This window comes from Mesorhizobium sp. ISC11, assembly GCF_037162595.1.
GTDB classification, from domain to species: domain Bacteria; phylum Pseudomonadota; class Alphaproteobacteria; order Rhizobiales; family Rhizobiaceae; genus Mesorhizobium; species Mesorhizobium ciceri.
In genome coordinates, this window is record NZ_JAVSPW010000001.1 from 4,064,467 (window position 1) to 4,122,137 (window position 57,671).

General features: G+C 63.7%; 49 protein-coding genes (2 of these 49 only partly in view). 19 read left to right on the forward strand and 30 right to left on the reverse strand.

The features are described 5' to 3' along the window. Nucleotides 1-385, forward strand: partial view of an ABC transporter ATP-binding protein gene (locus RPF88_RS19775; RefSeq protein ID WP_337123026.1) — the 3' end only. It extends 1,460 nt beyond the left edge of the window; only the last 385 of its 1,845 coding nucleotides appear in the window; its start codon lies off the left edge, out of view; its stop codon occupies nucleotides 383-385. Between the two features lie 109 nt (nucleotides 386-494). On the opposite strand, the gene RPF88_RS19780 is transcribed toward RPF88_RS19775, so the two are convergent. Continuing rightward, nucleotides 495-770, reverse strand: a complete 276-nt coding sequence (locus RPF88_RS19780; RefSeq protein WP_013528119.1) for an exopolysaccharide production repressor ExoX protein — start codon at nucleotides 768-770, stop codon at nucleotides 495-497. 601 nt (nucleotides 771-1,371) lie between these two features. Here RPF88_RS19780 and RPF88_RS19785 point away from each other — a divergent pair. Both RPF88_RS19785 and RPF88_RS19790 read left to right on the forward strand, forming a co-directional pair. Next, complete coding sequence (locus RPF88_RS19785) at nucleotides 1,372-2,049, forward strand: sugar transferase (protein ID WP_337123027.1); 678 nt, start codon at nucleotides 1,372-1,374, stop codon at nucleotides 2,047-2,049. Nucleotides 2,050-2,149: 100 nt separating this feature from the next. Then, on the forward strand, nucleotides 2,150-3,415 hold the full coding sequence (locus RPF88_RS19790) for a polysaccharide biosynthesis/export family protein (RefSeq protein ID WP_164919989.1): 1,266 nt from the start codon (nucleotides 2,150-2,152) through the stop codon (nucleotides 3,413-3,415). 190 nt (nucleotides 3,416-3,605) lie between these two features. Here RPF88_RS19790 and RPF88_RS19795 read toward each other — a convergent pair whose 3' ends face one another. The 5 genes from RPF88_RS19795 to RPF88_RS19815 all read right to left on the reverse strand — a co-directional run bounded on the left by RPF88_RS19795 (nucleotide 3,606) and on the right by RPF88_RS19815 (nucleotide 10,903). Next, nucleotides 3,606-4,919, reverse strand: coding sequence for an O-antigen ligase family protein (locus RPF88_RS19795; RefSeq protein ID WP_127367914.1), 1,314 nt, complete (start codon nucleotides 4,917-4,919; stop codon nucleotides 3,606-3,608). A 201-nt stretch (nucleotides 4,920-5,120) separates the two neighbouring features. Further along, on the reverse strand, nucleotides 5,121-5,948 hold the full coding sequence (locus RPF88_RS19800; RefSeq protein WP_337123030.1) for an SDR family NAD(P)-dependent oxidoreductase: 828 nt from the start codon (nucleotides 5,946-5,948) through the stop codon (nucleotides 5,121-5,123). Nucleotides 5,949-6,035: 87 nt separating this feature from the next. Beyond that, nucleotides 6,036-6,530: an acetone carboxylase subunit gamma gene (locus RPF88_RS19805; RefSeq protein ID WP_337123032.1), complete on the reverse strand. Its 495-nt coding sequence runs from the start codon at nucleotides 6,528-6,530 to the stop codon at nucleotides 6,036-6,038. Continuing rightward, nucleotides 6,527-8,731, reverse strand: coding sequence for a hydantoinase B/oxoprolinase family protein (locus RPF88_RS19810; protein WP_013528125.1), 2,205 nt, complete (start codon nucleotides 8,729-8,731; stop codon nucleotides 6,527-6,529). The genes RPF88_RS19805 and RPF88_RS19810 overlap by 4 nt, the downstream gene beginning before the upstream one ends. 12 nt (nucleotides 8,732-8,743) lie before the next feature. After that, nucleotides 8,744-10,903 carry a hydantoinase/oxoprolinase family protein gene (locus tag RPF88_RS19815; protein ID WP_224673683.1) on the reverse strand — a complete coding sequence of 720 codons (2,160 nt, stop codon included), beginning with the start codon at nucleotides 10,901-10,903 and terminating at the stop codon, nucleotides 8,744-8,746. Between the two features lie 112 nt (nucleotides 10,904-11,015). On the opposite strand from RPF88_RS19815, the gene RPF88_RS19820 reads away from it, so the two are divergent. The 4 genes from RPF88_RS19820 (at nucleotide 11,016) to RPF88_RS19835 (ending at nucleotide 17,251) form a co-directional block, all read left to right on the forward strand. Then, nucleotides 11,016-11,795, forward strand: a complete 780-nt coding sequence (locus tag RPF88_RS19820) for a helix-turn-helix transcriptional regulator (protein WP_224673682.1) — start codon at nucleotides 11,016-11,018, stop codon at nucleotides 11,793-11,795. A gap of 286 nt (nucleotides 11,796-12,081) precedes the next feature. Continuing rightward, nucleotides 12,082-14,256, forward strand: coding sequence for a dehydrogenase E1 component subunit alpha/beta (locus RPF88_RS19825; protein ID WP_337123035.1), 2,175 nt, complete (start codon nucleotides 12,082-12,084; stop codon nucleotides 14,254-14,256). A gap of 83 nt (nucleotides 14,257-14,339) precedes the next feature. After that, nucleotides 14,340-15,902, forward strand: a complete 1,563-nt coding sequence (locus RPF88_RS19830) for an ABC transporter substrate-binding protein (protein ID WP_337123894.1) — start codon at nucleotides 14,340-14,342, stop codon at nucleotides 15,900-15,902. 119 nt (nucleotides 15,903-16,021) lie between these two features. Next, nucleotides 16,022-17,251 carry an aminotransferase class III-fold pyridoxal phosphate-dependent enzyme gene (locus RPF88_RS19835; protein ID WP_082827525.1) on the forward strand — a complete coding sequence of 410 codons (1,230 nt, stop codon included), beginning with the start codon at nucleotides 16,022-16,024 and terminating at the stop codon, nucleotides 17,249-17,251. Nucleotides 17,252-17,284: 33 nt separating this feature from the next. Here RPF88_RS19835 and RPF88_RS19840 read toward each other — a convergent pair whose 3' ends face one another. Then, on the reverse strand, nucleotides 17,285-18,022 hold the full coding sequence (locus tag RPF88_RS19840; protein ID WP_013528131.1) for a GntR family transcriptional regulator: 738 nt from the start codon (nucleotides 18,020-18,022) through the stop codon (nucleotides 17,285-17,287). A gap of 131 nt (nucleotides 18,023-18,153) precedes the next feature. On the opposite strand from RPF88_RS19840, the gene otnK reads away from it, so the two are divergent. Both otnK and RPF88_RS19850 read left to right on the forward strand, forming a co-directional pair. Further along, a complete protein-coding gene (otnK, locus tag RPF88_RS19845) occupies nucleotides 18,154-19,506 on the forward strand; it encodes a 3-oxo-tetronate kinase (protein WP_050596412.1) in 1,353 nt (450 codons plus the stop codon). After that, nucleotides 19,506-20,144 carry a class II aldolase/adducin family protein gene (locus tag RPF88_RS19850; RefSeq protein ID WP_027164251.1) on the forward strand — a complete coding sequence of 213 codons (639 nt, stop codon included), beginning with the start codon at nucleotides 19,506-19,508 and terminating at the stop codon, nucleotides 20,142-20,144. Before otnK ends, RPF88_RS19850 begins: the two co-directional genes overlap by 1 nt. A gap of 163 nt (nucleotides 20,145-20,307) precedes the next feature. On the opposite strand, the gene RPF88_RS19855 is transcribed toward RPF88_RS19850, so the two are convergent. The 5 genes from RPF88_RS19855 to RPF88_RS19875 are packed head-to-tail and all read right to left on the reverse strand — an operon-like array spanning nucleotide 20,308 to nucleotide 25,578. Then, nucleotides 20,308-21,579 carry a CaiB/BaiF CoA transferase family protein gene (locus RPF88_RS19855; RefSeq protein ID WP_013528134.1) on the reverse strand — a complete coding sequence of 424 codons (1,272 nt, stop codon included), beginning with the start codon at nucleotides 21,577-21,579 and terminating at the stop codon, nucleotides 20,308-20,310. Between the two features lie 35 nt (nucleotides 21,580-21,614). Then, complete coding sequence (locus RPF88_RS19860; RefSeq protein ID WP_027164250.1) at nucleotides 21,615-22,646, reverse strand: ABC transporter ATP-binding protein; 1,032 nt, start codon at nucleotides 22,644-22,646, stop codon at nucleotides 21,615-21,617. After that, entirely contained in the window at nucleotides 22,643-23,719 is a 1,077-nt protein-coding gene (locus RPF88_RS19865; RefSeq protein ID WP_084015553.1) for an ABC transporter ATP-binding protein, read from the reverse strand. The genes RPF88_RS19860 and RPF88_RS19865 overlap by 4 nt, the downstream gene beginning before the upstream one ends. A 3-nt stretch (nucleotides 23,720-23,722) precedes the next feature. Further along, nucleotides 23,723-24,565 (reverse strand): ABC transporter permease, encoded by an 843-nt coding sequence (locus tag RPF88_RS19870; RefSeq protein ID WP_084652799.1) that lies wholly within the window; start codon nucleotides 24,563-24,565, stop codon nucleotides 23,723-23,725. Then, on the reverse strand, nucleotides 24,565-25,578 hold the full coding sequence (locus tag RPF88_RS19875) for an ABC transporter permease (RefSeq protein ID WP_027164248.1): 1,014 nt from the start codon (nucleotides 25,576-25,578) through the stop codon (nucleotides 24,565-24,567). The genes RPF88_RS19870 and RPF88_RS19875 overlap by 1 nt, the downstream gene beginning before the upstream one ends. 123 nt (nucleotides 25,579-25,701) lie before the next feature. On the opposite strand from RPF88_RS19875, the gene RPF88_RS19880 reads away from it, so the two are divergent. The 4 genes from RPF88_RS19880 (at nucleotide 25,702) to RPF88_RS19895 (ending at nucleotide 30,478) form a co-directional block, all read left to right on the forward strand. Then, entirely contained in the window at nucleotides 25,702-26,574 is an 873-nt protein-coding gene (locus RPF88_RS19880) for an IclR family transcriptional regulator (RefSeq protein WP_244514256.1), read from the forward strand. A 136-nt stretch (nucleotides 26,575-26,710) separates the two neighbouring features. Continuing rightward, nucleotides 26,711-27,463: an SDR family NAD(P)-dependent oxidoreductase gene (locus tag RPF88_RS19885; protein WP_013528140.1), complete on the forward strand. Its 753-nt coding sequence runs from the start codon at nucleotides 26,711-26,713 to the stop codon at nucleotides 27,461-27,463. Between the two features lie 143 nt (nucleotides 27,464-27,606). Next, the gene (locus RPF88_RS19890; RefSeq protein WP_337123044.1) at nucleotides 27,607-28,956 is read left to right on the forward strand and encodes a glucoamylase family protein; all 1,350 of its coding nucleotides are present in this window, start codon (nucleotides 27,607-27,609) and stop codon (nucleotides 28,954-28,956) included. Next, nucleotides 28,946-30,478, forward strand: a complete 1,533-nt coding sequence (locus tag RPF88_RS19895; protein WP_013528142.1) for a mercuric reductase — start codon at nucleotides 28,946-28,948, stop codon at nucleotides 30,476-30,478. Before RPF88_RS19890 ends, RPF88_RS19895 begins: the two co-directional genes overlap by 11 nt. Nucleotides 30,479-30,663: 185 nt before the next feature. On the opposite strand, the gene RPF88_RS19900 is transcribed toward RPF88_RS19895, so the two are convergent. The 3 genes from RPF88_RS19900 to RPF88_RS19910 form a co-directional block, all read right to left on the reverse strand. Continuing rightward, nucleotides 30,664-31,638: a hypothetical protein gene (locus RPF88_RS19900; protein ID WP_337123045.1), complete on the reverse strand. Its 975-nt coding sequence runs from the start codon at nucleotides 31,636-31,638 to the stop codon at nucleotides 30,664-30,666. Nucleotides 31,639-31,850: 212 nt separating this feature from the next. Further along, nucleotides 31,851-32,426, reverse strand: coding sequence for a DUF1349 domain-containing protein (locus RPF88_RS19905; RefSeq protein WP_063170443.1), 576 nt, complete (start codon nucleotides 32,424-32,426; stop codon nucleotides 31,851-31,853). Nucleotides 32,427-32,517: 91 nt separating this feature from the next. Further along, a complete protein-coding gene (locus tag RPF88_RS19910; RefSeq protein WP_013528145.1) occupies nucleotides 32,518-33,957 on the reverse strand; it encodes an aldehyde dehydrogenase family protein in 1,440 nt (479 codons plus the stop codon). Between the two features lie 269 nt (nucleotides 33,958-34,226). On the opposite strand from RPF88_RS19910, the gene RPF88_RS19915 reads away from it, so the two are divergent. From RPF88_RS19915 to RPF88_RS19940, 6 genes are all read left to right on the forward strand, one after another. After that, nucleotides 34,227-34,886, forward strand: coding sequence for a TetR/AcrR family transcriptional regulator (locus tag RPF88_RS19915; RefSeq protein ID WP_024501867.1), 660 nt, complete (start codon nucleotides 34,227-34,229; stop codon nucleotides 34,884-34,886). A gap of 208 nt (nucleotides 34,887-35,094) precedes the next feature. Continuing rightward, nucleotides 35,095-37,506, forward strand: a complete 2,412-nt coding sequence (locus RPF88_RS19920) for a GcvT family protein (RefSeq protein ID WP_127370901.1) — start codon at nucleotides 35,095-35,097, stop codon at nucleotides 37,504-37,506. Between the two features lie 82 nt (nucleotides 37,507-37,588). After that, the gene (locus RPF88_RS19925; protein ID WP_027164242.1) at nucleotides 37,589-38,842 is read left to right on the forward strand and encodes a sarcosine oxidase subunit beta; all 1,254 of its coding nucleotides are present in this window, start codon (nucleotides 37,589-37,591) and stop codon (nucleotides 38,840-38,842) included. A 70-nt stretch (nucleotides 38,843-38,912) separates the two neighbouring features. Further along, nucleotides 38,913-39,179, forward strand: a complete 267-nt coding sequence (locus tag RPF88_RS19930) for a sarcosine oxidase subunit delta (RefSeq protein ID WP_337123050.1) — start codon at nucleotides 38,913-38,915, stop codon at nucleotides 39,177-39,179. Continuing rightward, complete coding sequence (locus RPF88_RS19935; protein ID WP_337123052.1) at nucleotides 39,176-42,052, forward strand: sarcosine oxidase subunit alpha family protein; 2,877 nt, start codon at nucleotides 39,176-39,178, stop codon at nucleotides 42,050-42,052. Before RPF88_RS19930 ends, RPF88_RS19935 begins: the two co-directional genes overlap by 4 nt. Beyond that, nucleotides 42,045-42,584 (forward strand): hypothetical protein, encoded by a 540-nt coding sequence (locus tag RPF88_RS19940; RefSeq protein WP_337123053.1) that lies wholly within the window; start codon nucleotides 42,045-42,047, stop codon nucleotides 42,582-42,584. Before RPF88_RS19935 ends, RPF88_RS19940 begins: the two co-directional genes overlap by 8 nt. A gap of 14 nt (nucleotides 42,585-42,598) precedes the next feature. Here RPF88_RS19940 and RPF88_RS19945 read toward each other — a convergent pair whose 3' ends face one another. From RPF88_RS19945 to RPF88_RS20015, 15 genes are all read right to left on the reverse strand, one after another. Next, a complete protein-coding gene (locus RPF88_RS19945) occupies nucleotides 42,599-43,084 on the reverse strand; it encodes a hypothetical protein (protein WP_013528152.1) in 486 nt (161 codons plus the stop codon). A 118-nt stretch (nucleotides 43,085-43,202) separates the two neighbouring features. Beyond that, nucleotides 43,203-43,763 carry an FMN reductase gene (gene msuE / locus RPF88_RS19950; protein ID WP_013528153.1) on the reverse strand — a complete coding sequence of 187 codons (561 nt, stop codon included), beginning with the start codon at nucleotides 43,761-43,763 and terminating at the stop codon, nucleotides 43,203-43,205. 63 nt (nucleotides 43,764-43,826) lie between these two features. Further along, nucleotides 43,827-45,074, reverse strand: coding sequence for an SfnB family sulfur acquisition oxidoreductase (locus RPF88_RS19955; RefSeq protein ID WP_063171069.1), 1,248 nt, complete (start codon nucleotides 45,072-45,074; stop codon nucleotides 43,827-43,829). A gap of 24 nt (nucleotides 45,075-45,098) precedes the next feature. Beyond that, on the reverse strand, nucleotides 45,099-45,905 hold the full coding sequence (locus tag RPF88_RS19960; RefSeq protein ID WP_164753483.1) for an ABC transporter ATP-binding protein: 807 nt from the start codon (nucleotides 45,903-45,905) through the stop codon (nucleotides 45,099-45,101). A 79-nt stretch (nucleotides 45,906-45,984) separates the two neighbouring features. Next, the gene (locus RPF88_RS19965; protein ID WP_337123057.1) at nucleotides 45,985-47,322 is read right to left on the reverse strand and encodes an ABC transporter substrate-binding protein; all 1,338 of its coding nucleotides are present in this window, start codon (nucleotides 47,320-47,322) and stop codon (nucleotides 45,985-45,987) included. An 80-nt stretch (nucleotides 47,323-47,402) separates the two neighbouring features. Next, nucleotides 47,403-48,443: a branched-chain amino acid ABC transporter permease gene (locus tag RPF88_RS19970; RefSeq protein WP_337123059.1), complete on the reverse strand. Its 1,041-nt coding sequence runs from the start codon at nucleotides 48,441-48,443 to the stop codon at nucleotides 47,403-47,405. 3 nt (nucleotides 48,444-48,446) lie between these two features. Continuing rightward, entirely contained in the window at nucleotides 48,447-49,346 is a 900-nt protein-coding gene (locus RPF88_RS19975) for a branched-chain amino acid ABC transporter permease (protein ID WP_337123061.1), read from the reverse strand. Beyond that, nucleotides 49,343-50,278: an ABC transporter ATP-binding protein gene (locus RPF88_RS19980; RefSeq protein WP_063171065.1), complete on the reverse strand. Its 936-nt coding sequence runs from the start codon at nucleotides 50,276-50,278 to the stop codon at nucleotides 49,343-49,345. The genes RPF88_RS19975 and RPF88_RS19980 overlap by 4 nt, the downstream gene beginning before the upstream one ends. A gap of 112 nt (nucleotides 50,279-50,390) precedes the next feature. After that, nucleotides 50,391-51,491, reverse strand: coding sequence for a dimethylsulfone monooxygenase SfnG (sfnG, locus tag RPF88_RS19985; RefSeq protein WP_013528160.1), 1,101 nt, complete (start codon nucleotides 51,489-51,491; stop codon nucleotides 50,391-50,393). A 161-nt stretch (nucleotides 51,492-51,652) separates the two neighbouring features. After that, nucleotides 51,653-53,113, reverse strand: a complete 1,461-nt coding sequence (locus tag RPF88_RS19990) for an FAD/NAD(P)-binding protein (RefSeq protein WP_063171064.1) — start codon at nucleotides 53,111-53,113, stop codon at nucleotides 51,653-51,655. Then, nucleotides 53,110-54,282, reverse strand: coding sequence for an FMNH2-dependent alkanesulfonate monooxygenase (gene ssuD, locus RPF88_RS19995; protein WP_063171063.1), 1,173 nt, complete (start codon nucleotides 54,280-54,282; stop codon nucleotides 53,110-53,112). The genes RPF88_RS19990 and ssuD overlap by 4 nt, the downstream gene beginning before the upstream one ends. A 241-nt stretch (nucleotides 54,283-54,523) precedes the next feature. Then, complete coding sequence (locus RPF88_RS20000; protein ID WP_027164230.1) at nucleotides 54,524-55,462, reverse strand: sugar ABC transporter substrate-binding protein; 939 nt, start codon at nucleotides 55,460-55,462, stop codon at nucleotides 54,524-54,526. Between the two features lie 14 nt (nucleotides 55,463-55,476). Then, complete coding sequence (locus tag RPF88_RS20005; RefSeq protein ID WP_063169855.1) at nucleotides 55,477-56,472, reverse strand: ABC transporter permease; 996 nt, start codon at nucleotides 56,470-56,472, stop codon at nucleotides 55,477-55,479. Continuing rightward, nucleotides 56,472-57,470 (reverse strand): ABC transporter permease, encoded by a 999-nt coding sequence (locus RPF88_RS20010; RefSeq protein WP_244506882.1) that lies wholly within the window; start codon nucleotides 57,468-57,470, stop codon nucleotides 56,472-56,474. The genes RPF88_RS20005 and RPF88_RS20010 overlap by 1 nt, the downstream gene beginning before the upstream one ends. After that, on the reverse strand, nucleotides 57,467-57,671 hold the 3' portion of the coding sequence (locus RPF88_RS20015) for a sugar ABC transporter ATP-binding protein (protein ID WP_063171062.1). The gene runs 1,298 nt beyond the window's last position; the window shows 205 of its 1,503 coding nt (coding positions 1,299-1,503); the start codon falls outside the window, past its right edge; its stop codon occupies nucleotides 57,467-57,469. Before RPF88_RS20015 ends, RPF88_RS20010 begins: the two co-directional genes overlap by 4 nt.

The window sequence follows — 57,671 nt, forward strand, 5'->3', positions numbered from 1 at the left end:
CGAACGGCTCGACCTCAGGCTCGATACGGTGGTCGGCGATCGCGGCGTGCGGCTCTCGGGCGGCGAACGCCAGCGCATCGCGCTCGCGCGCGCGCTGCTGCGCAAGCCGTCGCTGCTCATCCTCGACGAGGCGACCAGCGCGCTCGACTGGCAGAACCAGTCGCTGATCGCCAGGTCGATCGATGGATTACGCGGTACGATGACGATCCTGACCATCGCGCACCGGCCGTCGATGATCGCCTTCGCCGACTGGGTGGTGGCGATGGAAAACGGCCGTATCGTCGAGGTCGGCCAATATCAGCGGCTGAAGGAAAAAACCGGCAGCCGGTTGTCGAGGATGCTGTCGGGGGAACAGTCGGAGAGCGAACCCGCTGATGTGGCGTGAGCCGGCGACCAAGACGCGTCGCGCCGAGACGGATTCACGGGGCGCTTTGGTCCCTTTGTCTCGAAGCATGTCGTTGCCGCCAAACCGGGCCACGTTTGAGCAGTCTGCATCAATGCAGGCCGCGCCTAGCACCGCCCAGCTTCTCGCTTTCGGCGACCTCGGGTGCGTTCAGTTTGCGCTCGGCGTCACGAGCTATGTCGGCAGGCGTCGGCGCGCTCCTGGCGATCATGGTGTAGATGAGCACGAAATAGCCGGCCTGAATGGTCACGGCGCAGATGATGACACGCACCAATATCGTGCCTATCGACGCACCGCCCAGCCAGGACCAGCCGACGACGATCGCCAGAGCGAAAATCATCCCGAGGATGAATTTTGGAAGTGCCATACCCAACAGCCCATAAACCGGCTCGGGTATTATCGCGATTGCCCCACCCGAGCGCCGTCCCTTGTCATGTGGGCTTGTTAAGGTCGCCCACTCTCGACCGGTTGCTTCCGGCCTTTTCCACCTGTCGTCACCGTGACAGGTATAATTTGCAATTCTATTAAGGCGAGCAATAGGCGGCAAGGGCAACTTCGGTTATTTTTGATCGAGCTTTTGCGATCGACTCTGCCATGTTGCAATGCACGCAACGGGAGCTAGGCCGATATCCTCTCGTCGATATTTTTTAGTAAAATTGGCAATATTAAGTAGTATTTTATACGGTTTTGACCAAGCATCACGGCATGATGAAGCACTAATTTGTACCTCGCCTTGGCAAATAGGTAGGTCCGCCTAAAAACCGCCCCACAAAGTCCTCTATTTTTTCGGCTGTGCCCATTTATTGTCACAAATGTGCTAAATATGCCGAAATTTGTGCATGGCAAGCTTATTATTTAGTCATTTCATGACGTGACTATTTCAACGGGGTGGTAAATTGTGTGTTGCGCTGCAACATTTTTTGGGTATCGTGTGGTGAACCATTCGTTCAACGCATGGAGTTTACGGCATGAGGGACGTTGCCAAGTCGGCCACCGCGAGCTTTTCGCAGGCTGACATCGATTTTCCGCCGCCGATCGGCGGCCTGCTCAAACGCAGCTTCGATATCACCGGTTCACTGATTGGCTTGATCGCCCTCAGCCCGCTATTTGTCATGATAGCGCTGCTCGTCAAGTTTTCCGACGGCGGCTCGATTTTCTACGGCCACAGGCGAATCGGGCGGGGCGGACGGATTTTTCCGTGCCTGAAGTTCCGCACCATGGTTCCGGACGGCGACAAGGTGCTGGCAGCCTATCTCGCCACCAACCCGGACGCCAACGCGGAATGGATCGCGACCCGCAAGCTGAAGAACGACCCGCGCGTCACCCGCGTTGGAGCGGTGCTGAGGAAACTCAGCCTCGATGAGTTGCCGCAGATCATCAACATCCTGCAGGGCGATATGAGCCTTGTCGGTCCGCGTCCGGTTGTGCGCGACGAGCTGGAGATCTATGGCACATCCGCCGTCTACTACCTGAAATCGCGTCCGGGCCTGACCGGCCTGTGGCAGGTCAGCGGCCGCAACGATGTGTCCTATGACAGCCGCGTCGCCTTCGACCGTCACTATGTCGAGAACTGGTCGCTGTTCGAGGACGTTCGCATTCTCATCAAGACCGTCCCGGCCGTCTGGATGTCGCGCGGTTCTTACTGACCGGCCGGTGGCCAATGCCAGACATTGGCGTCGGCCATTCGACGCAAGCTCATCGGGCGATGGGGCTATAGCGGATCGGAACGTTGAGTTGAAAACAGATTTGTTCGAAACCTTTCGCAGCGGCCCGGATTCCGGCCGGCTGCGGCGGGCGCGTTTGCTGGCCACATGCCTTGCCATGGCCCTCGTCGTCCCGCACATCGCCGCCGCCGGCGACTATCGCCTCGGCTCGCAGGACAAGCTCACCATCCGCGTCGCCGAATGGCAGACCGTGGAAGGCACATTCCGTGACTGGTCGGCGGTGAATGGCGAGTACACGGTCGGTCCATCCGGCACGCTGTCGGTGCCGTTCGCCGGCGAACTGCCGGCCTCCGGCAAGACCACGTCCGAAATCGCGGCGGCGATCGGCGAGGCTTTGCAGAAAAAGCTCGCTTTGTCAGACAGGCCGGAAGCCTCGGTCGAGATGGCGCAGTTCCGGCCCTTCTACATTTCGGGCGAAGTCCAGAACCCCGGCCAGTTTCCTTATGTGCCCGACCTGACGGTGTTGAAGGCCATCAGCGTCGCCGGAGGCATCCGGCGAAACGCCGACTACGGCCCCCAGCTCGGCAAGGACCTGGTCACCGCCAAGGGCATGTTCGACATCTCCGACGACCAGCGCATCCGACTGATCGTAAGGCGCGCCCGCATCGATGCGGATATGGCCGGAAAGGCGAGTTTCGACGTGCCGAAGGAGGTCGAGGGCGATCCGAGACTGCCAGCCATCGTGGCGGACGAGATGACGATCCTGACAGCGGACCAAAAGGCGCTGAAGCTGAAGCTTGAAGCGCTCGACGATCTCAAAGGGGTTTTGGAATCCGAGATCGAATCGCTGCAGAAGAAGATCGTCAACCAGCAGCAGCAGGTCGACTTGGCGCAGCAGCAGCTCGCCAGCATCGGCCCGCTGGCGCAGAAAGGCCTGATCGCCAACGCCCGACTGCTGGATTCGCGCCAGTCGGTTGCCGACCTGCAGGGCAAGATCCTGGACTACGAAACCGCCATCCTCACCGCCAAGCAGGCGATCAGCAAGGCGAAGCAGGATGCTATCGATGCCCAGAACACCTTGAGTTCAAGTCTCGCCACTGACCGGCAGCAGACCGAAGCCGACCTGAACGAGGCCGCGTTGAAGGTGAACATGCAGAAAGGCCTGATAGCCCAGGCCAGCGATCCCGCGATGGCGGCCGCTATGACAAATGATCAGCAGCCGACCCTGCTCTATTCACTGGTGCGCAATGTCGACGGCAAGACCAGCGAAATAGCCGCCAAGGAAGAAACCCCGGTGCTGCCTGGCGATGTGATCAAGATCAAGCTGGCGCCGCTGGCCAGCCAGTAGACCGACTTCCAACACGATCCAGTGTTTCGAGCCAGAGCCTCACCCGACAAACCGGGATGAGGCCCTGGCTCAGTTGTTTGAACATCTCCCTGCGGAAACTATGATAGCCGTCTCGGGATCGAGGCTTCCCGTCCGAGCACATGCTTGCTCAAAGAGGAAGGCCGCTCCCTTCAGCCCGCGAGATGATAATTTATGAGGGACCGGCGCCCGCCGGATGGCCGGCATACCGAGGCCAGTCAGTCTCGCCCCCGGCCGCGTCAGCCGGCTCCAGAGCCGGTGACCGCCGCCTGCGGGTAACGGGCAGCCGCGCCAGCTTGAAGAAGCTGAAATACATCAGGAAAGAACCCATGATGTAGGGGTTGAGTATCTCGACCTCGACGAAGGAGCGGATCAGCAGCAGGACCATCACGCCGAAAAGGATCACCGAGTCCGCCTGCCATGCCTTGAAGATCACCGCCGAGACGTGGCCGTAGAGCGTGCGCAGCATGATCAGCGACACCAGCGTCGCTCCGACGAAGCCGAGTTCGACGAGGGCCTCGATATAGGTGTTGTGGAAGTGGAAGCCGGTGCGGGTGGTGATGTAGAATTCGTTCCACAGCCGCTCGGCTTCAGCGAAACCCTGCACCCAATAGGCGGCATAGCCGACGCCGAGAATCGGCGATTTCTGGACCGTGTTCCAGCCTTGCTCCCACAGATAGGTTCGCCCGGTGAGCGTCGAATCCTTGCCGAAGAGGCCGAGGACGAAGTCCATCAACCCGAGATTCAAGGCGACGAAGGCCGTCACGACCAGCAGGCCGGCGCCGATCAGGAAGATGACCCGGCGATAGCGTCGTGACAGAAGTTTGCTCATCGCAAGAAGCGCCACCAGCGCCAGAACCGCGGGTATCGAGGCCATCGAGGTGGCGGAATGCGAGGCGACCAGGACATAGGCCGACAGCAGCACGACGGGCACCGCCAGGATGAAGCTCAGCCGGCCGCGCCTGTAGAACGCAAGGAAGACGACGCAGAAATAGATGCCGAGCGAGCCGACAAAGCCGATCTGGTTCTTGGAGGCGAAGGCGCCGACGAAGTTGACGGTGCCGTCGAGGACATCCTCGGAATAGTTCCCGACCTTCAGCGAATAGATGAGGACGACAAATATCCCGATCAGCGCCCCTATGGTCAGCGTGCGCACGCTGACGGTGCGCGCAGCTACGTAGGCGCAGGCAATATGGGAAAAGTACTGGACCGACGTCCTTGCGGTGACGCCGGGAGCCTGCGACCAGAAAACCGAGAAGCAGACATAGGCAGCAAACAGCAGCGGCAGCCAGGCGCTGGACAGATGCCTCACAAACCGCCGGTAGTCGACCAGGATGAGCGGGAGCCAGACCGCATAGTAGGCCAGGATCAATATCTGGCCGAAGATGACCGAATAAGAAAACGCCCAGATCGAAACGGCTACGGCAAAGGCGCCATAGACCGAATTCTTCTCGGGATCGATCAGCAGGGACTTTGGAATCTTCATCTCAGAGTCCCGCCGACACGACCCAGGGCCGGCAAGCCATGAGCCGGCCGGAATCTTCGCAGACATGGGCGTGCAATAAACGGCGTCTCCATTGTGCAGTGCAATATAACCTATTGCGCCCGGCGCTCAATGGCAAATCCGGTCACCTTGTCTTACAGCGAGGCATCTGCGGAGAGATCAGCCGGTTGCGTGTCCGAGACGCTACCAAAGCGCTCCGCCGGTGATCTGGATGTTTTCCATGGTGATGCCCTTGGCGAGATCCGAGCACAGGAAGACCGCCAGTGTGGCGATCTCCCGCGGCTGCAGCAGGCGCTGCTGCGGGTTGCCCCTGGCGATCTCGGCCATCGCTTCCTCTGGCGTGCGCCCCTTGCCTTCGCGCTCGACGACCTGCGCCACATTGCGGCGCATCAGTTCGGTCTCGACCCAGGCCGGGCTGATCATAACGCAGGTGACGCCATGCGCCGCCCCTTCCAGCGCCACGCAGCGGGTGAGACCCAGCAGGCCGGCCTTGGACGCGCAGTAGGCCGGGTTGTCCTTCCACCCGACCAAGGCGGCCGTCGAGCCAATGTTGACGATGCGGCCCCAGCCGCGCTCGATCATACCCGGCAGCACGGCACGCGTGACGCGGAAGGCGCCGGTCAGGTTGGTGTCGACGATCTTGTCCCAAAGCGCGTCGGAATGGCCGCAGACCGGCTGCTCGGCGGTGGTGCCGGCGGCGTTGACCAGAATGTCGGCGGGGCCGATGGCCGTCTCGGCGTCAGCCGCGAAACGGTTGGTGACGTCGCTGTCGCGAACGTCAAGGTGTGCGGCGTGAACTTTCGTTCCATGAGCGGCAAGGGCCGAGCGCACGCGCTCGATCTCGTCGGCGGCCGGATAGTAGGCGGCATCGGATCTGTCGGCGCCGGCAGGCGCGATGTAGGAGCCGACGGCGACATTGGCCCCAGCCTCGGCCAAAGCCGTGGCAATGGCGAAGCCCATGCCCGAGAAACCGCCGGTCACGATGGCGCTACGGCCGGAAAGGTTGTTCATGGCGCACGGTCTCCGCTTCGTTTGGGCAGGCAATCAGTCCTGACCGGATTTGGCAATCACAGCGACGCAGCCTCCATCGACGAGCGTTCAGGACCCCTGAAGCGGTCTGCCCAGCCATTCGCGATAAAAGCCTTCGAGGTCGGGTTCGAAATCATGCACGATGGGATAACCGGGTGCCGCCGCGTCGACCTCATGCAGCGTCCCGCACTCCGGGCAGATGAACTCCCGGATTTCCATCCATTCGGGATCAGGGAGATCGCTGTTGGGATAGATCTCGCGCAAAGCCTCCTCGGTGTTGCGCACGTTAATCACGGCGTTGAGCTTCCAGTTCTTCCGATAGTCGCCGAAGGAGTGGCCGCATTCGCAGCGGGTAATGCGCTCATCGCCACTCTGGCAGATGAACAGATGGTCCGAGACCGGCAGCAGGATCGGGTCCTTCCAGGCGACACGATCCTGATAGACGGCAACCATCTTGAAGAAACGGTCGTCATCCTTGTAGGCACTCATGATGCGCCTTGTCTGCGGCCAGGGCAGCTTGCCGGCGGCCAGATCGCCCAGAACTTCCTTGCTGTATGAGGTCATGGCTTGGCTCCCGGCGTGAAGATCGATTTGGCGTCGACGTTCCAGAAATCGCTGAATTCCTTGGTGAAGCGCGACGACAGCTTGATCGCGCTGGCGTACATTTTCTTCACTTCGGGCGCGAAGTCGGCCTTTCCGACGCGGCCACGCTCCTTGGCGATCCAATCCGTCACCGGGATCGCCTTAGCCAGGCGCTCTTTGCGCATGGCGGCGCGGCGTTCGACCGTGGCGTCGATATCGGCGACGGGATAACCGTCTTCATCGTCCTTCAGCACAATTCCGAAAACCTGGTCCGCCGCTTCACGGGTGAGAAAGCCGTTCTCGACATCCCATGCCGTCTTGATCGGATCGCGCTCCAGCACGTCGCCATAGCCGCCGCCGCCATTGTAGGAATGGCTGAAGATGTCGCCGGATTTGTGCGGCGAGGTGATGTAGGGGCCTTCGACCACGACATGGTCGCCGCCGATGTTCTTCTCGTAGTCGGAGACGTCAGGGTCGATGCCGGGCGAATGCGCCAGCGGTTCGCCTTTTGCCGCCAGTTCGTGAATGTCTGAGTTGCGCACCGCGCGATGCTTCTGGCAGGTCGGCGCCGGATAACCACCGCACATGCCGCCATTGTCGAACACGCGCGAGGAGTGCTCGGAGGTGTGGAGCCGCAGATGTGAGGTCTTGTTGATCAGCCAGGTCGAGACGAAGGAACAGCCACCGCGATATTTGCCGGCGCCGCCGGAATTCGGCACGATCGAACGGCCGATATAGACCATCGGCATCGACTGTTCCCAGACCTCGATGTTGCCCATGTCGGATTCCGGGTTCCAGCCGACATAGGCGGTGTCGAGACCGTCCTTGATGGCGAGCGCCCCGGACCCGGCGGCAGCGCACTCGAAATGCGCCATGCCGAACGGCGTGCCGTATTGGCTTTCGCCGCCCATCTCGATCATCGGGCTGTTGACCTGGCCGACAAAGGCCTCCTCGACGAAGCCGCGCGCGACAAAACTGCGCGACAAAAGCCGCTGGAAAACGCCGTAGGCCGGCAGCAGCAGCGCCCAAGAGGTGGCGGTGGCCACCATCTCGTTGTCGGGGTTGGTCCAGGTGCCGTGCGGCAGTTTCAGTTCGGTCGCCATCCAGGCACCGTCATTGACCAGGCCTTCGAAATTCATGTGCTGGGTCAGCGTCACGAACATGCCGCCATCCATGCCGGCCGGCGTGCAGTTCATCGAATGGTAGCCCCAGGGCTGCGTGCCCTCGAAGTCCATGGTGATCTTGCCGTCTGACGTGATCTCCATCTCGATCGGGATGTTGTAGAGCCAGTCGGGATCGCCGAGCAGCTGGAAGCCGGGCTTTCCCGCCGTGACATGGCCGTAGAACGTGTGGCCGCGGTAGATGCCGGGCACGGTGAGCTGGCGGGTGCGGGCGAGCTGGGCGCGGCGACCTTCCTCGATGAATTCCTTCGACACCTTCATCCAGTAGTCCAGACCGATCTCCGAGATGAGCTGCTTGACGCTTTCGCGCATGTCGATGCAGGAGGCGACCTTGGCCTTCTCGTCGAGCACCCAGTAGATCGGCATGCGCAGATTGCGCTCGCAGCGTATGACGTAGTCGCGCCGGATCTCGTCATTCTCGCCGATCTTCTCGGCGCAGACGAACAGGCCTTCGGTGAAGCGCTCCTGCGCCAGGCAGACATCGCCGCCCGGCGTGATGCCGCCGGCTTCCAGTTCGTGGCAGACGGCACCGGCCCAGCCGACCAGCGTGCCTTCATGGAAGATCGGCACCACATCCATGACATCAGGCACCTGCACGGTGCCGATGAAGGCGTCGTTGTTGGCGAAGATATCGCCTTCACGGATTTTCGGGTTTTCCTCGTAATTGTTCTTGATCATCCATTTGATGAAGCGGCTCATCGTATGGACATGCACCATGATGCCGTTGGAGAGCGCGATGGCGTCGCCTTCGGGCGTATAGATGGCGACCACCATCTCGCCGACTTCGCGCACGCCGGGCGAGGCCGAGATGCGGCGGGCCATTTCGCGAGCCGAGACGCAATAGGCGCGCAGCTTGGTGTGCAGCGTCTCGAACTTCAGCGGATCCTGGTTGCGCAGCGTGAGTTCCGTGATGCCGTCATAGCAGCCGGTCTCTTCCATCAGCCGCTCGGAATCGAGCAGTCTTTCGCGAAGGCGCAGGGCCGAAGCAGGTTTGTCCAACATGGCGGTGCCCTCTCAAGCGTGGGTGTAGTGCAGCAGCGTCCATTCATCGACATGGACGCGGTCCTGCGGATGAACGACGAGCGTGGTGGCGGGGTGTTCGATGATGGCCGGACCGATGACTTCGTGACCGGGCTGCAGCAGGTCCATCTCGTAGAGATTGGCCTTGTGCCAGCGTCCGCCGATATAGGCCTCGCGCACGCCCTTGTGCGCGGAAGCCGGATCCGATTTGCCGAGCGGACGCTTGAGCAGCACCGGTTTGACCTTGTCGGCGGTGGCGATCAGCCCGAGTTCGGTGATGGTGAAGCCGGCCTCGCCATAGCGCGACACGCGATGATTGACCTTGGCGTAGACCGCCTCGAACTCGTCGATAACCCTGCGCATGTCGTCGGCCGAGTTGACCTCAGCCAGCGGCGCCATGACTTCGACATCCTCGAGCTGGCCGGTGTAGCGCATCATCAGGAACGGCACGGTCCTGATCTTCTCGCGCGCATGGCCGTCGGCGATCATCTCGTCGACCGCGGCCTTGGTCAGGTCGTTCCAGACCGTGGTGACCTTGACGCCGAAGGCGGCCAGCGTCGCCTCATCGGCGCGTGACGGGATGTCGTGCTGCGTCGACACCGAATGCCGGCGCATGAAATCAGCCGTGGTGCAGCCGAAGGCGGAGAAGGCGGCCGCAAACTGGAAGGTGATGATGTCCTTGAAGCCGATGCCCCTGGAACAGCCGGCCAGGTGCAGCGGACCGGAGCCGCCATAGGACAGCAGCGTGAACTCGGAGGGATGGATGCCCTGGCCCGAAATGACGCGGCGCAGCGCGTTGTTGGCGTCGGCCTCCAGCATGTCGATCATGCCCTCTGCCGCCTCCTCAACACCGACACCGAGCACGTTGGCGCATTTTTCCTCGAAGGCACGGCGGGCCTTTTCGACCTGCAGCACGACCTTGCCGCCGAGGAAATAGTGCGGGTTGAGCCGGCCGAGAATCGCATCGCAATCGGCAATCGTCGGTTCGGTGCCGCCCCTGGCGAAGCAAATCGGACCTGGATCGGAGCCCGCGCTTTCCGGCCCGAGCGAAACTTTCTTGGTCAGCGGGTCGACCTTGAGGATCATGCCGGCGCCGGCACCGATCGTATCGAGGTGCAGCGTCGGCACGTTGAGCTTGAAACGATCCATCAGCGGCTCGTTCTCGATCCGCGTCTGGCCGCGCGTGATGACGCCCATGTCGAAGGAGGTGCCGCCCATGTCCGAGCAGATCAGCGAATCATTGCCGATCAGCTTGCCGACATAGGCAGCACCGAGGATGCCGCCGATCGGGCCGGAGATCATGGTTTCATGCAGGCGCGGATGGTTGATCGAGGTCAGGCCGCCGAAGGAGAGCAGCGTCTGCACGCCATATTTGAAGCCGTATTTCTTCGAGACGTCCTCGATACCCCTAAGCTGCTTGCGGCCGCGCGAGGTCGCGTAGGCCTCGATCAGGACCGAGTTCAGCCGCGACTGCTCGCGGATGACCGGGCGGACCTCGTGGCTGGTGTAGACGATGATGTCGGCGCCGGCCTTGTCGACCTCTTCGCGGCAGATTTCCGCGATGCGCTTCTCGTGCACCGGATTGACGTGCGAGAAGATGGTCATGATGCAGATCGCTTCGACCTTGTCGGCGATCAATTCTTTTGCGGCTGCAGAAACCTCGTGCTCATAGAGCGGCAGCACGACGTCGCCGAACTGGTCGATGCGCTCGGTGACGCCATGGGTGCGGCGGCGCGGCACCAGCGGATCGGGATGATGGTGGGTGACCGCATGCAGCCGGTCGGCATAGGAATAGTCGGCCCAGGCCTGCAGACCGCGGCCCATCAGGATCATGTCCTCGAGGCCCTTGGTGGTAATCAGGCCGAGCCGGCGACCGGTGCGCGACAACAGCGTGTTCAGCATGCCGGTGCCGGAATAGAGCACGACGTTGACGCCTGAAAACAATGATTCCAGCGAGATGCCCCAGGCATCCGCCGCGTCCTCGGCCGAGGCCAGAAAACCCTCGGCTTCGTTCTTCGGCGTGGTCGCCGACTTGCCGATCTTGAAGTGGCCGTCCTGATCGACAAGGATCGTGTCGGTCATGGTGCCGCCGGCGTCGATGCCAATCACGATTGGGTTGCCGACGATGGGGGCGGTGAGATTGGGTTGGGTCACGGTCGCCTCGGGATCTGGTCTAGGTTGACGCTAGGCTAGATTCGATGGGCGGCTTCGCGCCATATGCCTAAAGACACAATGACGGTTGGGCTGACATCGCCGAGAAAAGGGCATGCGCATGGGCAATATCTGGGCGCCGCTCGCCAAGGCGATCGCCGCCATCGGCACGGACAGGCATGTCGACTGCCTGATCGACCTGATCGGCGCCGACATCGACCACGACCTCGTCACGGTGACGCGCTATTCGGCGACGCAGACACCCGAATTCATCAAGCACCGGCGCTTCTCGGATGAGATGGTCCGGCGCTATCTCCACAATTACTACGTGTTCGACCCGTTCTATGCCTCGTGGCGGCGCGAGCGCAGGCTGGGCATCATGCCGCTGAAACGGCTCGCCGACGACGAGGCCAAGCGCGGCCAGTACATTGCCGGCTTCCTGGCGCAGTCGGAGATCTGCGACGAGGTCGGCATCATGCTGGCGGATGGCGGCGACTGGTGCCTCGGCATCTTCCTCGACCGCTCGACCACGTCGTTCAAGGAGAGCGAGATCGCTTTGCTGGACGAGCGGTTGCCTGTATTCGAGGCGCTGCATGCGCTCGACATCAAGGCGCACGGAACCAAGTTCTCCCGCACGTCGGCGCCGACAGGCCCCGGCGCCTCGCCCCGGCAGGAGCCGACGATCCCGGCCAGTCTGTGGCCGGAGCTGTCGCTGCGCGAGCGGGAATTGGTTCAGCTAATCCTCGCCGGCCACCCGACAGCCAACATCGCCGAGCGCCTCGGCATCACCGTCGGCACGGTCAAGAACCATCGCCGGCGCATCTACGAGAAGCTCGACATCACCACGGAGCGGGAATTGTTTTTGCAGTTTTTTCAGCATCAGGCCGATCGCTAGCCGCTCGCTTACCCAGCCGATCCGCCAGCCGAATGCCTGATTTGCAGAGCCGCTCCCTCCGTGAATTGGTGCAGGGGGCTTGTCGCCGGAATGGCTCGAAAACTGGCTTCAAAATTCCTCTTGCGGAACGCCGCCGTCCCGGCTTAGTCTCGGCTTCGCAAAGAAAATGAAATTTAATTCCATTTGTGCAATGCCCGCAAGCCAGTGCAGTGCCCAGGAAAAATGCCCACTGCAATCGACTGAGAAAATATTTGATATATCATCTACCAGAACGGAAATAGCTGACATGGTCCAGCAGACATCGATCCAGCCATCGGCGCCCTGGTTGCGGCTCGACGTCGACAATTCGGACTGGAACGACGCCGAGGTTTCGAGCCTGGTGCGCTGGTATCAGCAGATGCTGCTCATCCGCCGTTTCGAGGAAAAAGTGCTCGATCTCGCCAATGCCGGGCTGGTGCATGGTCCGGCGCATGCCAGCATCGGACAAGAGGCGACGGCGGTCGGCGCCATGTCCGTGCTCGGTACGGGCGACCGCATCAACGGCACCCACCGCGCCCATCACCAGGTCTTGGCCAAGCTTGTCAACGCGCAGACGCCCGGCGGATTCGACCCGTTGCATGACGCTTTCAACCCGGACATGCAGGGCTCGGTGCGCGGCTTGATGGCCGAGATCATGGGCCTCAAGTCAGGCTATTGCGGCGGCCGTGGCGGCTCGATGCATATGCGCGACGATGCCTCCGGCATCCCTGGCACCAGCGCGATCATTGGCGGCAACCTGCCGCATGCGGCCGGCTATGCGCTGGCCGACAAGCTGCTCGGTACCGGCAACATCTCGGTCGCTTTCTTCGGCGACGGCACGATGATGGCGGGGCCGGCCTATGAGGCGATGAACATCGCCGCGCTCTACCGGCTGCCGGTGATCTTTTTCGCCGAAAACAATCTCTATGCCGTCTCGACGCACATCAACGAACAGACGCGCGAGACGCGGCTGGCCTCGCGCGGACCTATGCTCGGCTTTCGCGGCATCGAATGCGACGGCATGGATGTGGTGGCGGTCCACCATGCCATGCGCGAGGCGCGCCGGGCGATCGAGGAAGACGGTGGCCCGGTGCTGGTCGAGGCGCTTTGCTACCGCTTCCTGCATCAGAGCGGCGCGCGCCCGGGTAGCGAATTCGGCTACCGCACGCGGGCCGAGGAAGACGCCTGGAAAGCGCGCGATCCGCTGGTCACGATGGCGGCTCGCCTGAAGACGATGGGCATTTTGAACGCTTCCGACCTCGGCACACTCGACCAGCGCGTCATGGAGGTGGTCAACACCGCTGCCGATTCGCTCACCGAAATGAGTGGCAACGCGCTGCGCATTCCCGACCATCTGTGGCCGGACCCAGGCGGCGTCGACAATCAGATACGCGGTGATCTTTCCGAACTGAAGGGCGAGCGTTTCCTCGAGATCGAGGATATGCCGCCAGCCGACACCAGGCCGGTCAAGTTCATGGTTGCCGCGTCCGAGGTGATTGCGCGCGCCATGGAAAAGGATTCGCGCATCATTATCATGGGCGAGGATGTGCACCGGCTGCGCGGCGGCGTTTCGGGCGCCACAAAGGGTGCGCTGGAACGCTGGCCGGAGCGTGTACTGGCAATGCCCATCGCCGAGAACGGTTTTGTCGGCGTGGCGCTGGGTGCAGCGCTTTGCGGCCTGCGGCCGATCGTCGAGATCATGTTCGGCGATTTCTGCCTGGTTGCCGCCGACCAGCTGTTCAACGCGGTCAGCAAGGTGCGCCACATGTTCGGCGGCGGCTTCGCGGTGCCGATCGTGGTCCGGGTCCGCGTCTCGCCGCACACCGGCTACGGCTCGCAGCATTCGGGCGATCCGTCCGGCCTGTTCGCGCTGTTTCCCGGCTGGCGCATCGTCGCCCCGACGACGCCCTTCGACTATATCGGCCTGATGAATTCGGCGCTGAAATGCGACGATCCGGTCGTCGTCATCGAGCATGTCGAACTGTTCCCGAGCGAAGGGCCTGTGCCTGCGGATGACCGCGATTATTGCGTGCGACTCGGCAAGGCGAAAACCGTCAGGCCGGGCAGTGCCTGCACCTTGCTCACCAGTGCCAGCATGGTCGCCGTCGCCAAGCAGGTGGTCGAGGAGACCGGCGTCGATGCCGAGATCATCGACCTGCGCAGCCTCGACCCGACCGGGCTCGACTGGCCGCTGGTGGAGGCCTCGATCCGCAAGACCAACCGGGTGGCCGTCGTCGAGCAGGTGCAGCGTGGACTGTCGCTTGGCGGACGGCTGACACAAGAGATTCAGGATCGCGTGTTCGACTATCTCGATCACGAGATCCTGCATGTGACGGGAAGCCTCTCGGCTCCCGTCGTATCGGCCCCGCTCAACCGCGCCGCACTGGGCGGCGCTGATAAGCTCAAGGCCGCGCTTCAATCCCTCATTGCCGTGGGTGGATAGAGCAACGCATTGCCACTCTGACAAGAAAATGGGAGAATGAAATGGACATGACAATCCTACCAAGAGCCAAGACCAGGGCGACGATGCTGGCGGCCGTGCTGCTGGCCACCAGCGCCTTCTGGGCGCCTGCCACCTTCGCGCAGGACAGCAAGCCGCTGGTCATCGCGCGTAACATCGACCTCAATTCGCTCGATCCGCACCGCGCCTTCTGCGACACCTGCCAGATCTACAATTCCAGCGTCTACGAATCGCTGCTGACGCTGGACAAGGACAACAAGCTGATCCCGCTGCTCGCCTCGAAGTGGGAAGGCAATGCCGACCAGAGCAGCTTCACCTTCACGCTCGACCCGGCCGCCAAATTCTCGGACGGTTCGCCTGTCGAAGCCAAGGACGTCAAATGGTCCTGGGAGCGGCTGAAGAACCTCAAGGGCAGCGCCTCGTTCCTGATGGACAATGTCGCCTCGATCGAGACTCCGGACGCGCATACGGTCGTCGTCAAGATGGTCGCGCCGAGCTCCGAATTCCTCAACATCGCGGCGGCGCCCTACGCAGCGGTCGTCAACAGCAAGGTTGCTTCCGAAGCCGGCGCCAAGGCCGATGCGGACGCCTCGACGACAGACAATGCCGAGGCCTGGTTCCTGGCCCATTCGGCCGGCAGCGCGCCGTTCGTGCTGAAATCCTATGAGCCCAATTCGGAACTGCGGCTGGCGCGCAACGACAAGTACTGGCGCACGGCGCCGGCGCTGAGCGAAGTCGTCATACGCCAGACCAAGGATGCGGTGGCGCAGGCGCAGATGCTGCAGAGCGGCACCGCCGATATCGCCATGCAGATCGACCCGGACACGGCCAAGACGATGACCGGCAGCGACGTCAAGATCGAGACCGTGCCGTCCTACAACTTCATCTATGTGGCGCTGTCGCCCGGCGCCAAGACCAACAAGGTGCCGCTGACGCCCGAAGTGCGCGAGGCCATTTCGCTCGGTCTCGACCGTCCTGCTATCCTCGACTTCACCATCGGCTCCGAGGGTCAGCTGATCAGCGCGCCGATCCCGCTCGGCTTCCCCGGCGGTTCGGGCTTCGAGGCGCAGCCCTATGACGTTGCCAAGGCAAAGGAACTTCTGGCCAAGGCCGGACACGCCGACGGCTTCGAGATGGAGGCGGCGTTCCCCGGCATGAACGTCTACGGCGTCGATCTCTCGCTCTTGATGCAGAAGGTCCAGCAGGATCTGGCCAAGATCAACATCAAGCTCGACCTGCAGCCGATCCCCTTCGCCAATTGGCGCGAGCGCGTCAATGGCGACGGCATCCCGATGACGGCGGTGTTCTACGCGCCGGACTATTACGGCACCTCGCAATACATCGACTATTTCGCCATGACGAAGGGCAGCCCTTGGTCGCGCCGTGCCGGCGCGGAGCGCGACCCGTCGGTGCTCAACCCGAAGGAAGCGGATATCTACAAGGCAGCCCTTGCGGCAAGCGGCGACGAGGCCTCCAAGCTGTGGCACCAGGCCGGCGAGGAGATGATCAAGGACAGGATCATCCTGCCGCTGATCAGCCCGAACCTGATCCTGGCCTACAAGTCGGACGTCAAGGGGTTGCGCTACAGCGCCTGCTGCAACCTGCCGCTGGCAGAACTCAGCCACTGAGCAAAACAATACGGGGAGGCGACAGTCGCCTCCCTGTTCTCCATCCCGGAAGGCCAGCAAATCCTGTTCTTCCAACATCACATTCAATATATGATATATCAATGAGCGGAGACCTCGTCATGCCTTCCCTGATCAACTCCAAGGACCAGTTGCTGCGCGAGCGTGCGGCCTCGGTGATTCCGGGCGGCATGTGGGGACACATGGCGACGCGCTATCTCGGCTCCGCCTATCCACAATTCTTCGAACGCGCCGACGGCTGCCGGGTCTGGGACATCGACGGGCACGAATACATCGACCTGATGTGCAGTTGGGGGCCCAACATTCTCGGCCACCATCATCAAGCAGTCGAAGAGGCTGCCGCCCGGCAGCGTCGCCTCGGTGATGCAATGAACGGCCCCGGCGAGGTATTGGTCGAACTGGCCGAGCTGCTGGTCAAGACGGTCGCGCATGCCGACTGGGCAATGCTGCAGAAGAACGGCACCGACGCCACCACGGCCTGCGTGACGATCGCGCGCGCCGGCACCGGCCGACGCAAGGTGCTGGTCGCGCGCGGCTCCTATCACGGCGCCGTGCCGTGGTGCACGCCATCGCTGGCCGGCGTCACCGCCGAGGACCGCGCCCATCTGATCCATTTCGACTACAATGACGTCGCCAGCCTCGAAGCGGCCGTCGAGCAGGCCGGCAACGATCTCGCTGCTGTCGTCGTCACTGCCTTCCGGCACGACATCGCCCGCGACCAGGAACTGCCGACCGCCGCCTTCGCCAAACGGGCGCGCGAACTCACCACCGCTGCCGATGCGGCATTGATCGTCGACGATGTGCGCGCCGGCTTCCGCATCGACCTCGCCGGCAGCTGGGAGCCGCTCGGCGTACGGCCGGACCTGTCCGCCTTCTCGAAGGCGATCGCCAATGGCTATCCGCTGGCCGCCATCACAGGCACCGACCGGTTTCGCGAAGCCGCGACAAAGGTCTATGTGACGGGTTCTTTCTGGTACGGCGCCGTCGCAATGGCCGCGGCGATCGCCACCATCAGCACACTGCGCGATACCGACGCCGTCACCCACATGACACAGGCCGGCGACAGGCTGCGCTCAGGCCTCGATGCTGCAGCGAAGAAGCATGGTCTTTCGCTGCGACAGACAGGTCCGGTGTCGATGCCGATGGTGCTGTTCGACGGCGATGCCGAATTCAAGCTGGCCAACGCCTTCTGCTCGGCCGCCTTGCGCGAAGGCGCCTATTTCCATCCCCGGCACAACATGTTCCTGAGTGCTGCGCACACCGCAAAAGATATAGATCTCGCCCTGCAGGCTGCCGATGCGGGCATGGCCGCCGCGGCGCAGGTGGCGTGACCGGCGCCAATGCGGTGGAGAGGAACAAACTGTTCAGCCGGTGGCCGACACCAGTCGGCCGTTCTGCGCAGCGCGGCGCAGTTCCTCCGGCGTGACCGCGCCGTCGTTCAGCCGTTCGAGAACCTTGACCAGCAGGCGGCCGCCTTCGATCATGTCCTGCTGAATGCCCTTGCGCACACCGTTCTCGTCGCGCGCCCGCAGCGCTTCAAGAATGTCGAGATGCCGGTGGCGGCCGTCATAGGTCGGCCGAGCGTGCGGGTACTGGTAGTTCACCAGCGGTCCGTTGCGCAGCCAGATTCCCTCGATGATGGCCAGCAGCTCCGGCATTTGCGCCGCCTGGTAGATCGAGTGATGGAATTCCCAATTGTCGCGGACGGCTTCGAACCAGCGGCCATTGTCCTCGTTGGCAATGAGTTTCTCATGCACCGCCGCCAGACGGTCGATCTCGCGCGGCTCGATGCGCGTCGTTGCCGCGGCACCCGCCATGCCTTCGAGATGCAGCCTGATGCTGCGCAGTTCCAGATACTGAGCCAGCGACAGCTGGGCGACGGTGATCGAACGGCCGGCCTCCATCTCCAGGCCTTTTTCGCGCACCAACTGCATCAGCGCCTCGCGCACCGGCGTCTCAGACACCTGAAGGCTGGCGGCAAGGTCGCGGATCTTGAAGCGATGGCCCGGCCAGAAACGGCCTTCCATCATGGCACGGCGAAGCTCCTCATAGACACGCGTCGTCAGATTGTCGCGCGCGATCGGCGCGATAGAAGCAGTCACATCCGCTCTCCGTTCTTGCAACAGCGCAGGCGTCGCCTGCGTCGCGTGGCTTGTGTATATGATACCACGAATGGCCTGACCACCGACATGAGACAAGCCGCCCCGAAACCGGCAGACATGAGACGGGCCGCATGACCGCGTCGATGCCTTCCTTGCTGTTCGGCGCCATTGCCGACGATCTGACCGGCGGCACCGAGCTGGCGTCGATGCTGGTCGCGCGCGGCATTCCGACGGGATGCACGGTCGGGCTGGACGCGCCGATCCCATCAGGCAATCTTGCCCATGTGATCCTGCTGAAGACCCGCGTCATCGCAGCCAGCGATGCGGTGCGCCAGGTGCTGGAGGCCGCGGACCGGCTGGTCGAAGCTGGCGCGCGGCAGATCTTCTTCAAATATTGCGCCACCTTCGATTCGACGCCCGCGGGCAATATCGGTCCTTGCGCCGAAGCGCTGCTCGAGCGCCTTGGCGGCGGCGTCACACTGTTCGCCCCTGCGCTGTGTGAGACTGGGCGCACCGTCTATCAGGGGCATATGTTCGGCGGTCCCCAGCTGCTTGCTGAGTCGCCCAAGCGCTTCGATCCGCTGACGCCGATGACCGATTCCAATCTGGTTCGCGTGCTGCAGGCGCAGAGCAGGGGCAAGGTCGGGCTGGTGCCCTATCTCGTCGTCGACGCCGGCGCTGGAGCCATCCGAAGCGCTATACGAGCACACAGCGCGCGTGGCGAGACGCTGCTGGTCACCGACACCATCCGCGAGCGCGATCTGGCGGCGATCGCGGAAGCCACCTTCGACCTGCCGCTGATGACCGGTAATTCCTCAGTCGCCGCGCATCTGCCACCGGCCTGGCTCACGCATGGGCTGCTGGATTCAGGCGATCTCGTTGCCGCCAGCCTGCCGGCCGTCGAAGGGCCGGCAGCGGTGCTGGCCGGCAGCGTCGCCGACCGCACCATCGAACAGCTCGAGCGTTTTGCGCAAAACAATCCACTGCTGACGATTGACCTTGCCAGCGCCTTTGCCGGCGCCGATGTCATGGCCGAAGCGCGTACCTTCGCCCAACGGCATTTGCCCGGCGCGATGATCGCCATTGCTACGACAGCGCCGCAAGCGACCGTCGAAGCGCTGCAGCAGGCGCATGGCCGCGATATGGTGGCGGCAAGGGCGGAAGAGATCCTGGCCGGGATTGCCCAGATTCTGGTGCGCGAACTCGGCGTCCGCCGGCTCGTCGTCGCCGGCGGCGAGACCGCCGGTTCGGTGGTGAAGGCGCTCGGCATCGACCGGATCGCCATGGGCGCCTATGAGGGCCCCGGACTGTCGCGCGCCATCGCTCACCTCCCCGGCCGGCCCTCCGATCCGCTGGCGCTGATGCTGAAATCGGGAAAGCTCGGCGGCCCCGATATCTTCACCGACGTTCTGCAAGACATGACACGGCCGAGCACTATTGCGCCGGCGATCGACACATGGCCACCGGCAAGGAGAGCATCGTGATGGAACTCGAAATCGAACGCACGAGCCTGATCACCGCGACGCAGACGCTGGACGCCAGCGGGATGAATGTCGGCACCACCGGAAACATCAGCGTGCGCACGACAGGCGGCATGCTGATCACGCCGACGGGAATAGCCACAAGCGCCTTGCGGCCGGAGCAGATGGTGGCGATGCAGCTCGATGGATCCTGGGACGGTGCGTTCCGGCCGTCGAGCGAATGGGAGATGCACGCCGAGATCTACAAGGCGTTTCCCGAGGCCGGCGCCGTCGTGCATGCCCATCCCGACCATTGCGTGGCGCTGTCGTGCCTGCGTGAACCGCTGCCGCTGTTCCACTACATGGTGGCGGGCTTCGGCGGCGATGATGTGCGCTGCTCGGACTATGCGCTTTTCGCGTCAAGCGAACTGGCCAAGGTTGCCGTCGTCGCGCTCAAGGACCGCACGGCTTGCCTGCTCGCCAATCATGGCATGATCGCCTTCGGCGGCGATCTCGACACGGCGCTCATCCGCACCATCAAGCTGGAAACCCTGGCGCGGCAGTACCTTTTGGCGCGCAGCGCCGGCACGCCGGTGCTCATCGAGGGCAGCGAGATCCCCGCCATTCGCGGGCGCTACAAGAATTACGGCCAGCAGAAGTAGCCGGCCGAGCAATTCCAGAAAAGGTGAAGCGGTTTCCCGGGAAAAGCGCATAGCGCTTTCTCCAGGGGATTGCGCCAAAACAAGGAACGGCTCTTCGCCCTCTTGAAGAACCATTCAGTCGACCTGCAAATGCGAGACGAAGGCCCGTCAGGCTCCATGAAGATCAGGCGGGGATCGGTTCGGCGGCCGGCGTATAGACGCCGATGGCGCCGGTGCCGATCAGCTGGTCGATGATCTCGGCGCTATAGCCGAGCACGTCGGCCAGCACGGCAGCTGTGTCCTGGCCCAGCATCGGCGGCGCGGTGAAGTCCGCGGTCAGCTGCGCGGCAAGTCCCTGCGCCGGGCGCACCATGGCGACGGAGCCGAGATGCGGATGCGGCAAGGTCTGGACGAGGCCACGCTCGCGCACATTGGAACTGTCGAAGACTTCCGGTATCGATTTTACCGTGCCGGCCGGGACGCTGGCGGCGGCACAGGTGGCCATCCAGTGGTCACGTGGCTTGGTCTTGAAGACGGCGGCTAGTTGCGGGATCAGCGCCTCACGGTTGGTGGCGCGCGCCCCTGCTTTGATGAAGCGCGCATCCCCAGCCAGATGTGGCAGATCAACGACCTTCTCGCACAGCGCCGCGAACTGGCGGTCATTGCCGACCGCCAGCGCAAAGCTGCCATCGGAGGCTTCGAATATCTGATAGGGAACGACCGTCGGATGGGCATTGCCGTAGCGGGCGACCTCTTGGCCGGTGTTAAGGTAACCGCTGCCGACATTGATCAGCAGGCTGAGCGCGCAGTCGATCAGCGACAGGTCGAGGAACTGGCCCTTGCCGGTCGTCGCGCGCTCGTAAAGCGCCGCCAGGATCGACTGCGTGGCGACCATGCCGCAGACGATGTCGGTTATGGCGACGCCGACGCGCATCGGCTCGCCATTGCTCTCGCCGGTGATGGCCATCAGGCCGCTTTCGGCCTGCATGACGAAATCATAGCCGGGCCGTCCGGCATCGGGTCCGGTCTGGCCGTAGCCGGAGATCGAACAGTAGATCAGGCGCGGGTTTGACGCGCTCAGCTCCTTGAACCCGACGCCGAGCCTATCGGCGGTACCTGAGCGGAAATTCTCGACGACGATGTCGGCCTTCGCCGCCAGCTCGCGCACGATCGCCAGCCCCTGCGGGCTTTTCATGTCGAGCGCGATGCTCTGCTTGCCGCGATTGGCGCAGAGATAGTAGGTCGAGACACCCTTGTAGCTCGGCACCGACCACGCCCTGGTGTCGTCGCCGCCGTCGATGTTCTCGATCTTCCAGATCTCGGCGCCGAGATCGGCAAGGCTCATCGTTGCCCACGGCCCGGCCAGCACACGCGAGAGATCGAGAACCTTGATGCCTTCGAGCGGCAAGCGCGCGGGTTCTGCCGTACCGGCATTCGCGGAATGGTCCTCAGTCACGATCAAAATTCCTTCGGGTGAATTCGGCAAGCCACTCAGACAGCCCTGAAAGTGTTGACCGGCTCCGGGAAATGGCAGGCGACCCGATGCGAACCACCGGCCGGATCGAGCGGCGGTTCGACGGCAGCGCAGATCGCCTGCGCCTTGAAGCAGCGCGTGCGGAAGCGGCAGCCGGATGGCGGGTTGAGCGGGCTCGGCACATCGCCGCTCAGCACGATGCGCTCGCGCTTGCGCTCCTTCTCGGGATTGGCGAGCGGCACCGCCGACAGCAGCGCCTGGGTGTAGGGATGCAGCGCCCTCGAATAGAGTTCGGCCGCCGGCGCGATCTCGACGATCTTGCCGAGATACATCACCGCCACCTGATGCGAGATGTGGCGCACGACGGACAGATCATGCGCGATGAACAGATAGGAGGTGCCGAAGGATTGCTGGATGTCCTTGAGCAAATTGAGCACGCCGGCCTGCACCGAAACGTCGAGGGCCGAAACCGGCTCGTCGAGGATCACCACTTGCGGATTGAGTGCCAGCGCGCGGGCGATGACGACACGCTGGCGCTGGCCGCCGGACAGTTCGTGCGGATAGCGCTTGCCATGCTCGGGATTGAGCCGCACCAGTTCGAGCAATTCGGCGACGCGCGCGCGGCGGTCGGCCGCCGACATGTCGCTCATGCGCAGCGGCTCGGCGATGTTGTCGGCAATGCGCATGCGCGGATGCAGCGACCCGTAGGGATCCTGGAAGACGAGCTGGATGTAGCGCCGCATCAGGCGCATGTCTTCGTGATTGAGCGCGAGCAGGTTCTGGCCACGGAACCAGCTTTCGCCGCTGGTCGGCTCGATCAGCCGCATCAGGCAGCGCCCGAGGGTCGACTTGCCGCAACCGGATTCACCGACCAGACCCAGCGTTTCGCCTGGTGCTACATCGAACGAGACATCGGCGACCGCACGGACATGGGCAACGGCACGGTCGAAGACGAGGCCGCCGCGAACCGGAAAGTCCTTGACGAGATGGCGAACAGAAAGCGCAGCCGCCGGTTTGGTTTCCGCCTGGAGTTGCTCCGCTGCGCTCATGGGGCCACGTCTCCACTGTCCAGGCTCGCCGCCGCCAGCACAGCACTGTGGAAGGGCGGCAAGGTCGTCGCGAAATGACAGGCCGAGAACCGGCCGCCGACATCGTGCAAAGGCGGGTCCTCGGTCCGGCAGCGTGCCGCGGCATAGATGCAGCGCGGATGGAAGGCGCAGCCGCCCGGCAAGCGCCCAAGTGCGGGCGGCGAACCGTCGATCGAGAACAGCCGCTCGCGGCTTTCCTCGAGGTTGGGGATCGAGGCGATCAGGCCACGCGTGTAAGGATGGCGCGGATCGGCGAACAGCTCGGATACGCCTGCCTGTTCGACGACACGGCCGGAATAGACGACCGCGACGCGGTCGGCATGGCCGGCGACGACGCCGAGATCATGGGTGATCAGCACCAGGCCGAGGCCGAGCCGTTCCTGCAGCGAGCGCAGCACGGCCAGGATCTGTGCCTGCACCGTGACATCGAGCGCCGTGGTCGGTTCGTCGGCAATCAACAGGTCAGGATCGTTGGCGACGGCCATGGCGATAACCGCGCGTTGGCGCATGCCGCCGGAGAATTCATGCGGATACTGGTTGACCCGGCGCTCCGGCTGCGGGATCGCCACCAGATGGAGCAATTCGACCGCGCGCGTCATCGCCTGTTTGCGTGTCACGCGCTGATGCAGCCTGACCGCCTCGGCAATCTGGGCGCCGACGGTCATCACCGGATTGAGCGAGGACAGCGGGTCCTGAAAAATCATGGCGATGCGCGCGCCCCTGATCTTGCGCATCTCGCGCGCCGGTTTGCCGACCAGTTCGTCGCCGTTGAAGCGGACCGAGCCGGTGACCACCGCGTTCTTTGACGTGAGGCCGAGCGCGGCGAGCATGCCGACGGACTTGCCCGAGCCGGACTCACCGACAATGCCGACCACTTCGCCCTTGGCGACGTCGAGGTCGATCCCGCGAACCGCTTCGAACTGACTGCCGGCCTTGCGGAATCCGACCCGCAGACCGCGTATGGACAGCAGCGGCTCGCGCTCGCCCACCTTGTCGACTGCGCCCGGTGGCGCTGAGGAAATCTGTGCGCTCATCGCCTAGTCCGACCTTGGATCGAGAATGTCGCGCAAGCCGTCGCCTATGAAGTTAAAGCCGAGCACGATGGTGAGGATGGCGACGCCGGGACCGAAGGCGATCCACCATTGATAGAAATGAACGGCGCCATCGGAGATCATCGAGCCCCATTCGGGTGTCGGCGGCGTGGCGCCGAGGCCGATGAAGCTGAGCGACGCGGCAAGCAGCACGACCTGGCCGAGATCCATGGTTGCGCTGATCAGCACCGGGGTCCAGCAAAGCGGCAATATGTGCGTGAACAGCACGCGCCGCGGCCTGGCGCCGGCGGCGATTGCCGCCTCGACATGCTCGCGCTCCTTCACCTCCAATACCTGCGCCCGCATCAGCCGGGCGTAGACGGGCCACCAGACGAGCACCATGGCTATGGCGGCATTGCCGAGGCCTGGTCCGAGCGACGCCGCGACGGCCATGGCCAGCAGCATCGGCGGAAAGGACAGAGTGACGTCGACAAGCCGCATGATCGCCGCGCCGGTCAATCCGCCGACGAAGCCGGAAATGGCGCCGAGCAGCGAGCCTATGATCACTGCAGAGACGACGACCAGAACCGCGATCGGCAGCGAATGCGCGGCCCCGTGCAGAGTGCGGGCCAGCACATCGCGGCCGAGTGCGTCGGTACCCAGCCAATGCGCCCAGCTTGGCGCCTGAAGCCGGCGTGCGACCATTTCGAGCGGATCGAACTGCACGACCAGGTTGGCGAATGCGGTCATGAACAGCCAGAACAGGATGACGACCGTGCCGACGGCCAATGGCGCGGTCAGCCATTCGGGAACCGTCGAGGAGCGGGATTTGGTGACGACGACCGCCATCAGCTCAACCTCACGCGCGGATTGGCCACCACGTAGAGGATGTCAGTGATGAGGTTGGTGACCAGGAAGGCGAGACCACCGACGATGGTGACGCCGATGATCGCCGGGAAATCGAGCGCACGCGCTGCCTCCACGGCGTAGGATCCCATGCCCGGCCAGGAGAAGATGGTTTCGGTCAGCACCGCGCCGGTGATCAGATAGGCGAAGGAATAGCCGATGACGGTCAGGGTCGGCACCATGGTGTTGCGCAGCGCATGGACGATGACGACGCGGAACTCGCTCGCCCCCTTGGCGCGCGCGGTGAGCACGAACTCGCGGCTCATCACATCAAGCATGTTGGCGCGCACCAGCCGCGATATGGTGCCCGAAACCGTCCAGCCGAGGACGAAGGCCGGCAGAAGCAGGTGCCAGAGCGCGTCCTTGAAGACGGTCCAGTCGCCAGCCAGAAGCGAATCGATGGTCAGGAAGCCGGTGATGCCGGGCGGCAATGCCAAGCGGGCATCGACCCTGCCCGGCCCCGGCAGCCAGTTCAGCATGACGGAGAAGATGAACAACAGGCCGAGCCCCGACCAGAACACCGGCAGCGAAGAGCCGAACAAGGCGAACAGCCGCGCGCCATGGTCGATCAGGCTGTTGCGGAAATAGGCGGCCAGCACACCAAGCACGATGCCGAGCGTGGTGCCGAAGATCATCGCGGCGAAAACCAGTTCGAGCGTTGCCGGCAAGCGGTAGAGAATGTCGGTGCCGACATTGCGCTTGGTGATGAACGAGGTGCCAAGATCGCCGCTCAGCAGATTACCAAGATATATCATATAGCGTTCCGGCAAAGGACGATCGAGACCCCAACGCGTCTTGGCGGCGGCCACCACTTCGGGGTTGCTCATCTGCTGTTCGGCGACAATCGCGGTCAGCGGATCCCCCTTGGTCACCGTGGTGATCAGGAAGGCGATGGTGACGATGCCGAGCACCAGAAACGGCATTGCGATAAGCCGGCGCAAAATATAGCGAGACACGTGGCTACCTTCACAAGGAGGGGCTTCGTAAGATGGCACAAGGCGCTGGGACATGCCATCGACGGAAACATATTGACAGCCCGCGAAAGCCGCTGTCAATATAAATGGAATTTAATTTCATTTTTGATCGACAGTGCCGACGTCACCGGCCCGACAGGCGGACGACGACGCCAGAAAGACCTCAGCGTGCGCAAGCGAGCCACCAGGGACGAGACGGAGCTTGAAGGCGAAGGCGCACAGCTTTCGTCGTCGCTGGTGCGCGGGCTCGGCATCCTGCGCGCCTTCCGGCCGGGCGACGCCTCGCTCGGCAACCAGGACATCATTGCCCGCACCGGCCTGCCCAAGGCCACGGTGTCGCGCATCACCTATACGCTGAGCGCGCTCGGCTACCTCCTGTACGACAAGGATCTCGGCCGCTACAGCTTGGGGTCGGCTACCGTGGCGCTCGGCTATTCGGCGCTCAGTTCAAGCGCCGTCGTGCACGTCGCCCGGCCGCTGATGCAGCCGCTGGCCGATTTGACGGGGGCGGCGGTGGCGCTCGGCACGCGCGACAGCCTCAACATGGTGTATCTCGCCAATTGCCGGTCGGAGAGCCTTGTCACGCTGCGGCTCAACCCGGGCTCCTATCTGCCGATCTGGAAGACATCGATGGGGCTGGCCTATGCGGCGGCCCTTTCACCCGAGGAGCGCGTCAGCCTTGTACGGGCTTTGCAGGAGGCGGAGCCGGACAAGGCAGCGATGATCGCGGCGGCGATCGACGATGCGATCGCCCAATATGCACGCCAGGGCTATGTGACGTCGTTCGGCGCCTGGCACAGCTACATCCATGCAGTCGGCGTGCCGTTCCGCCCGCGTGACGGCTCGCCGCTGGTTGCCATCACCTGCGGCGGCATCGGCGAGATCATCACCGAGGACCGCGCGCATGCCGAGATCGGACCGGCGCTGGTGGCGATGGTGAAAGCACTGGGCGACCAGCTCGAGGGAATTCCCGTGTAATCCCGGCACGGGATTGGCCCAGACGATCGGGCTGCATGCCGGCTTGAACTTGCCTGGTGGTGGCAGCACAGTCGCCGCCGATGGCATGGCGCTCGCGTTGTCAGTCCATCGAGTTCGGGTGACGGGGGGAGATCGGATGCCGATGAATTTTGCAGGACGGTTCAGCGACCGGGTGGCGGTCATCACCGGTGGCGCATCGGGCATTGGTCTGGCGGTGGCGCAGAGGATTGTCGAAGAAGGCGGACGGGTTTCGGTCTGGGATCGCGATCCCGCCCAGATCGAACAGGCCAAGGCCGTCATCCCCAGTCTTCACGGCATCGCTATCGACGTTGCCGATGCCGCAGGCGTGGAGCGCGCTGCCCGGTCAACGCTCGAAGCGCTTGGCGGTGTCGATATCCTGGTCACCAGCGCGGCGATCACCGGGCCGAACATGACGACCTGGAACTATTCGGCGGAAGATTGGCAGAAGGTCATCGACATCAACATCAACGGCGTCTTCTACTGCAACAAGGCGCTCGTGCCGCACATGCTCGAGCGCAACTATGGCCGCATCGTCAACATCGCCTCGATCGCCGGCAAGGAAGGCAATCCCAACGCCTCCGCCTACAGCACGTCCAAGGCCGCGGTGATCGGCCTGACCAAGTCGCTCGGCAAGGAACTGGCCAAGACCGGGGTGACGGTCAATTGCGTCACGCCGGCGGCCGTGCGCACCGCGATCTTCAAGCAGATGAGCCAGGAGCACATCGACTTCATGCTGTCCAAGATACCGATGGCGCGCTTTGGCGAGGTCGACGAGGTGGCGGCACTGATCTGCTGGATCGCCTCGGAAGAGTGTTCGTTCACGACGGCCGCCGTGTTCGACGTTTCCGGCGGCCGCGCCACCTACTGAGGCAGAACGAATCTCAATTCCACGTGACGGTGCAACGGACGGAGCATGCGGGCGTATAGTTGGACGCCTCGAATCGACAAGTCGCGACAAGGTAGCGGGAACCATGACACGGAATGCAGCCGTCAGGCGGGAGTTTGCTACTTTTGCTTAGAGCCGAATCTGCCGCACTGTCCGACGATGAGCTTCTGGACCGCTATCAGCGCGCCGCCTTCGATTATTTCCTCGATAACGTGAACCCCGAAAACGGACTGGTCGCCGACACATCGCGGCCAAATTCGCCGGCCAGCATCGCTGTCGTCGGCTTCGCGCTGTCCAGCTATCCGATCGGCGTCGAGCGCGGTTGGATGACGCGCGATGCCGCCGCGAAGCTGACGCTGGCCGCGCTGCGTTTCTTCTCGACCAGCCGGCAAGGCAATAGCGACGACGTCACCGGCCATAAGGGTTTTTACTACCATTTCCTCGATATGCGGACCGGCCTGCGCGTCTGGCGCTGCGAACTGTCGATGGTGGATACGGCGTTGCTGATATCAGGCATGCTGGTGGCGAGCGCTTATTTCTCCGGTGACGATGACGAGGAAGCCGAAATCCGCCAACTGGCCGAGGCGCTCTACCGGCGCGTCGACTGGCGGTGGGCACAAGGTTCAAGCCCGACCCTGCGGCAAGGCTGGAAGCCAAAGAGCGGCTTTCTGCACTATGGCTGGGAGGGCTACAACGAAGCGACGATCCTCTACGTGCTGTCGATGGCCTCGCCTGACAGTCCAACCTCGGATAACAGCTACGAGGGCTGGACGGCGACCTATCAGTGGGAAAACATCTACGGCTACGACGTGCTGTATGGCGGCCCATTGTTCATGCACCAGTTCTCGCATGCCTGGATCGATTTCGCCGGCATCCGCGACGCCTTCATGCGCGAGAAGAACTCGGACTATTTCGAAAACAGCCGCCGCTCGACCTATCTGCATCGCGACTATGCGCGCCACAACCCTTACGGCTATGACGGCTATGACGAGAACCTTTGGGGACTTTCGGCGGGCGACGGGCCGGGCGGCTTCCGCACCAGCGTGGAGCGACAGCGCCGGCGGTTTTCCGGCTATGCCGCGCGCGGCGCTCCGTTCGGGCCCGATGACGGGACGATCGCCCCTTGGTCCTATCCGGCATCACTGCCTTTCGCGCCGGAGATCTGCCTGGCGGCGCTGCGCCATCTCGGTGATCGCTACCCCGAGGTGATCGACAATTTCCGGCTGCCGAGCGGCTTCAATCCGACATTGGCGAACCGGCGTAAATTCGGGAGGCACGGCTGGGTGTCGGAAGGCCACTATGGGCTGGATCAGGGTATCGTGGTGATGATGATCGAGAACCATCGGTCAGGGCTGATCTGGAAGCTGATGCGGTCCAATCAGCATATCCGTCGCGGCCTGCACAAGGCCGGATTCAATGGCGGCTGGCTGTCTCAGCCGGCAAGCCCGGCGTCAGGTGGCGGCAATGTCGCGTGACCGGACCAGGATCACCGCCTTCCCCGTCGACAGCAACGACATCAGTCTGATCGCGAGCGCCCATCCGCCGCACTGGAAGAACCCGCAGCCGGACGGTCCCTACAACCTCGTCGTCATCGGTGCCGGGCCGGCTGGGCTGACTGCCGCCTACGAAGCGGCCGGCCTCGGCGCAAAGGTCGCGCTCATCGAGCGCAATCTGATCGGCGGAACTTGCGTCAATGTCGGTTGCATCCCGTCCAAGTCGATCATCCGCACCGCAAGGCTTTATGCCGACATGCGCGATGCCGAGAATTTCGGCGGCGACATGCCGGACCGTCTTCACGTCGACTTTCCGCGCGCCATGACGCGGATGCGGCAGATCCGGCAGCGGATCAGCCGCGCGGATGCCGCCGATAGGCTGGTTTCCGAAGGCATCGACCTTTATTTCGGCGAAGCGCTGTTTTCCGGACCGGACGCTGTCACGGTCGCCGGACAAACCTTGCGTTTCAGGAAGGCGCTGATCGCGACAGGCGCGCGCCCGAGGCTGCCGACGATTCCAGGCCTTGCCGAGGCCGGCTATCTCAGCAACGAGACCATGTTCGAGCTCACGGAGTGCCCGAAGCGGCTTCTGGTCATCGGCGGCGGACCGCTCGGCTGCGAGGCGGCGCAGGCCTTCTGCCTGCTCGGTGCCAAGGTCATCCTGGCGCAACGGGAACCGATGTTCCTGCCCGGCGAGGAACGCGACGCCGCCCAGATCCTTTCGGACGCGCTGGCGCGCGAAGGTGTCGAGGTTCGCCTCAACACCGAGGTGGTAGCGGTGCGAACGGAAGGCGGCAAGAAGCTCGCCGACCTGGTGTGCGACGACATCACGACAACGATTTCCGTCGACGAGATCATCACCGGCATCGGCCGATCGCCCAATGTCGACGGCCTCGACCTGGAAAACGCCGGGGTGGCATACGATGCCGACGGTATCAAGGTGGACGATTATCTCCGCACCACAAATCCGCACATCTATGCGGCGGGCGATGTCTGCCTCGCCTACAAATTCACCCACACCGCCGAGGCCACAGCTCGCATGGTCGTGCGCAATGCCCTGTTTCTCGGACGCAGGAAACTGAGCGAGCTGGTCATTCCGTGGTGCACCTACACCGATCCGGAGATCGCCCATGTCGGCCTCTATCCGGCGGAGGCGCGCCAGAACGGCATCCCGGTCAAGACTTATACGGTGCTGATGCACGATGTCGCCCGGGCGGTCATGGACGGCGAGGAGGAGGGTTTCGTCAAAATCCACGTCAGGGAAGGGTCCGACCGCATCCTGGGCGCCACGGTCGTCGCCAGCCATGCCGGTGAGATGATCAATGCGGTGTCGCTGGCCATCAAATCGGGCATGGGATTGCGTGCGCTGGCCGACGTCATCCATCCCTTCCCGACGCAGGCGCTAGGCATAAAGATGGCCGGCGACGCCTATCGGCGGACAAGGCTCACCTCATCATGGAAGCATCTGGCGGGCCGCTGGTTGGCGTGGTCCAGGCGATGGTGACATTCCGGCAGCCTGCCGCAGCTGGTGCGTCGGACATTCGGCGACGATGCGGCGCTTGACGAAAGCCTCGTCGACCATCTCGGATATCCGCCAAACGTCGGTGCCATCCAGAGGTTAGCCGGCTCTATATTTCCGCGGATCCTGCGGGCCCTGCCGACCGCGACTCCAATTTCGTGGCTGCCCTGTCAGGGTGCGTGCAGAAGTTCTTGCCGAATGGGCTCGAGATAGGTTTGCGGATGCAAGCGTCCCCAAACATGGTCGCGCTCGGTCAGGTGCTTAACCTGCTCTATCCAGCGCCTCGGCGCATCAGGGTCCCTGACCTCATGCCAGTCGTCGACGATAATGACCGGCAGACCCTGATAGAGCGGGTCGAGCGGCGAGGTCTTGGTGACGACGATGCAGCCGAGATAGAACAGCTCCCATGTCCTATGGCAGTCCAGGCCGTTGCCTTCGGTGGACAGGACAAGCGGGTATTGCGAGTACAGTTGCCAGATCGAGCGCTGCGAGACGCGTTTCGCCAGGAAATCGACATGCGGACATCCGCGCAGGACATCAAGCAGTTCCCGGCGCTGTCTCGAGCCATTGCTGATGCTGAAATCAGAGAACAGTCTGGGCGGGCGGCGGTCCACATGATCCTGCCGGGCGCGTATGATTTCCAGTTGCTTCACAAGCCCTTCCGGCGTGGCGAAGGACCGAGGCGTGTGAAGATCGAGCCCGATCGGGAAAGGCTTGACCCTGGGGTGAGTGCCGTCACAATTCTGGCTGTACCAGGAGACCAGGAAGGGGTTGGCGAGAAGCTGGTCGACGGTGCCCTTCGCCAGATCAGACGGCACCGAAGCATCGCCATCGGTCGTCAGCAGCGTGAACGGTGCCGTGATCGTCGGCAACACGATCCTGACGAACGTGTCGAGATCACAGGTTTGCGCATCCCTGGACAAGGTGCTCAGACGCAGCCAGACGATGCCATGTGCGCCGCTGTAATGCTGGCGGAAAAATGCCTCGCTCTGTGTCGATGCGGTTGACGCGTTGCGATACCAGCGCGGCCCGGCGAAATCGCAGAAATGTCCGATCCCCTGCGACCACAGCACGGGCGGAACGCCAAGAAATCTCAGCGCCCTGGAATAGACGGCTCTTTTGACTGCCCTTCGCAACCTGCCCATGGGCAACTCCTAGCGCGGATGCCAATACCGTTGCAACGTGCTGCCCGACATATTCGCCTTGAGCGGAACAAAGGCCAAAAGTTTCCCCGCAATACCCCTTCCGGCTCCGGAGAACCCAACTTACGACAGGCGCAGCCGCCGGCGAGGCTCGATCTACAGACTTGATTATGACAAAGGTCGAAGGGCTTGCGGTCGGCGCAAGGCCGCACGTCTCAATCGTGCAATTCCCGCGATATCGGCGGCCCCACCGAAAAGCCGGAGAATGTGACCTCGAAGCCCTCGCGTTGCGGCGAACAGCACATCATGCCGACATCGACCGTCCTGGAGATCGGAAAGTAGGCGAGCCGCACAGGCTTCCAGTGGCCGTCGGAAGCATCGAGATACTGGACACGGATCGTTTCGGCGTGACGGGTCAGCCGGATCCTGACGCCGCCCGGACCGGCATGAATGGCGACCAGCGACCAGTCTGACGTGTCGTTGGTGACCACGACGGAGAAATAGGCAAGGCCGTCGGTGTACTCGATACCGGCCTTGATCCAATGGGTTTCGCTGAGCCGGACCATCAGCCCCGCCTGATCATAAAGCACCTCGTAGTCGCCTTTGACGGTGACCTCGGCGGTGAAATCGCCTTCGACGGGCCGGTGCAGGAAGTGGCCATTGTCGCGCCAGAAACCGTAGAAGGTCTCGCGCCAGAAATCGGTCTCCTTGCCGGTGCGCACACGAACGCTGTCGCCGTCGATAGAATGGTGCGGCGGCGGGTTAAGCCAGGTCAGGTCCTGCACTGTCATCCTTCGCGCCGCTCCAATCCAGATGTGCATGGCGGGGTTGCCGGCGTGGTCGGCAGTGACCGATCAGCCCGGCTGATCGGTCGACGGCTGATCAGCCCGCGAATGTGTAGGCCGTCTTCACCGTGGTGTAGAACTCCGCCGCATAGTGGCCCTGCTCGCGCGGCCCATAGCTCGAACCCTTGCGGCCGCCGAAGGGAACATGGAAATCGACACCCGCCGTCGGCAGGTTGACCATCACCATGCCGGCCTCCGAATTGCGCTTGAAGTGCGTGGCATGCTTGAGGCTCGAAGTGCAGATGCCGGAGGTCAAGCCAAAGGGCGTGTCATTGGCGACGGAAAGCGCCTCGTCATAGTCCTTGACGCGAATGACGCTGGCGACAGGCCCGAAAATCTCCTCGCGCGAACTGCGCATGGCGTTGGTCGCCTCGGTCAGCAACGCCGGCTGCAGGTAGAAGCCCGGCGTCTTGCGGTCGAGCCGCTCGCCACCGAAGGCGAGCGTGGCACCTTCCCTGACGCCGATGGCGATATAGTCCTCGTCCTGCTTCAGCTGCGTCGCGTCGACGACAGGACCGATCTGGGTCTGCGCGTCGAGCGCATCGCCGATGACCAGTTTGCTCATGCGATCCTTGAGGGCGTCGACGAAGCGGTCGTGAATGCCGTCAGCCACAATCAGCCTGGACGAGGCGGTGCAGCGCTGGCCGGTCGAGAAGAAGGCACCATTGAGCGCGCAATCGACGGCGATCGCGAGGTCGGCATCGTCGAGCACGACCAGCGGGTTCTTGCCACCCATTTCAAGCTGGAACTTGCGCATGTGTTCGATGCTTGCCGCAGCGACGCGCTTGCCGGTGCCGACCGAGCCGGTGAAGCTGATGGCGTTGACATCGGGACTGTCGAGCATCGCCTGACCGACGACCGAGCCCTTGCCCATGACGAGATTGAGCACGCCCTTCGGCAGGCCGGCGCGATGCAGGATGTCGACGATGGTCCAGGCGCTCTCGGGAACCAGTTCCGCCGGCTTGAAGACGACGGTGTTGCCGTGTGTCAGCGCCGGGGCGATCTTCCAGGCCGGAATAGCGATCGGAAAATTCCACGGCGTGATGATGCCGACCACGCCGACCGCCTCGCGCGTCATCTCGACGCCGACGCCCGGCCGCACGCTCGGCACGACCTCTCCGGTCAAACGCAACGTTTCGCCGGCAAAGAAGTCGAATATCTGGGCGGCGCGAATTGTCTCGCCGATGCCTTCGGCCAGCGTCTTGCCTTCCTCTCGCGCCAGGTTGCGGCCGATCTCGTCCTTGCGCGCCAGAATCTCGTCGGAGGCCTTTTTCAACACCGCGTGACGCGCCAGCGGACCGGAGCGGGACCAAGCCGGGAACGCTGCCTTGGCCGCGGCGATCGCCTGCTGGGCCTGTTCGACACCCGCCGAGGCATAGTCGCCGACGACGTCGCCGGTATCCGAGGGGTTGATGTTGCGCGAACCGGCATCGCCGACCCACTCGCCATCGATGAGGTTCTTTCGAAACAGCGTCATATCGTGTGTTCCTGCTTGTTGGCCGCGCGGGCATCTGTCTGAACTGGTATTTGCCAGACAATTGCCTCGCGGGAAAGCAAACAGTGAACCGCCGGCCGCGACAAAAATCCCCGTGCCTGCGCCGCGCGGATGGCGGGCGACGACGATTCCCCATCGAGCCTCGATGCAGCCAACCTCCATCGTGCATCAATCCGCTTGGGCCGATTCATCCTGTACACTTATGTCCATAGCCTTGATTTGCCTGAGGCAGCATGTCATGCGTCGTGTCGATGGCAGCTCTCGAAACGACGATTCAGCGCGCCGGCGCCACCGGCAACATCAAGGCCACTCGCGAAGACTGGCTGAAGCTTGCGCTTGAAACGTTGATCTCTGACGGAGTCGAACGCGTCCGCGTGCTGACGCTTGGCCAGAAGCTCGATGTGTCGCGCTCCAGCTTCTACTGGTATTTCAAGAGCCGGCAGGATCTGCTCGACCAGTTGCTGGATTACTGGCGGCAGACGAATACCAAATTCATCGTGGAACGCGCCAGGCGGCCTTCCGCCACCGTCATACGCGGGGTGATGAGCATTTTCGAATGCTGGGTGGACGAAAGGCTGTTCGACCCCCAGCTGGATTTCGCGATCAGGGCCTGGGCCCGTCGCTCGCCCGCCATCAGGCGCGCGTTAGACGAGGCCGACGAGGAGCGTGTCAACGCCATACGCGACATGTTCATGCGTCACGGCTACGACGAGGAGGATGCCTTCGTGCGGGCCCGCGTGCTGTATTTCATGCAGATCGGCTATTACTCGCTTGAGCTCAACGAGCCGATGAGCAGCCGCCTGCCTCACGTCGCCGGTTATCTGCGCAGCTTCACCGGCCAGGAGCCTCCGGCGGAGGATGTCGAGGACTTCTCGCGCTATGTCGAGAAGACGCTTTCGCGCAACCGATAGTACGGCCCGGCCGCCGCGGCCTGACGATTTCGCTTCGCGCATCGGCCCAATAGCAAGCACGGTTGCTGCCGACAGCAGCAGAGGAGCCCTCTGCCGTATCGGCGCAGAGCGGCGTCATGGGGCGCTCATTCCGCTGTCCGCCAAGCTCTAGACACATATGTACAATACCGATAGGGTACGCCACACTGGCTGGGTGGAGTGCGACAGGATGAAATCCCAATATCGGGCGATCGTCATCGGCGGCGGCGTGGTTGGAGCCTCGGTGCTCTATCACCTAGCGAAGTTCGGCTGGAGCGACGTCGCGCTGATCGAACGCGAGGTGCTGACCGCAGGGTCGAGTTGGCATGCGGCCGGCGGGTTCCATGCGCTGAACGCCGATCCCAACATCGCCGCCCTGCAGGCCTACACGATCGACCTGCTCTCCGAGGTCGAGAAGGAATCGGGCCAGAGCATCGGCATGCACATGACCGGTGGCATCTCGGTCGCCTCGGCGCCGGAGCGCTGGGAATGGTTGAAAGCGTCATACCGCATCTTCCAGACCATGGGCATCGACGATGTCCACCTGGTCGGAGTCGATGAGATCAAGCAGCGCTGCCCGATCCTCAACACCGACGGCATGCTGGGTGGACTCTATGCCGCGCGCGAAGGCCATATCGATCCCTCGGGCGTCGTGCACGCCTATGCCAAGGCAGCCAGGCTGCGCGGCGCCGATATCATCGAGCACAACCGCGTGCTGGCACTCAACCGCCGCGCGGACGGCGGCTGGGACGTAGTCACCGAGAAGGGCACGGTGATTGCCGAACACGTCGTCAATGCCGGCGGGCTGTGGGCCAAGCAGGTCGGCCGGATGGCCGGCATCGACCTGCCGGTGTCGCCGATGGAGCACCATTATCTCGTCACCGAGGCGCTGCCCGAAATCCAGGCGCTGGACAAGGAATTGCCGCTGATCGTCGATCTCGAAGGCTTCACCTACATGCGCCAGGAACAGAAGGGCCTGCTGCTCGGCATCTACGAGATCAACCACAAGCACTGGAACATGGATGGGGCGCCGTGGGATTACGGCATTGAACTGATCCAGGAAGACACCGACCGTATCGCCGACGAGTTGGCCCTCGGCTTCAGCCGATACCCCTGCCTGGAGAATGCCGGCATCAAGCGCTGGGTGAACGGCGCCTTCACCTTCTCGCCGGACGGCAATCCGCTGGTCGGCCCGGTGCGCGGGGTTCCCAACTACTGGGTGGCGTGCGGCGTCATGGCCGGCTTCCTGCAAGGCGGCGGGGTCGGCAAGTCGCTTGCCGAATGGATGATCCATGGCGAGCCGGAAGCCGATGTCTACGGCATGGACATCGCCCGCTATGGCGATTTCGCCTCCAACCGCGAATACATCAGGCAGACCACCGGGCAGTTCTATTCGCGCCGCTTTGTCATGAGCTATCCCAACGAGCAGTTGCCGGCGGGGCGGCCCTTGAAGACAGCCGGCGCGCATGACGCGATGGATGCCGCCGGCGCGCGCTGGGGCAATTCATGGGGCATGGAAGTGCCGCTCTATTTCGCGCCGCATGGCTTCGTCGAGACACCGACGCTGAAGCGCTCCAACGCCTTTGACATCGTCGCACAGGAGTGCCGCAAGGTGCGCGAGGGCGTCGGTCTGCTCGATATCACTGCCTTCTCACGCTACGAAATCGCCGGGCCGCAGGCGGAAGCTTGGCTCGACCGGCTGCTTGCCTGTGCGCTGCCCAAGCCGGGTCGCGCCAAGCTCGCGCCTATGCTCGGCGAAAACGGCAAGCTCAAGGGCGACCTCACCGTCTTCAACTGGGGCGATGGCTCCTGGTGGATCATGGGATCCTACTATCTGCGCCAGTGGCATATGCGCTGGTTCGAGCAGCATATGAGCGACGGCGTCACCGTCCGCGACATTTCAGACGCGGTCGTCGGTTTCTCGCTGGCTGGTCCCAATGCGCGAATGTTGCTTGAGCGCCTCACACATCAGGACGTTTCGCACGAGGCCTTTGGCTTTCTAGCCTGCAAGACATTGGATGTCGGGCTGGTGCGGGCCAAGGTCGGACGGCTCTCGGTCATCGGCGAACTCGGCTACGAGATCCATTGCCAGGCCAATGAGCACGCGGGCCTGCGCCGCGCTCTGCTGACGGCAGGCAAGTATCTGGGCGTCACCGAATACGGCTTCAGCGCGGTCAATTCGCTGCGGCTCGAAAAGAGCTTTGGTATCTGGTCGCGCGAGTTCACGCAGGACTATACGCCCGATGAGACCGGGATGGACCGCTGGATCGCTTTCGACAAGGGCGATTTCATCGGCCGCGAGGCGGCCCGGAAGGAGCTGAAGGCTTCATCGAGGCGCACGCTGGTGACGCTCGAAATCGACGCGGCGGACGCCGATGCCAGCGGTTACGAGCCGGTCTGGTATAGAGGCAAGCTTGCTGGCTTCGTCACCTCGGGCGGCTACGGCCATACGGTCGGCAAGAGCCTCGCCATGGCGCTGGTCGAGCGCGAAGTGGCTGATATCGATACGCAGTTGACAACCCACATCGTCGGCGTCGAAAGAGGTGCGCGCGTCATCGCCTCGTCGCCATACGATCCACTGGGCAAGGCGATGCGGGCATGACCGATCGAACCGGTGACGTCGGTGCGGAAGACCATGCGATGATCCACGTTTCTTTCCGAAAATCAGGCCTGTCCGGCACGTCATGACCACACGCTATTCCGCCTTTTCGCTGTTCAAGGAGGGCCTGGCCGGCCAAACCGGCTGGCAACCGGCGTGGCGCTCGCCCGAGCCGAAACTGTCCTATGATGCGATCGTCATCGGTGGCGGCGGCCATGGGCTGGCAACGGCCTATTACCTGGCCAAGAACCACAACATCACTAGGGTAGCGGTGCTGGAAAAAGGCTGGATCGGCGGCGGCAACACCGGCCGCAACACCACCGTGGTACGCTCCAACTACTATTATCCGGAGAGCGTCGAGCTCTACGGGCTGGCGCACCGGCTCTATGAGGGATTGTCGAAAGAGCTCAACTACAACGTCATGCTGTCGCAACGCGGCATGGTCAATCTCTGCCACTCGACCGGCGAGATGGAGATCGGCGCCCGCACCGTCAACGCCATGCAGATCAACGGCATCGATGCGGAGCTGTTTTCGCCTGACGATGTGCGCCGGGTGGCGCCGATCTACAATTTTTCACCGGACGCACGCTTCCCGGTGTTCGGCGGTATCTGGCAAGGCAGGGCCGGAACGGCACGCCATGATGCGGTCGCCTGGGGCTATGCGCGGGCCGCAAGCCGACTCGGCGTCGACATCATCCAGAACTGCGAGATCACCGATTTCATCATCGAGGGCGGCCGCTGCCGTGGCGTCCAGACCTCGCGTGGCGCGATCCGTGCCGAGCGTATCGGCATGGCGGTGGCCGGGCATTCTTCGGTGCTGGCGGCCAAGGCCGGCTTCCGCCTGCCGATCAATTCCTATGCGCTGCAGGCCTGCGTGTCCGAACCGGTCAAGCCGATCCTCGACACGGTGGTGCTGTCGCCCGGCTGCGGCGTCTATGTCAGCCAGTCGGACAAGGGCGAGATCGTCATCGGCGGCGGGCTCGACCGCATCCCCTCCTACGCGCAGCGCGGCAATCTGCCGACGCTGGAGGGGGTGATCGCCGGCCTTTTGGAGATGTTCCCGATCTTCGGCCAGCTCAAGCTGATGCGGCAATGGGCTGGGATCGTCGATGTCGTGCCGGACTCCTCGCCGATCATCGGCCCCTCGCCGCTGCCCGGCCTGTTCCTCAATTGCGGCTGGGGCACGGGCGGCTTCAAGGCCATTCCCGCAGGCGGCACGCTGCTGGCGAACCTGCTGGCGACTGGCGAACACAACCACATCAGCCGTCCGTTCGACCTTGATCGCTTCGCCAGCGGGCGGCTGATCGACGAAGCGGCCGGCTCCGGCATCGCGCACTGATGCATGTCGCCCAAAAGTACGCAGCGGTTTTGGGAGAACGACATGCATAAAGACGAAGATTGAGGATCCTATGCAGCTCTTTCCTTGCCCATTCTGCGGCCCGCGCGACGAAACCGAATTCCACTATGGCGGCGATGCCGGAAATGCGCGGCCGGATGGCGCCGATGTGCCGATCGATCGCTGGGCAAACTATCTCTATCTGCGCACCAACCCGAAAGGAGCGGCGCGCGAGATCTGGGTTCACATGAACTGCGGCGAGTTCTTCGTCATGGAGCGCGACACCGTCACCCACAAGGTGCTGTCCTCGGCCGCACTCGGCGGGGAGCACGTCGCGTGACCGCCTCACGTCTTGCCACCGGCGGCAGCGCCATCGACCGCTCGCGCCCGATCCGCTTCAGCTTCGACGGAACCATCGTGCAAGGCTTTGCCGGCGACACCATCGCCTCGGCGCTGCTGGCGGGTGACGTCGCGGTCGTCGGCCGCAGCTTCAAATACCACCGGCCGCGCGGCATATGGGGCGCCGGCGTCGAGGAGCCAAATGCGCTGGTCGATCTCGGCGGCACGCGGGCAACGCCGAACACCCGCGCCACGACCGAGCCGGCGCGGGACGGACTGGTGGCGAAAAGCGTCAACGCCGCGCCCAGCGCACTGGCCGACCGCAACGCCTTCCTGGACCGTTTTGCGCGCTTCATCCCGGCCGCGTTCTACTACAAGACCTTCATGTGGCCGGACTGGCACAGGTTCGAGCCGCGCATCCGCGCCATGGCGGGGCTGGGCACAGTCGATGCTGACTGGACCTCGCCCGGCATGGCCGACCAGATCAACCATCATTGCGACGTGCTGGTGGTGGGCGCGGGGCCGGCAGGGCTGGCGGCGGCAGGGCTGGCGTCCGGTGCTGGCCTGACCGTCACACTGGTCGACGACCAGCAGAGCCCCGGCGGATCGCTCGGCCATCGTGCCGCGGAGATCGACGGCAAGCCGGCGGCCGTGTGGGTCAAGGAGACGATTGCCGAGCTTGCCGCTGGCGGTCACCTCATCCTGCCTTCGACCACCGCCTTCGGCATTTACGACCACAATCTGGTCGGGCTGAACCAGCGTCATCTCGACGGCCGGCCGGATACGCTGTGGCGGGTCAGGCCGCGCCAGATCGTGCTGGCGACCGGCGCCATAGAGCGACCGCTGCCTTTCGCCAACAACGATCTGCCGGGCATCATGTCGGCGGATGCGGCGTTCGCCTATCTCCGGCGCCACGCTGTGCTGGTCGGCCGCCGCATCATCGTCGCCACCAACAATGACAGCGCCTATGAGGTGGCGGGGGCGCTTGCCGAGGTCGGCGCCGAAGTCAGGCTTGTCGATATCCGGCGTGACGGCACGCCTGCGGCGGCGGCCAATGTCCGGCTGATCAAGGGGCGTTCTCTCGCATCCGCCAGCGGCAAGCTGCGCGTCGACGGCGTGACGCTCGACGACGGCACGAGGTTCGATGCCGATTGCGTTGTGGTCTCGGGCGGCTGGACGCCGACCATTCATCTCTTCGGCCAGGCCAAGGGCAAGCTCGCCTGGAGCGATGCGCGCGCGGCCTTCCTGCCGGGCGAACCGGTCGGCGGTATCGCCGTGGTCGGCGCCGCAGCCGGCGCGGTCTCCTTGTCGGAGGTGTTTGCCGGCGTGGAAAAGGCATTCGCCGGCAAGGAGAACGCGGCAACACCACGCAGCACCGGGCCGGAGGCGACGGACGGCATTCTCCCGGCCTGGCCGATGCCGGGCTCGAAAGGCCGCATCTGGATCGACTACCAGAACGACGTGACGGTGAAGGACGTCGAGTTGGCCGCACGCGAAAACTTCGTCTCGGTCGAACATCTGAAGCGCTACACCACGCTCGGCATGGCGACCGACCAGGGCAAGACCTCCAACCTGCCCGGCCTGGCGCTGATGGCAGGGATTACCGGCCGCACGGTGCCGGAGGTCGGCACCACCACCTACCGGCCGCCGTTCACGCCGGTGCCGCTGGCAAGCTTTGCCGGCGCGCGCGTCGGTGAGTTGATGGCGGCGGTACGGCGGCTGCCGCTCGAAAACGTCCATCGCGCCAGCGGCGCTGTCTTCCAGGAATATGGCGGCTGGTTGCGGCCTGCTCATTATGGCGGCAATGCGGACGCGGAACGTTCGATCGCGGACGAGGCGCGACGTGCGCGCCAGTCGGTCGCGCTGTTCGATGGTTCGACGCTCGGCAAGATCGAGGTGATCGGGCCGCAGGCGGCGGCGTTCGTCGATTTCCTCTACTACAACACCATGTCAACACTGAAACCGGGCCGCTGCCGCTATGGCTTCATGCTGTCTGAGAACGGCGTGGTCTTCGACGACGGCGTGCTGGTGCGGCTGGACGAGCATCGCTTCGTCGTGTCGTGCTCGTCCTCGCATGTCGCCGCCGTCCATGCGCGGCTGGAGGAATGGCGCCAGGACCGTTTTGGCCGCGGCGCCGTCTACATCCACAACGCCACACCGGACATGGCGACACTGACCGTTTCGGGGCCAAATGCCCGCAAGCTGCTGGAAAAGCTGCATCTTGGCCTCTCGCTCGACGATGCCGACCTGCCGCATATGGCGATCGGTCATGGCACTTATGCCGGCGACGAAGTCCGCATCGCCCGCGTCAGTTTCACCGGCGACAGGAGCTACGAGATTTCGATCCGGGCCGACCACGCCGAGCCGCTATGGGCGCATCTGCGCGAGGCCGGCCAGGCGCTCGACGCCATCGTCATCGGCCTGGAGGCGCTGATGATCCTGCGTGCCGAAAAGGGTTTTATCGTCATCGGCAAGGACACCGACGGCACCACATTGCCGCATGATCTCGGCGTCCACGGTCCGCGGGCCAAACGCAAGACCGAGTTCGTCGGCCGCCGCTCATTGTTCACCGAGGAGGCGTCGCGTGACAATCGCATGCAGCTTGTCGGGCTGGCAGTGCCGCAAGGCGAAGCACCGCTGCCGACCGGCGCGCATGGCATCAAACGGATCGACGGCAGATTGCGCAGCCAGGGCTTTGTCACCTCGAGCTACCAGAGCCCGACGCTTGGCCGCCCGGTTGCGCTTGGGCTGATAGAGCGTGGCGCGACGCGGCACGGCGAGACGATCGACATCCAGCATCTCGGCAAGATCAGCAAGGCGACAATTACCGCCCCTTGCGCCTTCGACCCGGCAGGAGACCGGCTGCATGCGTGATCTCGCGGAAAAATGGTCTGTTGCACCGGATTGGCAATCGGCGGTGATCAAGGTGCCCGGCCTTGTGGTACGCGCGGTCTGCGGCCTCAACCAGTTGCTGGTCAGCGGCGACCTCGACGCGTGGGCGCGGGCTTCGAGCGCCGACGGGAACGGAGTCGGAGCCTTTGGCACCGCACAAGGTGACCGCTATGCGGCGCGACTGGCGCGCGACCGGCTGCTCGTCGTCTCGAACAGCCCGCTTGCCATCGCCTCGGGCTGGCACATAGACGGGTTCGCGGTGACGGCGATCAGCGCCGGGTTGCAAATGTTCGAGGCCGAGGGCACGGCGCTCGACGCTTTCATCGCGCGTGGAACGACGCTCGATCCCAGCCAAGCGAGCGCCAGTGCAGCGCTGTCCTTCGCCGACATCAGCGCCGTCGTCTATCGCCATGACGCCAAGCTGCGCATCCATGTCGATCGCGGTCTTGCCGCCTATCTCTGGACATGGATGGAAATTGCCGCCGGCAACATCGCCGCAGGATCAGCGAAGTAGCCGGTTACGGCTGGTCAGAGTGTGAACGACCAGAACAGGCAGGCCAGCGTCGCGGCGGCAAAGACGACGAAGAACAGGCTGCGCAGCAGCACGTTGCGGCGCAGCTCGTTCATGACAAAGTGACAACCGACGATCGCCGCGGCAAACAGGAACCGCCAGTTCAGCAATGTCCACACGGCGCTGCCCTGCCCGAACGCCCATCTGGCGACCAGACAGCCGACGATGGTCGCAAACAGTGCGATCACGGTCCAGAAAAGGGCATCGGCGGCATGGGTCAGGACGATACCGGCCGCCCTTATCGGCAGGATCATCATCAGCATCGCGCTGAAGAAATAGACGGCGGCAATCGGGATGAACACGCCGGCGTCGGCAATGCCGTCAAGGCGCCTGACGCCGATCGCGCCATAGGGATAGCCGTGCCTGGCGACAGCCAGGCTCAAAGCCATGAGCAAGGCGGTCAGCACGGCGACCAATGCGAAGGATGTGAGGGCTTTGCTCATGACGTTCCTGTCCCAGACGAATCAGACAGGAACGGTTTTAGCGGTCGGTCGTAAATTGCGCGTAAGCGGGGGCGCTGCCCTCACGGATTTCGTTCAGTTCAATCTGGCTGACGACAGGCTATTCAGCGGCGATCCGGCCTGCCGAACGATTGGCCAGCACAAAGCCGACCTCGTCGACCGCCTGCGCCGCACGCTTAAGGATCGCCTCGGAGCGCAGCACGCCGTCGGTGAAATCCTTGTCGGTGGCGTAGACGGCGGTGGGCAGCGCAAAGGCCTCGAAGAAGCCGAACAGCGGCCGCAGCTGATGCTCGACGATCAAGGCATGGCGCTCGCCACCGCCGGTCGCCGTCAGCACGATGGGCTTTCCCCGCAATGCCGCCGGATCGATCAGATCGAAGAAATGCTTGAACAGGCCGGTATAGCTGCCCTTGTAGGTCGGCGAGCCCACGACAAACACGTCGGCGGCGAGGATTTGTTCCAGGATCGCGTGCGCCTGGCCGTCGAGATCGCGGGCCCATTTCGCCGTTCCCAGCGACGGCCCGAGATCCTCGATATCATAGGTGCTCGCCGATAGGCCGTGGCTGGCGGCGATGTCCCTGGCGACCAGATCGACGAAGGCGCGCGTCTTTGACGGCCTGGTGATGTTGCCGGAAAAGCCGACGACTGTTGGGTTTGACATGGCAGTGGGCCTCTTGAATGGTCGAAGGTTTGACGTGGCGGGCCGCCAGCCCGCCGGTGGAAATCAGCTCCAGGCGTGCAGCGGCGGATTTTCGCCGTTGAGGAAATATTTGCCGAGGATCGAGTATTTCCAGCGCACCGGATCGTGCAGCGTGTGCGTGCGGGCGTTGCGCCAATGCCGGTCGAGATTGTGCTCGGCCAGGGTTGAGCGGGTCCCTGCCAGTTCGAACAGCTTGTTGGTGGCGGCGATGGCGATCTCTGTCGACAAGATCTTGGCTTCAGCAGTGACGATCTGGGCGTGCGCCACCGTCTCGGCTGTCGGCTCGGCCACTGCCCGGTCGATTGCATGACCGGCCTTTTCGAGCAGCGCCTGCGCCGCGTGCAGGCGCAGCGTCAGGTCGCCGATGGCCTGAATGGTGTAGGGATCGTCCCAGGCGTTGTCGACGCCGCTGTCGATCCAGGCGCGGCTTTTGGTCCTGACGAAATCGACCGTCTCGTCGATCGCCGCCTGGGCGATGCCGGTGTCCACGGCCACCTGGATGATCTGGAAGATGGCGCCGTCGGCGGTCGGTTTGTCGTAGCCCTTGTAGCCGGGTACCAGATGCGTCTTCGGCACCTTGACGTTGTCGATGATGACGGTGCCGGACAGGGTCGTGCGCTGGCCGAAGCTCGACCAGTCGTCGATAACGGTCAGGCCGGGTGCGCCGCGGTCGGCGATCGCATACCAGGCGCGGCCCTCGTCATCGAGCGCCACGATCGGCACCAGATGGGCGAGCAGCGCGCCGGACGAATAGAATTTCCGGCCGTTGACAACCACATGATCGCCGGCATCGGTGAAGCGGGTCTCAAAATCGGCGGCGCGCTTGGAGCCGAACTCGGAAAAGGCGTTGCCGAACCGGGTGCCCTTCAGCGCTTCGGCGAACAGCAGCTTCTGCTGGTCCGCGTCGGAGACGGTGCGGATGGCAGCGACGACGCCGAGATGGTTCTGCGCAACCTGGCCGATCGAGGAATCCGCCGCCGAGATGATCTCGATCACCTTCGCCAGCGTCGCATAGGACACCTCCGGCCCACCGAATGCCTTGGGTACATTGATCGACCACAGGCCGCTTTGCGAAAAGGCATCGAGTTCGGCGACCGGCCAGATCCGTTCACGGTCGCGCCGGGAGGAGTCCTTGACGAATTCGGCGGCGAGCGCATGGGCAACCGCAATCGCCTCGGCGTCGTCCTTGATGATGTGCGCCGGGGCGGTCGGCCTTGCGACTGGCGGCACGGCGGCGGAAGCCTTGTCGGTCTTGACGGTCGAAACGGTCATTTCACTGCTCCTTGGGATTTCGATTCAGGCAACGGCGTGGAGATGGGCGGGCTTGGTGGCGGGTGACGCCTGTTGCCCGGGGTTCGATTGACCGAGATAGAAGGCCCTGATGTCCTCGCGCTGGCGAAGCTCGGGGGCCGCGCCGGCGAGAACGGAAACGCCGTTCTCCAGCACCGTGGCATGGTCGGCATATCGCAGCGCCACTGCGGAGTTCTGCTCGGCGACCAGGATGGATAGGCCAGTCTCGCGGTTGAGTTTTTTCAAGCTCTGGAAGATGTCCTGGACGATGATTGGCGCGAGCCCCATCGACGGTTCGTCCAGGACGAGCAGCCGCGGCCGCGACATCAGCGCCCTGCCGATGGCGGTCATCTGCTGTTCGCCGCCGGAGGTCAGGCCGGACAATGTCCGGCGTTTTTCCCGAAGCCTCGGGAAATAGCCGTAGATCCGTTCGAGATCCCCGTTGATCTCGGCGCGGCTGCCGCTGCGGCCGATGCCGCCGGCGATCAGATTCTCCTCGACGGTGAGGCTTTTGAAGCAGTGGCGGCCTTCCAGCACCTGAACCAGCCCGGCGCGCACCAGATCGCCCGGTTTGCGGCGCGAGACATCCGAGCCGTCATAGCGGATGGTGCCGGCATTGACCTGGCCGCGTTCGACCGGCAGCAGGTTGGAGACGGCCTTCAGCGTCGTGGTCTTGCCAGCGCCATTGGCACCGAGCAATGCCAGTATCTGGCCGCGCCTGAGCTCGAAACTGACACCATGCAGCGCCGTGATGGCGTGGTTGTAGGTGGCATGGACCGTGTCCACAGCAAGAATGACGTCATCGTTCGGCATAGGCTGTTCTTTCGCGGTTCGAAAACCGAACAGGTCGGGCGCCACGGAAACTTGGTCCGCGACGCCCGGCACTGACTGATCAGTTGGTGGTCACAGCATTGGCATCGTCGGAGGTGCGTAGCTTGATGCCCTTCTCGGCGGCGTAGGCCTCGGCGGACTTCTCGATGATTGGCCGCAGAAGCGCCCAGTCCGGCGCGATCCAGTCGGAGACGACGTTCCACTTCTTGCCGTCCCACTGCTGGAAGGTCACGTAGCCTTCGCCTTCATGGTTGTCCCAGCTGACATTGATCGAGTGGAACAGGTCCTTGGCGCCGAGCGCCTCGACCTTGGCCGGATCAAGCTTGAGATGCTCGAAGCCCCAGCGGACCTCGTCGCCGGTCAGCGTGCGGTGGCCGAACTTCTCCTGCGCGACCCGGATCGCCTCGACATTGAGGATGCCGTTGACGATGCCGAGATTGTGGTAGACCGAGCCGATGCGCGCCTTGTCTTCAAGGTTACCCTTGCCGGCGCCGTAGACCGTCTTCACGATCTCCTGAACCACCGGGTAGGAGTTGCCGGAAGCCTGCGTGGTGATGGCGGTGTAACCCTTGGCGGCGTCGCCGGCAGGGATGACATCCTCTTCAGAATTCGACCAGACATTGCCGACGATGTGATCGACGGGATAGCCGACCTTGACCGCCGTCTTCAGCGCCACCGGGTTCATCACACCCCAGCCGCGCAGGACGACGAAATCCGGCTTGGCGCGGCGGATGGTCAGCCACTGCGACTGCTGCTCGTTGCCGGGATGCGGCACCTCGATCTGCTGCACGGTGAAGCCGTATTTCTGCGCCAGCAGCTCATAGATCGGGATGGTCTCCTTGCCGTAGGGCGAGCCGTGATAGAGCACGACGATCTTCTTGCCCTTCAGCTTGTCGATGCCGCCTTCCTTGGAGGCGATGTAGTTCACGATGCCTGATGTCTCGCTGCAGGGATTGAGCAGCAGCGGGAAGACGTAGGGGAAGACACGCCCGTCGGTGGAATCGGTGCGGCCGTGGTTGACGGTGATCAGCGGCACCTTGTCGGCGGTGATGCGGTCGATCATGGCATAGGCGATGCCGACCGAGAGCGGGTTCCAGGCGGCGGCGCCGGCATGGCTCTTCTGCCGCTCGTAGCATTCGACGCCGCGCTCGACCTCGTACTGGGTCTCGCATTCGTCCCAGGTCAGCTTGACGCCGTTGACGCCGCCGTCGCGGATGTTGATGAGGTTGAGATAGTCGATGAAGCCGCCGAAGAAGCCGGTGCCGCCGGCCGCGTAAGGCCCGACGCGATAGCTCTGCAGCGGGAAATATTGTTCGTCGGCGTGCGCGGCGGGCAAGGCCACCGACACGATCATCGCCGCGGACAACGCCGCCGCCTTGATTGTGCTGAGGAAAGTCATGGTCGAGGTACTCCCGGTATGGGCCGTCTTGTTCGGCCCCTTGTTCATTTTCCGATGGGATTCATTTTCAATGCATCAGCTCAAGTCGACTGCCAGGCGAACAGGAGCCGTCTTCGGACCCTGTCCCACAGCGCCACCAGCCCGTCGGGTTCAAGGATCAGAAACAGGATGATGAGCGCGCCCAGAACGATGCGCTGGCTCATGTCGAGCACGCCCGAATCGAAGAGATCGCCGAGCAGGAAGCCGCCGAGGCGCGACAGAGCGAGCGGGAAAACCACGATGAGGGCGGCGCCGAAAAACGCGCCGCGGATCGAAGCCAGCCCGCCGATGATGATGATGAACAGGATCTGGAACGACCGATCGAGATCGAAGCCGTCCGGCTCGACGGTCCTCAGATAGGCGAAGGCCCAGATGACGCCTGCGACGCCGATGACGAAGGACGAGATGGCGAAGGCCAGCAGCTTGGTCCTCAGCACCGGAATGCCGATGATGCGGGCGGCGGTTTCATTGTCGCGGATGGCGATGAAGTTGCGACCGGTCTGCGACGAGACCAGCCTGTAGGCAAGGAAGGTCAGCACAGTGACGATTGTCAGCGCGAACAAATAGCGGCCGACGGCGCCGTCGAGCGCTAAACCTGAAATCGACAGTCTCGGCGCGTCGATGACGCCTGACGCCGAGTTGTTGGAGAACCAGCTGAACTTGGTCAGCGCCCATTGCACGAAGAACTGCGCGGCGAGCGTCGAGACCGCGAGATAAAAACCCTTCAGACGCAGGCTGGGCAGGCCGAAAACGATGCCGATCGCGGCGGCGACGATGCCGGCCAGGAAGATGCTGCCGATCAGCGGCAGGCCCTCGACGCGCAGGTTAAAATTATAGGCGGCGAAGGCGCCCGCCGCCATGAAGGCGGCACTGCCCAGCGAGACCTGGCCGGCATAGCCGGTGAGAATGTTCAAGCCCACGCCTGCGAGGCTGAGCGCCAGGAACGGCAGCAGGATGGCCTCGAACAGATAACTTGAGCCGATCAGCGGCACGACACCATAGGCGAAGGCGAGCAGCAGGACCGGTACGACCCATTTCGGCAGCACCGGCGCGGCGACGAAATCGCTTGTTATCGCGGTCATTGTTCAGATCCTCTCAACGAGCTTCTGGCCGAACAGGCCGGAAGGGCGGATCAGCAGAAAGACGAGCGCGACGACATAGGCAAACCAGCTCTCGATGCCGCCGCCGAAATAATCGCCGATATAGACCTCGGCGAGCTTCTCACTGGCGCCGATCAGCAGCCCGCCGACGATGGCGCCGAGGATGGAATCGAAGCCGCCGAGCACCAGCACCGGCAGCGCCTTGAGCACCACCAGCGACAGCGAGAACTGCACGCCGAGGCGTGCGCCCCAGAGCAGTCCCGCCACCAGGGCGACAAGGCCGGCGGCAGCCCACACGGTGGCCCAGATCAAGGGCAGCCTGAGGCCGACCGCGAGGGCCGCGAACTGATCATCGGCAACGGCGCGGAAGGAGAGGCCGATGCGGGTGTAGCGAAAGAACAGCGACAGCAGGAGGACCATGCCGGCGGCAACCACCGCGGCAAAAATGTCGAACTGGCTGATCAGCACGCCGCCGATTTCCAGCGGCACGTCCTCGATGCCGAGATCGAGGCCATGGACCTGCGTGCCCCAGATCAGCTGGGCGGCGCCCTCGATGATGTAGGACAGGCCGAGCGTCGCCATGAACAGTGTGATCGGCGGCTTGTTGGTCAGTGGCCGCAGCACCGTGCGCTCGATGGCGACACCCATCGCCACCATGATGGCGAAGGTGACCGCCAGCGCCAGCGCGAACGGAATACCGCGCTCGACGAGGCTGACGAAGGTGAGTGCCGCAAACAGCAGCATCGCGCCTTGCGCGAAATTGAGCACGCCCGAGGTCTTGTAGATGAGCACGAAGCCGATCGCGACAAGCGAATACATGACGCCTGAGAGCAGGCCGCCGACGAGCACTTCGATGAGGAATTGGTAGTCGAAATCGGCGATCATATGCCTGCCCCGTCCTCATTGTCCGAGGCGACGCCGAGATAGGCATCGATGACGCGTTGGTCGTTCCTGACTTCATCGGGCGTGGCGTCGGCGATCTTGCGGCCGTAGTCGAGAACGGCGATGCGATCGGACAGACCCATGACGACGCCGACATCGTGCTCGATCAACACCACGGTGGTGGCGAAACGATCGCGCGCGGCACGGACGAAAGACGCCATCTCGCTCTTTTCGCTCGCTGTCATGCCGGCCATCGGCTCGTCGAGCAAAAGCAGGCGCGGCTCGGCCACCAGCGCGCGGGCCAGTTCGACACGCTTCTGCAGCCCGTAAGGCAAGGTGCCGACAAGACGGTCGCGAATGGCGGTGAGATGGAGGAATTCAAGGATCTGTTCGGCACGGCTGCGTGAATCGCGCTGCTCGCCACGCGAGCGGCCGATGCCGAGCACCTGGCCGGCAAAGTTGGAGCGAACCTTGTAGGCAAGGCCAGAGGCGACATTGTCGAGGACGCTTAGGCCCTTGAACAGTGCGAGATTCTGGAAGGTTCTGGCGACGCCGAGATGGGCCAGCCGCTGCGTCGGGACCTGGGCATAGGAGGTACCGTCGAGCTGGACATGGCCGCTATCCGGCCGGTAGACGCCGCTGATGACGTTGATCAGCGAACTCTTGCCGGCGCCGTTCGGGCCGATGATGGCACGGATCTCGCCTTGGCGGACCGATAGGTCGATATCGGCCAGTGCCACGACGCCGCCAAAGGACAGGCTGATGCCCTGAAGCGAAAGCAACGCTGAGGCAGCGCCGGCAACGGCCCCTGCCGGCCTGGCGGCATCTTCGAACGACTGCTCCGGCCGCTGGTCTGACGGCAAGCCGCGTGCAAAGACTTCCGGTGCATAGGCGGAAGCCTCCATCACTCCGAGCGTATAACTGGGCAACGGCATTCCAATCGTCCTTGATTAGGCGCGCAAAATCCTGTTGCCGCCCGACGGATCAGCGCGCCGGGCAAGCTTCGTGCGTGCGGGCCGGCGCCTGTCCGGCGTGCCTATGGGGTGACTATTCCGCCGCCAGCGACGCCGCCGCCTCGGCGTCTTCCAGTTCGCGAACGAGCGGGATGACATGCTTGCCGAAATACTCGACCTCCTCCTGGAAGTGCAGGAAACCGAGCAGGATAAGATCCGCACCCGCGCGCTTCAGGTCGACGACGCGTTGAGCGACCTGCCTGGGGGTGCCGATCAGGTTCGAGCGGAAACCGTCATTGTACTGGACCAGATCGTCGAAGGACGATTTCGCCCAATTGCCCTCACCTTCCGGCGAGGCCTTGCCGGCATTCTTGACCTCATGGCCAAAAGCATTGACCGCGTCGGGATTGGCCTCGGCGATGATTTCGGCGAGCACCGCCCTGGCCTCGTCCTCGGTCTCGCGAACGACCGCGAAGGCGTTGACGCCAACTTTGACGGAATGGTTATTGGCCTTCGCCTTGACCCTGATATCATCGACCTGCTTGGCGATCTCGGCCGGCGTGTTGCCGTTGGTGAAGTACCAGTCCGAGACGCGCGATGCCATGTCGCGCGCGGCGCGCGACGAGCCGCCTTGGAAGATTTCGGGTACTTGCGGCGGTTTCGGCTTCAGCGAATACTCATTGAAGCGGTAGAAATCGCCACGGAAGGTGAAGCTGTCTTCAGTCCATATTCCGCGCAGCGCACGGATGAATTCCTCCGAGCGGCGGTAGCGCTCGTCATGGTCGAGCCAATGCTCGCCGATGGCATGGAACTCGCCGCGGAACCAGCCGGAGACAAGGTTGATCGCGACGCGGCCGTTGGTCAGGTAGCTGATGGTGGCGATCTGCTTGGCCGCCAGCGCCGGGTTCCATGGTCCTGGCAGGATCGCCGCGATGACCTTGAGCGTCGTGGTCGCCGCCAGCAGATCATGGCTGAACGCCACCGATTCATGCTGTTCGTCGGCGCCGTAGCCGGCCGTGAAACGTATCTGGCTGAGCGCGTAGTCGAAGCCGGCCTTCTCGGCGATCTGCGCCAGCTTGCGATTGTACTCGGCAGAATGGTTGGTGCGCTGCTCGATGTTGGAAATCACCAGGCCGCCCGAAACATTCGGCACCCAGTAGGCGAATTTGATCGGATCGGCTTCTGCATGTGCCATGAACTGTCTCCCATTCAGGCCGTGTCGTTGATCGCTCCGGTCGCGCCGGCTCCGATATTTATTATGTTTATAGAATATATATACAAAGAAGGATTTTCCGTTTTTGGGGCGCTCTTGGGACGGAAATACCAATTTTCGCTGCCGAACCCGGCCCGCAGGTGTCAGCCCACGCGTGGACGGTGTGCGGCATTGGGGCCGATGGCCTGCGCTGACGGCAGGGTTACCAGCAGCCTGGCAATTTCAACCGCGACCGCCTGGGCATGGCGGGCGACTTCCGGCAGACCCATGAGCTCGCCGAAAGTCCCTCGTGCCAGCGGGCCGGCGACCAGGAGTGTCGCGACCGCCGCGCCGTCCCGGCCGATCGCGCGGCTGTCGAGACCTGTCTCGATGCCAAGCCCATATTGGTCCGTCCTGATCAAGCCGGCTTCCGCCAGCGAGCTTAGCGCCGGGTTCAGCTGCAGCGCCTGCCCATGGGCCGGACCGGTGGTGTTGATGACGGCAGCGAAGCGCATCGTCTCGATCCGGGTCTGCCCGCGCCGTTGAAAGCTGACAGCCAGGCTGCCGTCCTCGTCGTTCGACGCGACAAGCCTGGCGGCAATGGTGTCGACTGTACCGGCGGCATGACGCCGGTCGAGCACGGCGGCGACCTGCGGCGCGATCCTGAAACGATGCACGTCCCAGAACACGCGCAGCTGGCGCACCAGCCTTGCCCGCTCCGGCGGCGCAAGTGCAGCCCACAGCACCGGCCCCTGGAGGCGCAGCTGATCGAAGACCGACTGCCAGTTGACATTGGCGGCGCGCGCGGCCGCCAGCGTCGCGCGAATGGTCTTGAGCAGGCCGAGCGCCGTCGTGGCCGGCGCGGATGCAAAGTCGCCAAAAGGCTCGCCCCTGATATCCGGGTGGCCGCGCGAGCGCAGGCCGCGGCGCGACAGCGCGAGGATACGGCCGCGATGGCCACGGCGGTCAAGTTCGGCGACCATGTCGGCCGAGGTCAACCCGGAGCCGACGATCAGCACCGACGCCTCCGGCCCGATCCCTGAAAGCGCGGCGGAAGCGTACGGATCGGCGACGAAACCTGGCGCTTCCGTCAGCGAGGCCAGCGCGTCGGGAATTCCGGGCCGCGGATGCGTCGCTGCCAGGACGAGGATATCGGCGACGACCGGTCCGGCAGAGGTGTGCACGGTCCAGCCCGCGCCATTGGCATCGCGTGTCACGCGTGTGGCGGAACCTTCGACATGATGGACAAGGCCGGAACCGAGATACGGCGCCAGATGCTCGGCGACGTAGCGGCCGAACACGCGACGGCGCGGAAAAGCGTCGCCGTTCTTCCAGATGGCATCCGGGTCGTGTTCGAGTTCTCCGCTGCCAGCCAACCAGCGTGCAAAATGCTGCGGATCATCGGGAGCCATGCTCATCCTGACTGCGGGGACATTGACCCGGTGCGACGGTTCCTCGCTGGAATAGGCCAGGCCGCCGCCGAGCGCTGGTCGCGGCTCGATGACGGAAATCGACAGGCGCTCCGATTGAGGTGCCCGCGCCAGATGCCAGGCCACCGCCGCGCCGGAAAAGCCGCCGCCAAGGATGGCGACGCGCAACCGGCGGGCCGGAGGGAGCGCGTTCACGAGGCGCTGGCGAGCGATTTCGGCCGGTGGTCGCCGGCGATGGTCTCGCCGAACGGACCGGTGTTGACGGACGAGCCAGCGGCTTTGACCGGATGGTCGGTCGGCAGTTTCGGCAGCACCAGTTCGCCGAAGCGATAGGCTTCTTCCAGATGCGGATAGCCGGACAGGATGAAGGTATCGATGCCGAGGCGCCGGTACTCGTCGATGCGCTCGGCGATCGTGTCGGGGTCGCCGACAAGGGCAGTACCGGCACCGCCACGCACCAGGCCGACGCCGGCCCACAAATTGGGCGCGATCTCGAGCTTGGCACGATCGCCGCCATGCAATGCGCTCATCCGCGCCTGCCCGACCGAATCCATGCGCGCAAAGACTTTTTGGGCCGAGGCGATCGTCGTGTCGTCGAGGCGGCTGATCAGCCTGTCGGCAGCGGCCCAGGCCTGCTCGGTCGTCTCGCGGGCAATGACATGCAGCCTAATGCCGAAGGAGAGCTTGCGGCCGGCCTTCTGCGCCAGTTCACGCACGCTGTCCAGCTTGCGCCCGACATCGGCAGGCGGCTCGCCCCAGGTTAAATATTTGTCGATCTCCTGCGCCGCCACCACGGACCCAGCGTCGGACGAACCGCCGAAATACAGCGGCGGGTAAGGCGTCTGCACCGGCGGAAACAGCAGCCTTCCGTCCTCGATGTGGAAATGCTTGCCGTCATGCTCGACCGTCTCGCCGCTCAGCACCCGCTTGTATATGCGCAGGAACTCCTGCGTCACCTCATAGCGTTCGGCATGCGACAGGAAAATGCCGTCGCCCTTGTTCTCCAGCGGATCGCCGCCGGTGACGACGTTGATCAGCAGGCGGCCATTGGAGATGCGGTCCAGCGTCGCAGTCATGCGCGCGGCCAGCGTCGGCGACTGCAAACCGGGCCGCACAGCGACAAGGAAACGCAAGCGTTCGGTCATCGGCACAAGAGCCGATGCGATCACCCAGGAATCCTCGCACGAGCGGCCGGTCGGCAACAGCACGCCATAGTAGCCGAGCGTGTCGGCCGCCTTCGCCACTTGCGTCAGATAGGGCAGATCGACCGATCTGCCGCCCTCGGCCGTGCCGAGATAGCGGCTGTCGCCATGCGTCGGCAGAAACCAGAGCACCTTGATACGGTCGGGAATGTCCTTGCTCATGGCCTGTCTCCCGCTGCCCGACGGAGGCGGCCGGATATGCCTGCTTTGGTTGACGGCGAGCGCAAAAGGGTAGGCATGGCGTGGTCCTGTCCGGATGGAAACCAGATCGCCAGTGCAGATTGCTTATTCTACAAACTCTGTAGAGTTAGTTTATTCCAATTCCGTTGCCGCTATTAGAATTTCTCTCCCCAAGAAATCGGCGGCGAGGCCGACCCGAGTGCAGCGGGCCGGCCTTCCTGCATCAGAACGCTGGTTCGACCGCGTTGACGTTGTCCTTGGTGACGACGGTCAGCGGGATCGGCAGCCGGTCCTTGACCTCCTTGCCCTCGATGATCTCGGCCATCGTGTTGATCGCCAGGCGGCCATCCTCGACGGGCGACTGGACGATGGTCGAGTACATCTCATTGGTGCGGATCGATTCGAACGCATCCTTCTGGCCATTGATGCCGACGATCGGCGGTGCGGCCTTGGAGGGGTTCGCCTCTTTCCATGCGTCGATGAAGCCGCGGGCCATCGTGTCGTCATTGGCGTAGACACCGCTGATCTGGTCGCCGAAGCGTGTGATCAGATCGCGGCTCACCACCAGCGCCTTTTGCTGGTCGAAGTCGGCGTTGACCGTGTCGAGCACCTTGATCTCGGCATTGGTTTCCTTGAGACGGTCGGTGAAGCCGCTGACGCGGCCGATCGTGGTGCCGTTGCCGGCCTGGCCGGCGATGATGACGACGGAGCCCTTGCCGCCCAGCGCCTTGCTCAGCGAGTCCGCCGCCAGCTTGCCTTCCTCGTAGACATCAGGCCCGGTGAACGACTTGATGAACGGCTTGGCATCGTCGCTCATCGGCGAATTGATGAGGATCGCCGGAATGTTCGCCTGCTGCGCGCGCGCCAGCCCCGGTATGTATGCCTGCGGGTCGAGCGGCCACAGGATGATGCCATCGACCTTGCGCGCAACGCAGGTGTTGAGCTGCTCGGTGCCTTTCTGGACATCAAAATCCTGGCTGAGGCTCAGGATCTCGATGCCGAGTTCCGCAGCGCGCGCCTGAAGCGCCTTGTTGGCCGGCGTCGCGTAGGCATGCGAATCCGCTGCCGTCACGTAGCAGACCGTCTTGGCGCTGGCCCAGCCCGTCGATGCCAGCACAGCCGCCATGGCGGCGACGTGAAGCATGCTTTTCTTGCCAATCATGTGTTTCCTCCCAATCATGTGGTTCCTCCTTGAGTGATTGGATTGTCGCGAACGAGCGCCGGGCGCGTGCCCGGAGCCCTCCCCTTGGTGGTAACGGCCCGATCGAGCACGACGAGCAGGATCAGGATAAGCCCGGACACGACCTGCTGGACGTATGCGGGAACGGACTGGAACTCCATCGCGATGGTCAGCGAGCCGATCGTCAGCACGCCGCCGAGCGTGCCGAGCGCGGATCCCTTGCCGCCTTCGAGACGAGTCCCGCCGACAACGACCGCGGCAATGACGGCGACCGTCAGTTCCGAGCCGAAGACAGGCGAGCCGGTGTTGGTGACGAGGCTCTGGAGAACCCCCGCCAGGCCGGCAAGCGTGCCGGCAAAGACAAAGCCGAGAAAGACGATACGGTCCGAGGCGATACCGCTTTCCTTGGCAGCCGCCGGGTTGGACCCCACCGCAAAGACGTTGCGCCCAGGTATGGTGCGCGTCAGCCAGAAATGCAGCAGCACGATCAGGGCGATGAACAGCACGCTGCGGAGGGTGAAGACATCGAGATAGATCTTGGCCAGCGCCAGGGAGAGCATGATGTCGGTTCCGGTCACAGGCTGGCTGTTGGTGATCCAGTGCGCGAGTGAGCGGAAGATCAGCATCGTCGCGAGCGTCAGCACGAGCGAATTCACCTTCAGGCCGACGACCAGCATGCCGTTGATGGCGCCTGCCAGGGTACCGACCAGGATGCCGGCGATCGCGGCAGGCAGGATGCCGATCTCTCGCTGCAGGATGACCGATACGATGCCGGCCAGGGCAAACACCGCGCCACCGGAGAGGTCGATCTGGCCCGATATCAAAAGCACCGTCAGGCCGACCGCGATCAGGCCGATCGTCGCCGCCCGGTCGAGACCGAGGCCGAGGGTCGATGCCGAGAGGTAGCCGGGGACCAACAGCGCGGAAATGACGAGCGTCAGGCCGAGAATGATGACGACGCGATGCTGCGAGACAAGCGAAAGAAAACGCATCACGCCACGCCCCGCTTGCGCAATGCCGCATCCATGCCGACGGCACCGACGATCAGGATGCCGAGCACGAAACCCTGGATTGGCGTGCGCACACCGTCGAGCACCATGACGTTGGTCAGCAGTTGCACGAAGATGAGGCCGGCAATGGCCCGCGGCACCGATCCGAAGCCGCCGACGATCGACACGCCGCCGACCACCACCGCCGTGATGGCGCTGAATTCGTAGCCGCCGCCGATGAGCGGCCGCGCGCTCTGCAGCGTCAGTCCGAGCAGGCCGCCGCTGATGCCGGAAGCCAGTGCGGTGATCACGAAGGCGCCAGCCTTCACGGCCCGCACCGGAACCGCACTAGCCTCGGCGGCGCTGTAATTGCCGCCGGTGGCGAGCGTCCATCTACCCCAGAAGGAGCGGGACAGGACGAAATGGCCGACAAGGGCGATGACCAGGAAGATCAACACCACGACCGGAATGCCGAACAGCCGGCCCTTGGCGAATTCGGCTGAGGCGGGATTGCTGCCATAGACGATGACCCCGCCGACAGCCGCCTGGACGATGCCCAGTCCGATCGTGCCAACGCCGAGCGTGGCAATGATGGGATTGATGCCGACATATCCGACCAGGCCCCCGTTGAGCAGGCCTATGAGGCCCGCGAGACCCACCGCCAGCAGGAACGCCGGCAGCGGCCCGATCATCGGCTGCAGCCCGAGCGACAGGATGGCGCCGCAGGCGATGGTGGCCGGTACCGACAGGTCGGCCAGGCCGCCGACCACGAGCACGAAGGTCATGCCGACGACGACGATGCCGACGATGGACATCGAAGTCAGGACGTTGAGCAAATTGCCTGACGTGAAGAAGGCGGGGCTGACGAGGGAGCCGTAGAGCATCACGGCGACGATGGCGAAGGCGAGCCCCGCCTTCGACAGGACATCGACAAGCCTGCTGCCACGCGTAAAGCGGTCGTTGCGGTTCACGCCACCGATCTCCATGGCCGCTTCGCTCAAGCCATCTCCTCCCCGGTGGCCAGCGCCATGATGCGCTCCTCGCTCAATTCGCTGCGCAAGAGAGGCTCGGAGGCATAGCCATCGCGCATCACCACCACGCGGTCGCAGACTCCGAGGATTTCGGGCAGTTCCGACGAGATCATCACGACCGCCATGCCGCCGGCGACGAGTTGGCCGATGATGTGGTGGATCTCGGCCTTG

Excerpts from the sequence above, each read along its gene's own strand:
- RPF88_RS19915 (WP_024501867.1), top strand. The coding sequence starts at position 34,227 with ATGGCAGCTCTCGAAACGACGATTCAGCGCGCCGGCGCCACCGGCAAC.
- RPF88_RS19860 (WP_027164250.1), bottom strand. The coding sequence starts at position 22,646 with ATGAGCGCAGCGGAGCAACTCCAGGCGGAAACCAAACCGGCGGCTGCG.
- RPF88_RS19970 (WP_337123059.1), bottom strand. The coding sequence starts at position 48,443 with ATGACCGCGATAACAAGCGATTTCGTCGCCGCGCCGGTGCTGCCGAAA.
- RPF88_RS19955 (WP_063171069.1), bottom strand. The coding sequence starts at position 45,074 with ATGACCGTTTCGACCGTCAAGACCGACAAGGCTTCCGCCGCCGTGCCG.
- RPF88_RS19945 (WP_013528152.1), bottom strand. The coding sequence starts at position 43,084 with ATGAGCAAAGCCCTCACATCCTTCGCATTGGTCGCCGTGCTGACCGCC.
- RPF88_RS20005 (WP_063169855.1), bottom strand. The coding sequence starts at position 56,472 with ATGCGTTTTCTTTCGCTTGTCTCGCAGCATCGCGTCGTCATCATTCTC.
- RPF88_RS19960 (WP_164753483.1), bottom strand. The coding sequence starts at position 45,905 with ATGCCGAACGATGACGTCATTCTTGCTGTGGACACGGTCCATGCCACC.
- RPF88_RS19885 (WP_013528140.1), top strand. The coding sequence starts at position 26,711 with ATGCCGATGAATTTTGCAGGACGGTTCAGCGACCGGGTGGCGGTCATC.
- RPF88_RS19780 (WP_013528119.1), bottom strand. The coding sequence starts at position 770 with ATGGCACTTCCAAAATTCATCCTCGGGATGATTTTCGCTCTGGCGATC.
- RPF88_RS19925 (WP_027164242.1), top strand. The coding sequence starts at position 37,589 with ATGACCACACGCTATTCCGCCTTTTCGCTGTTCAAGGAGGGCCTGGCC.
- RPF88_RS19805 (WP_337123032.1), bottom strand. The coding sequence starts at position 6,530 with ATGACCTCATACAGCAAGGAAGTTCTGGGCGATCTGGCCGCCGGCAAG.
- RPF88_RS19900 (WP_337123045.1), bottom strand. The coding sequence starts at position 31,638 with ATGGGCAGGTTGCGAAGGGCAGTCAAAAGAGCCGTCTATTCCAGGGCG.
- ssuD (WP_063171063.1), bottom strand. The coding sequence starts at position 54,282 with ATGAGCAAGGACATTCCCGACCGTATCAAGGTGCTCTGGTTTCTGCCG.
- RPF88_RS19865 (WP_084015553.1), bottom strand. The coding sequence starts at position 23,719 with ATGAGCGCACAGATTTCCTCAGCGCCACCGGGCGCAGTCGACAAGGTG.
- RPF88_RS19980 (WP_063171065.1), bottom strand. The coding sequence starts at position 50,278 with ATGCCGTTGCCCAGTTATACGCTCGGAGTGATGGAGGCTTCCGCCTAT.
- RPF88_RS19905 (WP_063170443.1), bottom strand. The coding sequence starts at position 32,426 with ATGACAGTGCAGGACCTGACCTGGCTTAACCCGCCGCCGCACCATTCT.
- RPF88_RS19850 (WP_027164251.1), top strand. The coding sequence starts at position 19,506 with ATGGAACTCGAAATCGAACGCACGAGCCTGATCACCGCGACGCAGACG.
- RPF88_RS19785 (WP_337123027.1), top strand. The coding sequence starts at position 1,372 with ATGAGGGACGTTGCCAAGTCGGCCACCGCGAGCTTTTCGCAGGCTGAC.
- RPF88_RS19965 (WP_337123057.1), bottom strand. The coding sequence starts at position 47,322 with ATGACTTTCCTCAGCACAATCAAGGCGGCGGCGTTGTCCGCGGCGATG.
- RPF88_RS19795 (WP_127367914.1), bottom strand. The coding sequence starts at position 4,919 with ATGAAGATTCCAAAGTCCCTGCTGATCGATCCCGAGAAGAATTCGGTC.
- RPF88_RS19825 (WP_337123035.1), top strand. The coding sequence starts at position 12,082 with ATGGTCCAGCAGACATCGATCCAGCCATCGGCGCCCTGGTTGCGGCTC.
- RPF88_RS19895 (WP_013528142.1), top strand. The coding sequence starts at position 28,946 with ATGTCGCGTGACCGGACCAGGATCACCGCCTTCCCCGTCGACAGCAAC.
- RPF88_RS19910 (WP_013528145.1), bottom strand. The coding sequence starts at position 33,957 with ATGACGCTGTTTCGAAAGAACCTCATCGATGGCGAGTGGGTCGGCGAT.
- RPF88_RS19835 (WP_082827525.1), top strand. The coding sequence starts at position 16,022 with ATGCCTTCCCTGATCAACTCCAAGGACCAGTTGCTGCGCGAGCGTGCG.
- RPF88_RS20000 (WP_027164230.1), bottom strand. The coding sequence starts at position 55,462 with ATGATTGGCAAGAAAAGCATGCTTCACGTCGCCGCCATGGCGGCTGTG.
- RPF88_RS19940 (WP_337123053.1), top strand. The coding sequence starts at position 42,045 with ATGCGTGATCTCGCGGAAAAATGGTCTGTTGCACCGGATTGGCAATCG.
- RPF88_RS19930 (WP_337123050.1), top strand. The coding sequence starts at position 38,913 with ATGCAGCTCTTTCCTTGCCCATTCTGCGGCCCGCGCGACGAAACCGAA.
- RPF88_RS19800 (WP_337123030.1), bottom strand. The coding sequence starts at position 5,948 with ATGAACAACCTTTCCGGCCGTAGCGCCATCGTGACCGGCGGTTTCTCG.
- otnK (WP_050596412.1), top strand. The coding sequence starts at position 18,154 with ATGACCGCGTCGATGCCTTCCTTGCTGTTCGGCGCCATTGCCGACGAT.
- msuE (WP_013528153.1), bottom strand. The coding sequence starts at position 43,763 with ATGTCAAACCCAACAGTCGTCGGCTTTTCCGGCAACATCACCAGGCCG.
- RPF88_RS19975 (WP_337123061.1), bottom strand. The coding sequence starts at position 49,346 with ATGATCGCCGATTTCGACTACCAATTCCTCATCGAAGTGCTCGTCGGC.
- RPF88_RS19810 (WP_013528125.1), bottom strand. The coding sequence starts at position 8,731 with ATGTTGGACAAACCTGCTTCGGCCCTGCGCCTTCGCGAAAGACTGCTC.
- RPF88_RS19830 (WP_337123894.1), top strand. The coding sequence starts at position 14,340 with ATGCTGGCGGCCGTGCTGCTGGCCACCAGCGCCTTCTGGGCGCCTGCC.
- RPF88_RS19820 (WP_224673682.1), top strand. The coding sequence starts at position 11,016 with ATGCGCATGGGCAATATCTGGGCGCCGCTCGCCAAGGCGATCGCCGCC.
- RPF88_RS19870 (WP_084652799.1), bottom strand. The coding sequence starts at position 24,565 with ATGGCGGTCGTCGTCACCAAATCCCGCTCCTCGACGGTTCCCGAATGG.
- sfnG (WP_013528160.1), bottom strand. The coding sequence starts at position 51,491 with ATGGCACATGCAGAAGCCGATCCGATCAAATTCGCCTACTGGGTGCCG.
- RPF88_RS19920 (WP_127370901.1), top strand. The coding sequence starts at position 35,095 with ATGAAATCCCAATATCGGGCGATCGTCATCGGCGGCGGCGTGGTTGGA.